General features: G+C 76.4%; 53 protein-coding genes (2 of these 53 only partly in view). 31 read left to right on the top strand and 22 right to left on the bottom strand.

Annotated features, from left to right (window positions below; genetic code table 11):
• The 7 genes from AC3WT4_RS04510 to AC3WT4_RS04480 all read right to left on the bottom strand — a co-directional run.
• Positions 1–277 carry the 5' end (the start) of a DEAD/DEAH box helicase gene (locus AC3WT4_RS04510; RefSeq protein ID WP_492314831.1) on the bottom strand. Its footprint begins 2696 nt before the window's first position, so the window shows 277 of its 2973 coding nt (coding positions 1–277); it begins with the start codon at positions 275–277; its stop codon lies beyond the left edge, outside the window.
• A 50-nt stretch (positions 278–327) separates the two neighbouring features.
• Positions 328–1380 carry a diacylglycerol/lipid kinase family protein gene (locus AC3WT4_RS04505; protein ID WP_492314830.1) on the bottom strand — a complete coding sequence of 351 codons (1053 nt, stop codon included), beginning with the start codon at positions 1378–1380 and terminating at the stop codon, positions 328–330.
• A 43-nt stretch (positions 1381–1423) separates the two neighbouring features.
• A complete protein-coding gene (tatC, locus tag AC3WT4_RS04500; RefSeq protein WP_074806442.1) occupies positions 1424–2167 on the bottom strand; it encodes a twin-arginine translocase subunit TatC in 744 nt (247 codons plus the stop codon).
• 36 nt (positions 2168–2203) lie between these two features.
• Positions 2204–2512, bottom strand: coding sequence for a Sec-independent protein translocase subunit TatA (tatA, locus tag AC3WT4_RS04495; RefSeq protein ID WP_083385040.1), 309 nt, complete (start codon positions 2510–2512; stop codon positions 2204–2206).
• Positions 2513–2605: 93 nt separating this feature from the next.
• Positions 2606–2932 (bottom strand): hypothetical protein, encoded by a 327-nt coding sequence (locus tag AC3WT4_RS04490; RefSeq protein WP_108049759.1) that lies wholly within the window; start codon positions 2930–2932, stop codon positions 2606–2608.
• Between the two features lie 10 nt (positions 2933–2942).
• Complete coding sequence (locus tag AC3WT4_RS04485) at positions 2943–3950, bottom strand: helix-turn-helix transcriptional regulator (protein WP_492314829.1); 1008 nt, start codon at positions 3948–3950, stop codon at positions 2943–2945.
• Positions 3943–5016 carry a helix-turn-helix transcriptional regulator gene (locus AC3WT4_RS04480; protein ID WP_492314828.1) on the bottom strand — a complete coding sequence of 358 codons (1074 nt, stop codon included), beginning with the start codon at positions 5014–5016 and terminating at the stop codon, positions 3943–3945. The genes AC3WT4_RS04485 and AC3WT4_RS04480 overlap by 8 nt, the downstream gene beginning before the upstream one ends.
• 35 nt (positions 5017–5051) lie before the next feature.
• On the opposite strand from AC3WT4_RS04480, the gene AC3WT4_RS04475 reads away from it, so the two are divergent.
• From AC3WT4_RS04475 to AC3WT4_RS04430, 10 genes are all read left to right on the top strand, one after another.
• Complete coding sequence (locus AC3WT4_RS04475) at positions 5052–6221, top strand: DUF3866 family protein (protein ID WP_108049649.1); 1170 nt, start codon at positions 5052–5054, stop codon at positions 6219–6221.
• The gene (locus AC3WT4_RS04470) at positions 6218–6997 is read left to right on the top strand and encodes a DUF4129 domain-containing protein (protein ID WP_492314827.1); all 780 of its coding nucleotides are present in this window, start codon (positions 6218–6220) and stop codon (positions 6995–6997) included. The genes AC3WT4_RS04475 and AC3WT4_RS04470 overlap by 4 nt, the downstream gene beginning before the upstream one ends.
• A complete protein-coding gene (locus tag AC3WT4_RS04465) occupies positions 6994–7530 on the top strand; it encodes a hypothetical protein (RefSeq protein ID WP_492314826.1) in 537 nt (178 codons plus the stop codon). Before AC3WT4_RS04470 ends, AC3WT4_RS04465 begins: the two co-directional genes overlap by 4 nt.
• Positions 7527–8525, top strand: a complete 999-nt coding sequence (locus tag AC3WT4_RS04460; protein WP_492314825.1) for an AAA family ATPase — start codon at positions 7527–7529, stop codon at positions 8523–8525. The genes AC3WT4_RS04465 and AC3WT4_RS04460 overlap by 4 nt, the downstream gene beginning before the upstream one ends.
• Positions 8522–9871, top strand: a complete 1350-nt coding sequence (locus AC3WT4_RS04455; RefSeq protein WP_146177715.1) for a DUF58 domain-containing protein — start codon at positions 8522–8524, stop codon at positions 9869–9871. The genes AC3WT4_RS04460 and AC3WT4_RS04455 overlap by 4 nt, the downstream gene beginning before the upstream one ends.
• Positions 9868–10422: a hypothetical protein gene (locus AC3WT4_RS04450; protein ID WP_286186048.1), complete on the top strand. Its 555-nt coding sequence runs from the start codon at positions 9868–9870 to the stop codon at positions 10420–10422. Before AC3WT4_RS04455 ends, AC3WT4_RS04450 begins: the two co-directional genes overlap by 4 nt.
• A gap of 110 nt (positions 10423–10532) precedes the next feature.
• Positions 10533–11111, top strand: a complete 579-nt coding sequence (locus AC3WT4_RS04445; RefSeq protein WP_074806464.1) for a Dps family protein — start codon at positions 10533–10535, stop codon at positions 11109–11111.
• 169 nt (positions 11112–11280) lie between these two features.
• Positions 11281–11769 carry a VOC family protein gene (locus AC3WT4_RS04440; RefSeq protein WP_108049639.1) on the top strand — a complete coding sequence of 163 codons (489 nt, stop codon included), beginning with the start codon at positions 11281–11283 and terminating at the stop codon, positions 11767–11769.
• Positions 11770–12523: 754 nt separating this feature from the next.
• The gene (gene argG / locus AC3WT4_RS04435) at positions 12524–13969 is read left to right on the top strand and encodes an argininosuccinate synthase (RefSeq protein ID WP_108049635.1); all 1446 of its coding nucleotides are present in this window, start codon (positions 12524–12526) and stop codon (positions 13967–13969) included.
• 71 nt (positions 13970–14040) lie between these two features.
• On the top strand, positions 14041–14697 hold the full coding sequence (locus AC3WT4_RS04430; protein ID WP_400109337.1) for a YigZ family protein: 657 nt from the start codon (positions 14041–14043) through the stop codon (positions 14695–14697).
• Positions 14698–15031: 334 nt separating this feature from the next.
• Here AC3WT4_RS04430 and AC3WT4_RS04425 read toward each other — a convergent pair whose 3' ends face one another.
• Complete coding sequence (locus AC3WT4_RS04425) at positions 15032–16453, bottom strand: UTP--glucose-1-phosphate uridylyltransferase (RefSeq protein ID WP_108049632.1); 1422 nt, start codon at positions 16451–16453, stop codon at positions 15032–15034.
• A 93-nt stretch (positions 16454–16546) separates the two neighbouring features.
• Between AC3WT4_RS04425 and AC3WT4_RS04420 the strand changes: the two genes are divergently transcribed.
• Complete coding sequence (locus tag AC3WT4_RS04420; protein WP_492314824.1) at positions 16547–18088, top strand: lipase maturation factor family protein; 1542 nt, start codon at positions 16547–16549, stop codon at positions 18086–18088.
• 59 nt (positions 18089–18147) lie between these two features.
• Here the strand turns inward: AC3WT4_RS04420 and AC3WT4_RS04415 are convergent, their stop codons facing one another.
• Together AC3WT4_RS04415 and AC3WT4_RS04410 are read right to left on the bottom strand one after the other, a co-directional pair.
• Positions 18148–18768 (bottom strand): L-threonylcarbamoyladenylate synthase, encoded by a 621-nt coding sequence (locus AC3WT4_RS04415; RefSeq protein ID WP_076404853.1) that lies wholly within the window; start codon positions 18766–18768, stop codon positions 18148–18150.
• 74 nt (positions 18769–18842) lie between these two features.
• A complete protein-coding gene (locus AC3WT4_RS04410; protein ID WP_492314823.1) occupies positions 18843–19823 on the bottom strand; it encodes a threonine ammonia-lyase in 981 nt (326 codons plus the stop codon).
• Positions 19824–19917: 94 nt separating this feature from the next.
• Between AC3WT4_RS04410 and AC3WT4_RS04405 the strand changes: the two genes are divergently transcribed.
• Entirely contained in the window at positions 19918–20850 is a 933-nt protein-coding gene (locus AC3WT4_RS04405; protein ID WP_492314822.1) for a LysR substrate-binding domain-containing protein, read from the top strand.
• Positions 20851–20869: 19 nt separating this feature from the next.
• On the opposite strand, the gene AC3WT4_RS04400 is transcribed toward AC3WT4_RS04405, so the two are convergent.
• Positions 20870–21724, bottom strand: coding sequence for a UbiA family prenyltransferase (locus AC3WT4_RS04400; RefSeq protein ID WP_074806485.1), 855 nt, complete (start codon positions 21722–21724; stop codon positions 20870–20872).
• Positions 21725–21831: 107 nt separating this feature from the next.
• On the opposite strand from AC3WT4_RS04400, the gene AC3WT4_RS04395 reads away from it, so the two are divergent.
• Genes AC3WT4_RS04395 through AC3WT4_RS04380 form a run of 4 tightly spaced genes read left to right on the top strand, consistent with a single transcriptional unit; the run spans position 21832 to position 25093 of the window.
• Positions 21832–23016, top strand: a complete 1185-nt coding sequence (locus AC3WT4_RS04395) for a type III polyketide synthase (protein ID WP_108049623.1) — start codon at positions 21832–21834, stop codon at positions 23014–23016.
• Entirely contained in the window at positions 23013–23564 is a 552-nt protein-coding gene (locus tag AC3WT4_RS04390) for an isoprenylcysteine carboxyl methyltransferase family protein (RefSeq protein ID WP_492314821.1), read from the top strand. Before AC3WT4_RS04395 ends, AC3WT4_RS04390 begins: the two co-directional genes overlap by 4 nt.
• On the top strand, positions 23561–24691 hold the full coding sequence (locus AC3WT4_RS04385; RefSeq protein ID WP_492314820.1) for an NAD(P)/FAD-dependent oxidoreductase: 1131 nt from the start codon (positions 23561–23563) through the stop codon (positions 24689–24691). Before AC3WT4_RS04390 ends, AC3WT4_RS04385 begins: the two co-directional genes overlap by 4 nt.
• 39 nt (positions 24692–24730) lie before the next feature.
• A complete protein-coding gene (locus AC3WT4_RS04380; RefSeq protein ID WP_074807246.1) occupies positions 24731–25093 on the top strand; it encodes an ACT domain-containing protein in 363 nt (120 codons plus the stop codon).
• 210 nt (positions 25094–25303) lie between these two features.
• Here AC3WT4_RS04380 and AC3WT4_RS04375 read toward each other — a convergent pair whose 3' ends face one another.
• The 5 genes from AC3WT4_RS04375 to AC3WT4_RS04355 are packed head-to-tail and all read right to left on the bottom strand — an operon-like array spanning position 25304 to position 33848.
• Entirely contained in the window at positions 25304–25939 is a 636-nt protein-coding gene (locus AC3WT4_RS04375) for a GNAT family N-acetyltransferase (protein WP_492314819.1), read from the bottom strand.
• A complete protein-coding gene (locus tag AC3WT4_RS04370) occupies positions 25936–28167 on the bottom strand; it encodes a penicillin acylase family protein (RefSeq protein ID WP_492314818.1) in 2232 nt (743 codons plus the stop codon). The genes AC3WT4_RS04375 and AC3WT4_RS04370 overlap by 4 nt, the downstream gene beginning before the upstream one ends.
• A gap of 1 nt (position 28168) precedes the next feature.
• Positions 28169–30721 carry a GNAT family N-acetyltransferase gene (locus AC3WT4_RS04365; protein WP_492314817.1) on the bottom strand — a complete coding sequence of 851 codons (2553 nt, stop codon included), beginning with the start codon at positions 30719–30721 and terminating at the stop codon, positions 28169–28171.
• Entirely contained in the window at positions 30718–32286 is a 1569-nt protein-coding gene (locus AC3WT4_RS04360; RefSeq protein WP_492314816.1) for a lysine N(6)-hydroxylase/L-ornithine N(5)-oxygenase family protein, read from the bottom strand. Before AC3WT4_RS04360 ends, AC3WT4_RS04365 begins: the two co-directional genes overlap by 4 nt.
• Positions 32283–33848 (bottom strand): pyridoxal phosphate-dependent decarboxylase family protein, encoded by a 1566-nt coding sequence (locus AC3WT4_RS04355; protein ID WP_492314815.1) that lies wholly within the window; start codon positions 33846–33848, stop codon positions 32283–32285. The genes AC3WT4_RS04360 and AC3WT4_RS04355 overlap by 4 nt, the downstream gene beginning before the upstream one ends.
• Before the next feature lie 183 nt (positions 33849–34031).
• On the opposite strand from AC3WT4_RS04355, the gene AC3WT4_RS04350 reads away from it, so the two are divergent.
• The 5 genes from AC3WT4_RS04350 (at position 34032) to AC3WT4_RS04330 (ending at position 40699) form a co-directional block, all read left to right on the top strand.
• Entirely contained in the window at positions 34032–35708 is a 1677-nt protein-coding gene (locus AC3WT4_RS04350) for an NAD(P)/FAD-dependent oxidoreductase (protein WP_074806502.1), read from the top strand.
• 61 nt (positions 35709–35769) lie between these two features.
• Positions 35770–37326, top strand: a complete 1557-nt coding sequence (locus AC3WT4_RS04345) for an ATP-binding protein (protein ID WP_492314814.1) — start codon at positions 35770–35772, stop codon at positions 37324–37326.
• Positions 37323–38606: a low temperature requirement protein A gene (locus AC3WT4_RS04340; RefSeq protein WP_492314813.1), complete on the top strand. Its 1284-nt coding sequence runs from the start codon at positions 37323–37325 to the stop codon at positions 38604–38606. Before AC3WT4_RS04345 ends, AC3WT4_RS04340 begins: the two co-directional genes overlap by 4 nt.
• Before the next feature lie 272 nt (positions 38607–38878).
• On the top strand, positions 38879–39352 hold the full coding sequence (locus tag AC3WT4_RS04335) for an HNH endonuclease (protein ID WP_074806508.1): 474 nt from the start codon (positions 38879–38881) through the stop codon (positions 39350–39352).
• Between the two features lie 210 nt (positions 39353–39562).
• Positions 39563–40699 carry an endonuclease/exonuclease/phosphatase family protein gene (locus tag AC3WT4_RS04330; RefSeq protein WP_492314812.1) on the top strand — a complete coding sequence of 379 codons (1137 nt, stop codon included), beginning with the start codon at positions 39563–39565 and terminating at the stop codon, positions 40697–40699.
• A 45-nt stretch (positions 40700–40744) separates the two neighbouring features.
• Here AC3WT4_RS04330 and AC3WT4_RS04325 read toward each other — a convergent pair whose 3' ends face one another.
• A complete protein-coding gene (locus tag AC3WT4_RS04325) occupies positions 40745–41749 on the bottom strand; it encodes a glycoside hydrolase family protein (RefSeq protein WP_492314811.1) in 1005 nt (334 codons plus the stop codon).
• A 209-nt stretch (positions 41750–41958) separates the two neighbouring features.
• Here AC3WT4_RS04325 and AC3WT4_RS04320 point away from each other — a divergent pair, with 209 nt between their 5' ends.
• Positions 41959–42516, top strand: coding sequence for a dihydrofolate reductase family protein (locus AC3WT4_RS04320; protein ID WP_492314810.1), 558 nt, complete (start codon positions 41959–41961; stop codon positions 42514–42516).
• 6 nt (positions 42517–42522) lie between these two features.
• Here the strand turns inward: AC3WT4_RS04320 and AC3WT4_RS04315 are convergent, their stop codons facing one another.
• Positions 42523–43326 (bottom strand): helix-turn-helix domain-containing protein, encoded by an 804-nt coding sequence (locus AC3WT4_RS04315; protein WP_492314809.1) that lies wholly within the window; start codon positions 43324–43326, stop codon positions 42523–42525.
• Positions 43327–43555: 229 nt separating this feature from the next.
• Here AC3WT4_RS04315 and AC3WT4_RS04310 point away from each other — a divergent pair, with 229 nt between their 5' ends.
• A complete protein-coding gene (locus tag AC3WT4_RS04310) occupies positions 43556–44596 on the top strand; it encodes an ABC transporter substrate-binding protein (RefSeq protein ID WP_492314808.1) in 1041 nt (346 codons plus the stop codon).
• The gene (locus tag AC3WT4_RS04305) at positions 44596–46416 is read left to right on the top strand and encodes a siderophore-interacting protein (RefSeq protein ID WP_492314807.1); all 1821 of its coding nucleotides are present in this window, start codon (positions 44596–44598) and stop codon (positions 46414–46416) included. Before AC3WT4_RS04310 ends, AC3WT4_RS04305 begins: the two co-directional genes overlap by 1 nt.
• Positions 46417–46461: 45 nt before the next feature.
• Here AC3WT4_RS04305 and AC3WT4_RS04300 read toward each other — a convergent pair whose 3' ends face one another.
• Together AC3WT4_RS04300 and AC3WT4_RS04295 are read right to left on the bottom strand one after the other, a co-directional pair.
• Complete coding sequence (locus AC3WT4_RS04300) at positions 46462–47175, bottom strand: hypothetical protein (protein ID WP_492314919.1); 714 nt, start codon at positions 47173–47175, stop codon at positions 46462–46464.
• On the bottom strand, positions 47112–47735 hold the full coding sequence (locus AC3WT4_RS04295) for an MFS transporter (protein ID WP_492314806.1): 624 nt from the start codon (positions 47733–47735) through the stop codon (positions 47112–47114). The genes AC3WT4_RS04300 and AC3WT4_RS04295 overlap by 64 nt, the downstream gene beginning before the upstream one ends.
• A gap of 96 nt (positions 47736–47831) precedes the next feature.
• Between AC3WT4_RS04295 and AC3WT4_RS04290 the strand changes: the two genes are divergently transcribed.
• The 3 genes from AC3WT4_RS04290 (at position 47832) to AC3WT4_RS04280 (ending at position 51559) form a co-directional block, all read left to right on the top strand.
• Positions 47832–48773: a LysR family transcriptional regulator gene (locus AC3WT4_RS04290; protein WP_074806527.1), complete on the top strand. Its 942-nt coding sequence runs from the start codon at positions 47832–47834 to the stop codon at positions 48771–48773.
• 267 nt (positions 48774–49040) lie between these two features.
• A complete protein-coding gene (locus AC3WT4_RS04285; RefSeq protein ID WP_492314805.1) occupies positions 49041–50666 on the top strand; it encodes an ABC-F family ATP-binding cassette domain-containing protein in 1626 nt (541 codons plus the stop codon).
• Positions 50667–50749: 83 nt separating this feature from the next.
• The gene (locus tag AC3WT4_RS04280) at positions 50750–51559 is read left to right on the top strand and encodes a hypothetical protein (protein WP_108049591.1); all 810 of its coding nucleotides are present in this window, start codon (positions 50750–50752) and stop codon (positions 51557–51559) included.
• 10 nt (positions 51560–51569) lie between these two features.
• On the opposite strand, the gene AC3WT4_RS04275 is transcribed toward AC3WT4_RS04280, so the two are convergent.
• Positions 51570–52109: a hypothetical protein gene (locus AC3WT4_RS04275; protein ID WP_074806536.1), complete on the bottom strand. Its 540-nt coding sequence runs from the start codon at positions 52107–52109 to the stop codon at positions 51570–51572.
• A gap of 131 nt (positions 52110–52240) precedes the next feature.
• Between AC3WT4_RS04275 and AC3WT4_RS04270 the strand changes: the two genes are divergently transcribed.
• From AC3WT4_RS04270 to AC3WT4_RS04255, 4 genes are all read left to right on the top strand, one after another.
• A complete protein-coding gene (locus AC3WT4_RS04270) occupies positions 52241–52837 on the top strand; it encodes a GNAT family N-acetyltransferase (protein ID WP_492314804.1) in 597 nt (198 codons plus the stop codon).
• A 33-nt stretch (positions 52838–52870) separates the two neighbouring features.
• The gene (locus AC3WT4_RS04265; protein WP_492314803.1) at positions 52871–53377 is read left to right on the top strand and encodes a VOC family protein; all 507 of its coding nucleotides are present in this window, start codon (positions 52871–52873) and stop codon (positions 53375–53377) included.
• Between the two features lie 171 nt (positions 53378–53548).
• Positions 53549–54154, top strand: a complete 606-nt coding sequence (locus AC3WT4_RS04260) for a DUF2238 domain-containing protein (protein ID WP_492314802.1) — start codon at positions 53549–53551, stop codon at positions 54152–54154.
• The gene (locus AC3WT4_RS04255) at positions 54151–54888 is read left to right on the top strand and encodes a glycosyltransferase family 2 protein (RefSeq protein WP_492314801.1); all 738 of its coding nucleotides are present in this window, start codon (positions 54151–54153) and stop codon (positions 54886–54888) included. Before AC3WT4_RS04260 ends, AC3WT4_RS04255 begins: the two co-directional genes overlap by 4 nt.
• A 69-nt stretch (positions 54889–54957) precedes the next feature.
• Here the strand turns inward: AC3WT4_RS04255 and AC3WT4_RS04250 are convergent, their stop codons facing one another.
• Positions 54958–55694: the 3' portion of an MvdC/MvdD family ATP grasp protein gene (locus tag AC3WT4_RS04250; RefSeq protein ID WP_257418899.1), read on the bottom strand. The gene runs 265 nt beyond the window's last position; the window shows 737 of its 1002 coding nt (coding positions 266–1002); the start codon falls outside the window, past its right edge; its stop codon occupies positions 54958–54960.

Genomic DNA, 55694 nt, shown 5'->3' with positions numbered 1-55694 from the left:
GGTTCGACAGCGCCTTGATGGGGGTCGTGTAGAACGCCTTGCGCCCGCCCGCGAGGGCGAGGTGGACCGCGAACTCGCCCACGACCGTCTTCCCCGCGCCCGTGGGTGCGGCGACGAGCACGCCGCGACCCTCCTCCAGCGCCTCGCACGCGCGCACCTGGAAGTCGTCGAGGGGGAAGTCGAGCACCTGCCGGAAGTCCGCGAGCCGCGTGCGGGACGCCGCCTGGCGGGCCCGGGACGCGGCGTAGCGGGCGGCGGGCGATTCGTCGGCCGTCATGCCGTCAGCCTACGGTCCGCCGCCCACCTCGCCGGTCGAAAGACCCCTGCTCAGCGCGCGGGGACCGTGGCGTCGAGCACGCGCAGCGCCCCGGGGACGACGTCCACGCGCAGCGGGAGCGGGCCGAGGTGCTCCCCGTCGGCGAACGCGTGCGGCGGCGCGGCGCCCGCGGCGGTCGGCTCGACCGTGACCGACGTCGCGCGCACGGTCCCGACCGCGCGGTGGGCGAGGTGACGGCCCGCGTACATGCCGGGGAAGACGCGCGCGGCGCCCCACCGCCCGAGCGGGCCCGCGACGACGACGTCCAGCAGGCCGTCGTCGGGCACGGCGCCGGGCGCGACCCGGACCCCGCCGCCAAAGCGGGGGCTGTTCGCGACGGCGACGAGCGCGCCAGGCGACTCCCACACGAACGCCCGCCCGCCCGGGTGCTGCGCGGCGTCGGGCACGGGCAGCAGGGGCGCCCCGGCGAGGACGTCCGGCACGTCGTCGCCCACGGGCACGCCCCGCACCGTGACGCGGTACCCGTAGGGCCGGTAGCGGGTGATCTCCGTCAGGGCGGAGCGCGCGTACCGGGACCGTCCGCGCGGCCAGGTCGCCGCGTTGGCGTGCGCGTTCACCGCGGCGTCGATCCCGGCGGACAGCACGCCCGCGTACCAGCGCGCGACGGGCACGTGCTCGCCCGCGACCCGCGCGGCGTCGACCACCCGCACGCGCGCCCCGGCGCTCGCGGCGGGGCCGAGCGCGGCCAGGAGGGCGTCGACGCAGCGGTCGGGACGGCCGGTGGGCAGGTCGAGAGCGTGGGCGAAGTCGTTCCCGGTCCCCACGGCGACGATGCCGAGCGGCACCCCGGTGCCCGCGGTGGCGTTGACGCCGAGGTGCACCATGCCGTCGCCGCCGACGACGACGAGCGCGTCCACGCCCGCGGCCGTGACGGTGCCGCGGACGGCCGCGTCGGCGGACTCCTGCGCGAGGGGCAGGCTGGGGGCGCTGAGGTCGAGGACGTCGTGCCCGGCCGCGGTGAGCGCCTCGGCGGTGCGGCGGCCGGCGGTGCGGCCCCGTCCGCGCCCGGCCGTGGGGTTGACGACGAGCGCGACCGTGCTCACGCGCGGTCCCCGCGCCCGGTGGGGCGCGGCCGGGGCGCGGTGCTCACAGGGCGAGCCGGGCGGCGTCGCGCTGGTCGACGCGCCGGTCGTGCAGGACGGAGATCCCGTAGGCGAGGAAGTACAGGGCGCAGATGGGCAGCGCGACGCAGAACATGGTGAGCACGTCGGGCGTGGGGGTCATGATCGCGGCGAACAGGAACGAGATCAGCACGGCCCAGCGCCACCCGGCGAGCCACGTCGCGGCGCGCACCACGCCCATCGTGTTGAGCGCGACCATGATCACAGGCACGAGGAACGCGATGCCGAACGCGAGCATGAGCCGCATGACGAACCCGAGGTACATCTGGGCGTTGATGAGGTTCGCGCTGCCGTCGGGCACGAACTCGTTGAGGAGCGCGACCGCGCGCGGCAGCATCACCCACGCGAGCGCGACGCCGGCGAGGAACAGCGGGACGGCGGCGCCGATGAACCCGAACGCGTACCGCTTCTCCTTGGACGTCAGGCCGGGCGTGATGAACGCGAAGAGCTGGTACAGCCACCACGGGCTCGACAGCAGGACGCCGAGGAACAGGGAGACCTTGACCTTCATGTCGATGGCCGTGGCCACGCCCTCGAAGTTCAGGCCCGTCAGGACGTCGCGGCGCTCGGCCGCGTCGACGAGCGGCTGCTGCAGCGCCTGCAGCACCGGCTCGTACACGATCCACCCGACCACGGCACCGAGGACGATGCCGATCGCGGCGAGGAAGAGGCGCTTGCGGATCTCGACGAGATGCTCGCGCAGGGGCATGCGCCCCTCGGGGTCACGGGGAGAGCGGGACACCGACTACGCCTTGGGGGTGTCGTCCTGCGTGGACGACGCCGTGCCCCCCGTCACGCTCGTCGCACCCGTGCCCGCCGCGCCGGTCGTCGTGGCGCCGGTCGTGGTGCCGGTGCTCGTCGTGGCGGTGGTGCCCGACGGCGTCGTGGTCGTCGTCGCGTCGTCGTCCTCGCGCAGGTCCTTGACCTCCTTCTTGAAGATCTTCAGCGACTGGCCGACGGAGCGCGCCATGTCGGGGAGCCGCTTCGACCCGAAGAGCAGCAGGACCAGGAGGATGAGGACGACGATCGTCGCGGGGTGACGAAGGATGTTCACGGCGGGAACCTACTACCTACTCGTGGGCGGCCAGGGGCGACGTTGCTCTTCGCGCCATCATAGGTCACGGCGCCCCCCGTCCCGCGGTGCCGGTCAGGCGTTGAACCTCCGCCAGCGGGACCACACCAGCTCGTCGCGGCGGCGCCGCAGCACGCGCCGCTCCTCGCGGTCCGCGCGCAGCACGTCCACCCGGGCGCGCAGCTCGACCGGGTCGTCGAACAGCGTGGGCGCCGTCGAGGGCTGCGCCTCCTGCTGGGCTCGCGCCAGCTCGTCCGCCCGCGCACCCAGGTCTGCCGCGACCTGCGACGCGCGCGACAGCTCACGTCCCAGGCCCTTGACCGACCGCCACAGGCGCCGCGCCAGGAAGAACGCACCCACGAGCGTGCCCACGACGAGCAGCGTCCAGACCCAGAACCACATGCCGCCCACCCTAACCAGCGGCGCGGTCGTCGCCCGACGGGCCGCCGCCCGGGACGTCGGCGGGCAGGTGCGCGTACGCGGCCAGGGCGGCGCTCGCGGCCTCGCGCACGTCCTGCGCGACGGCGGCCGGCTCGACGGCCAGGACGTGGCGGGCGCGCTCGGTGAGGAGCTGGCGCAGCCACACGGGGTTGGTGACGCGCAGCCGCACCTCGAACGCGCCGCCCGGCAGGTTGCGCACCGACTCCACGGGGACCTGCTCCGCCACGGCGCGCGCCGGGCTGGCGAACGTGATGGTCGCGAGGGGCGCGTCGCCGGTGGGCGTGAAGTCCACGTCGGGGTCGACGTCGTGCCGCTCGACGGCCTGGTCGAGCTCGGTGGCGGCGAGGATGCGGTCGACGCGGAACGTGCGCCGCCCCTGGGCGCGGTGGCACCACGCGAGCAGGTAGGCGTGCTCGTCCTGCGTGTGCAGGGACACGGGGTCCACGTCGCGCTCGGACTCCTCGTCCGCCGCGGTGACGTACCGGATGCGCAGGCGGTGGCCCGCGACGAGCGCGCTCGTGATGGCCGCGACCACGCGCGGGTCGCCCTCGGGTGCGAGCTGCACGTCGAGCGCCGCCGCGGCCTCCCCGGTCGCGTCGGTCAGCTTGCGCAGCACCGACTCCACGACGCCCGCACGCTCCGGGTCGGCCTGCACCGCCGCCGTCTCGCGCATCGCGCGCAGCGCCGCGATGAGCGCGACCGCCTCCCGGGTACCCAGCCGCAGGGGGCGCGTCATGCCGCGCGCCTCGGTGAGGCGCACCACGCCGCGCTCGATCGAGTCCGCGTCGAAGTCGATGAGGTCGTCGGGCCAGTACCCGGGCGTGCCCGACACCCACAGGGCGTCGACGTCGTCCAGGACCTGGCGCTCGCTGACGCCGAAGTGCCGGGCGAGCTCGCCCACCGGCACCGGTCCCGCCCCGTCGAGGTACGCCACGATGCCCAGCAGGCGCACCAGCCGGTCGTCCGCGCGCTCAGCCACGCTCCACCTCCGCCTGCTCGCCGCCGTCGGCCGGGCCCGTCGCCAGTCCCGCCGCGTCGCGCAGCCGCCGCACGACCGCCTCGCGCAGGTCCGGCGGGCCCAGCACCAGCACCGCGTCCCCGTACCCCACGACCTCGTCGGCCATCGCGTACCGCACGTCGTACGCCACCTCGAGCACGTCGCGGCCCGCGCCGTCGCCCGCCCGCGCGTCGGGCACCGAGCCCACGACCGTGCCGCGCGCGCGCAGCGCCCCCGCACGCTCGGGCACCACCGCCAAGCGTGCGAGCCCGCCCGCGTCGCGCGTGCCCAGCGCCGCGTCCACGTCCACGTGCGCCGGCACCTCGAACGCGTCGCGCGGCCCCGACGCCCGCACCCGTCCTTCGACCCGGCTCAGCCGGTAGGACCGGGGCGCGCCCCGGTCCAGGTCCAGGCCCACCAGGTACCAGCCGCCGCGCCGCGCCGCGATGCGCCACGGCTGCACCCGGCGCGGCCGCACCTCGCCCGTGCTCGCCGCCCGGTACGTGAACGACACCACGCGCCGCGCCGAGATCGCGTCCATGAGCGTCGCGTACGCGTCCCCCACCGCCCGCACCCTCGGCGCCAGACCCGCCACGACGTCCATCGCGGTCTCCCCCGCACCGGCCGCCCGCAGCTTCGTCAGCGCGCGCGAGATGTCCGTCCGCAGCGTCTTGTCCTGCCAGAACTGCGCCGCCAGCGCCAGCACCCCCAGCTCCGCGGGTGTGAGGTCCACCGCCGGCAGCGCGTACGCGTCCTGGTCGATCCGGTACCCCACCTCGTCCGCGTGCCCGCCCCCGTCCACCGTGACGATCGGGATGCCCAGGTCGCGCAGCGTGTCCTTGTCCCGCTCGAACATCCGTTCGAACGCGTCGGGCGAGGGTGCGTCACCGTACCCCGCCACGCTCGACCGGATCTGCTGCTTCGTCATCGACGCGTTCGTGTTCACCAACGCGATCACCAGGTTCAGCAGACGCGCCGCAGGGTTCGTCGACGAGCCCCCCGACGACGACGCGACGGAGGGCGCGGAGGCAGCAGTGGGCTCGGACATCGGCACCACGCTAGTCGGTCGATAGGGTGTGCCGCGTGATCACGTGGCGGACCGCGACCGTGGTGTCGCACGCGAAGGCCTGGACCGGAGCCCAAGAGCTCGACGTCAAGCTCCACACACCCCTGCCCGGACGCCCCGACGACCCCCACGCCACCGTGCGCGCCCTCGCCTACACCCAGCTCGTCGGCACCCCCCACCCCGGCGACCACGTCCTCCTCAACGTCTCCGCCCTCGCCCGCGGCCTCGGCACCGGCGGCTACGCGCTCGTCGTCGGCCCCGCCCGGCCCGCCACCCCCCTCCCGCCCGACCCCACGCCCGGACCCGGCCACCTCGTCAAGGCCCGCTACACCCCCCTGCAAGCCCTCGTCCTCGGCGTCGACGAGCAGGAGTCCCCCCACCACGACACCCTGCGCGACGCCGACGACCTCGCCGACACCCCCGTCGTCGTCGCCGACCTCCACTCCGCCCTGCCCGCCGTCGTCGCCGGCGCCCGCCACGCCGCCGCGCTCGCAGGACGCCCCACCCCCCGCATCGCCTACGTCATGACCGACGGCGGCGCCCTGCCCGCCGCGTTCTCCCGCACCATCGCCACCCTGCGCGACACCGGCTGGATCGACACCTGCATCACCGTCGGCCAAGCCTTCGGCGGCGACCTCGAAGCCGTCACCGTCCACACCGGCCTCCTCGCCGCCCACCACGTCACCGGCGCCGACCTCGTCGTCGTCGCCCAAGGACCCGGCAACCTCGGCACCGGCACCCGCTGGGGGTTCTCCGGCGTCGCCGCCGGCGAAGCCCTCAACGCCGTCGCCACCCTCCGCGGCCGACCCGTCGCCTCCCTGCGCGTCTCCGGCGCCGACCCCCGCGACCGCCACCTCGGCATCTCCCACCACTCCCTCACCGCCTACGGCCGCGTCGCCCTCGCCCCCAGCGACCTCCCCCTGCCCGTCCCCACCCCCGACGTCGAGAACCTCCCCGGCTGGGGCCCCGACCTCACCGCCCGCATCACCCACCAGGCCCACACCCTCGCCGCCCCCACCGGCCGCCACCACCCCGTCCCCGTCCCCGCCGGACCCGACCTCCTCCACGCCCTGCACGACACCCCCGTCCGCCTGTCCACCATGGGCCGCGGCCTCGACACCGACCCCGCCGCCTTCCTCACCGCCGCCGTCGCCGGCGCCCACGCCGAGTCCCTCAGACCCGCATGACCACGACGCAGGGGGACCACGACCACCGCCGGCCCGGCCCGGCACGCTTCACCGCCGTCGCCGCACTGGCGCTCGCGGCCGTGCTCGCCGCCGCGACCGCCGCCCCCTGGAGCTGGACCGCGCCCGCCTGGCTCAGCGCCCTCGCCCGCGACCCCACCGGCCCGCCGCCCGAGAACGTCCCCCAGGAAGCACCCACCGCACCCCGAGAGCTCGAGATCCCCGTCGACGCGACCGGCATGTCCTTCGACACCTACCTCCTGTGGTTCCTCGGCGCCGCCGTCCTCGTGGTCATCGTCCTCCTCGCCCGCCGGTACCTGCCACGGCTGCTCGTCCGACGACGCCACCGCGACCTGCTCCTCGCCCCACCCGGAGACACCGCACACCTCGCCCAGGACCAGGTCGTCCCCGAGCTCCGCGACGCCGTCCACCGCGTCCGCACCCAGCTGCGCACCCCCGACGCCGACCCCCACGACGCCGTCGTCGCCGCCTGGGTCGCCCTCGAACGCGCCGCCGCCCGCGCCGGCACCCGACGCGACCCCGCCCAGACCCCCACCGAGTTCACCACCGCCGTCCTCACCAGCACACCCGCCGACCCCCACGCCGTCGCCACCCTGCGCCGCCTCTACCACCAGGCCCGGTTCGGAGAGCACACCCTCGGCACCGCCGACCTCGACGCCGCCCGCCACGCGCTCACCCGCATCGCGACCGACCTCGGCACACCACCCGACCCGACCCCCGACACCCCCACCCCCGCCGACCACCGAGCGCGCCCGTGAACCCCCGCGCACGCTGGGCCAGCCTCCGACCCACCGACCGGACCGCCCTGCGCACCGCCGCCACCGTCGTCGGCCTCGGCATCCTCCTCGCCACCCTCGGCGCATCCCCCGCCCACGCCCTCACGCTCACCGCCCTCGGCATCGCCGCCACCCTGCTCCGGCACCGCACCGGCTACGCCGGCGACACCGTCTGGCCCCACCTCCCCACCCTCCGGCGCGACGGCAACCGCCGCGACGTCTCCGACCTCGCCTGGTCCGTCCTCGGACGCGACGGACGCGTCACCCCCACCGCAGCCCGCCGCATGCGCCACCTCACCGACCAGCTCCTCGCCCGCCACGGCACCGGACCCCTCGACGACCCCACGGCAGCACCCGCCGTCGCCCACCTCCTCGGCCCCCGCGTCGCCCGCACCGCCCACGACCTCACCACCACCGGACGCCTCCCCACCCCCGCAGAGCTCCACGCCTGGCTCACCGCCCTCGACCGCCTGCCCACCACCCCGGAACGCCCCGGCGAAGGGACACCCCGATGACCACCCACCCCGGCACCACGCCGCACGCGCCCCTCGACGTCCCCACCGTCGCCGCGCACGGCCACGCCGTCCTCGACGAGGTCGCCACCGCCGTCGTCGGAGCCCGCGAACCCCTCACCCTGGCGCTCGCGGCGGTCCTCGCCGGGGGCCACGTCCTGTTCGAGGACGTGCCAGGTCTCGGCAAGACCCTCGCCGCGCGCAGCCTCGCGCGCGCCCTCGGCCTCGACTTCACGCGCCTGCAGTGCACGCCCGACCTGCTGCCCTCGGACGTCACCGGATCCTCCGTGTACGACCCCGCCGCCCGGACCTTCGAGTTCCGGCCCGGGCCCGTGTTCACCGGGCTCCTGCTCGCCGACGAGATCAACCGCACCGCCCCCAAGACCCAGTCCGCGCTGCTCGAGTCCATGGCCGAGCGCCAGGTCACCGTCGAGGGCACCACCTACCCGCTGCCGCGGCCCTTCCACGTCGTCGCGACGTCGAACCCCGTCGAGCACGAGGGCACCTACCCGCTCCCCGAGGCCCAGCTCGACCGCTTCATGGTCCGGCTCTCCGTCGGGTACCCGGGCCGCGACGAGGAGCGCGAGGTCCTCGCCCGCCGCATCGCGCGCCGGCACGACGACCCCGTCGTGCACCAGGTCGTCGACCGCGACACGGTCCTCGCCATGCAGGCCGCCGTCGAGCAGGTCGACGTCCACCCCGACGTCCTCGCCTACTGCGTCGACCTCGCCGCCGCGACCCGCACCCACCGCGACCTCGAGGTCGGCGCGTCGCCCCGCGGGTCCCAGAACCTCGCGCTCCTCGCGCGCGGCGTCGCCGTGCTCGACGGGCGCGACGTCGTGCTCCCCGAGGACGTCAAGCGCGTCGCCGTCCCCGTCCTCGCGCACCGCCTCACCCTCACCCCCGGCGCCTGGGCCGCCGACCTGCGCCCCGAGGCCCTCGTCGCAGACCTCCTGCGCACCGTCCCCGGACCCGCCACCGTCGGCCGGGCCGCGTGACCGGCCCCGCGACGCCCGACCCCGAGGCACCGCCCCCGTGGCGCACCACCGTCCACCTCGGCGCCGGGCTCCTCCTCGGCGCCACGCTGCTCGGGCTCGGCGTGCTCCTGCGCCGGCCCGACGCGGCGCTCCTCGGCGTCGCGCCCCTCCTCGCCGCCGTCTGGGGCTGGACCCGCCGACCCCGGCAGCCGGTGACGCTCCGCGTCACCCTCGACCCCGCCGCGCCGCCCGGGACCCTCACCGCACGCGTGCGCGCCCAGGTCCCCCCGGACGTCGAGCTCCTGCGCGTGCGCGGCGTCGCCCCCGGCGGACTCGTCACCGAACGCCTCGTCGATGTCTCCCACGGCTCGCGCGACCTCACCTGGCGGGCTCCGTCCGTCCGCACCGGCCCGACCGACACCTTGCGCGTCGACCACGCCGCCTACGGGCCCGACGGCGTCGAGGAGCAGCCGCCCCACGTCGCCTCCGGACCGCGGCGCCTCGTCCTGCCCCGCGCCGTGCCCCTCGGCCGCACGCCCCGCTCCTCCCGGCTGCGCGGGCTCTCCGGCCCCCGCACCTCCCGCCGCCCCGGAGACGGCACCGAGCTCCGCGACGTCGACGCATACCGCCCCGGGGACCGCCTCCGTCGCATCGACTGGCGCGCCACCGCCCGCCGCGCACCCGACCTCGCCACCCTGTACGTCCGCCGCACCTACGGCACGGCCGAGGCCACCGTCGTCCTCGTCCTCGACTCCCGCGACGACGTCGCCCCCGACCTCGCCACCTGGAACGGCGTCGGCGAGCAGCGCCCCGACGAGCCCACGTCCCTCGACCTCGCGCGGCACGCCGCCGCGTCCGTCGCGCACGCCGTCCTCGCCGACGGCGACCGCGTCGCCCTGGACGACCTCGGTCGCCTCGCCCGACCCGTCCGCGCCGGCGGCGGACGACGCCACCTGCGCCGCATCCTCCACGGGCTCGCCCTCGCCCGGCCCGTCGGCGACCCCACCGCGCGCCACCGGCCGCCCCAGGTCGCGGCCGGCGCCGCCGTCTACCTCTTCTCCACCCTCCTCGACGACGAAGCGCCCCGGCTCGCCCACCAGTGGCACGACACGGGCCACGTGGTCGTCGTCGTCGACGTCCTCCCGCCCGTGAACGCCGCCGACGTCGACGAGCACGTCGCCGTCGCCTGGCGCATCACCCGCCACGAGCGCGACGCCCGCATCCACGAGCTGCGCAGGAGGGGCGTCACCGTCGTCCGCTGGTACGACGGCACCCCCGACGCCGACGGCGCTCGCGGCGCGCTCGAGCTCGCCGCGCGACGCCTCGACCGGCGCCCCGCCGGCACGAGCACGGGCGGCCGACCATGAGGATGCCCGTCCGCCGCGAGACCGTCACCGCCGGACCACCGCCCCGGCTCGTCGTCGAGACGGGACCCACGTTCCCCGCGTGGACGGCGCGTGCCGCCCTGCTGCTCCTCGCGACCGGGTTCGCGGCCGCCGCGCTCCAGACGACCGGGCTCGCGCCGTCCTTCGTGTGGGGCGTCGCCGTCGGGCTCGGCATCGTCACCGCGTTCCTCCCCGCCCCTCCCGTGCCCCACCTGCTGATCTTCGTCGGCGGCGTCGTGCTCCTCGCGGAGGGCTCCGCGCCCTTCGACCCCGCCGTCTTCGCCCTCCTCCCGCTGGGGCAGCTCGTGCTCCGCGCCGCGTGGTGGAGCGACCACGTGCCGCCCGGAGCGCGCGCCGAGCTGCGCGCCCTCGTGCCCGACCTGCGGCGGGTCGTCGTGCTCCAGGCCGTGCTGCTCGTCGTGGCGCTCGCCGTGCGGGCGGTCGCGCTGGCCGACGTCTCGTCCGGCGTCGCGGCTGCGCTCGGCGGGCTCGCCGTGCTCGGTGTCGTCCTGCTCGTGCGACCGCGGGACTGAGCACTCGTCCTGCGAGGACCGCTTCCCGGCACCACGATGGGGACAGACGGCACCCGAGCCGTCGTCCCGCCGCCGTCCCGGCGCGCGTCACCGACCCGAGGAGGCAACCCATGGCTGCTCGCTCCGACCTGCCGAAGTACACGGTCCCGTCGCTCACCCCTGAGGAAGGGGCGAAGATCGCCGGGATCCTCCAGGAGCGGCTGCACGCGCTCAACGACCTGCAGCTCACGCTCAAGCACATCCACTGGAACGTCGTCGGCCCGCACTTCATCGCGGTGCACGAGATGATCGACCCGCAGGTCGACGCGGTCCGCGCGATGGTGGACGCGACCGCCGAGCGTATCGCGACCCTCGGCGTCTCCCCGCAGGGCACGCCGGGCGCGCTCGTCGCCGCCCGCACCTGGGAGGACTACTCCCTGGGCCGCGCGTCGACGATCGCGCACCTCGGCGCGCTCGACGAGGTGTACGTCGGCGTCATCACGGCCCACCGCGAGGCCGCCGCCGCGACCGAGGAGCTCGACGACGTCACGAACGACCTGCTCATCGGGCACCTGCACGACCTCGAGCTCTTCCACTGGTTCGTCCGTGCCCACCTGGAGTCGACGGGCGGCGACCTCTCCACCGAGGGCGCACGCACCGAGGCCGGCGCCGCGCGCAAGGCCGAGGAGGCCGCGGCCGGTCAGCCCTGACCCCGCTCCCCTCCTGCGCCGTCGGCCCGACGGCGACCGGGCCCCGTCACGCGAGTCGTGACGGGGCCCTCGCTCTTCTGGGCAGGTTGGTGAGGTGATCGCCTGGGCGGTTGCTGCTTCTGGTGCGCTTGGCACACTATTTATATCAGAGAGCGCATAGAGTCGCGGCATGACCGACCAGCACAGCTCGCCACCGCCCGTCCGCCAGCTCCGCCTCGTCCTCGAGGCGGAGGACTACGACGCCGCGCTCGCGTTCTACCGCGACGTCCTGGGCCTCCCCCAGCAGATCGCCTACGCGGACGGCGAGGACGACCGGGTGGCGATCCTCGACGTCGGGCGAGCGACGCTCGAGATCGCCTCCCCCGGCCACGCGCGGGCGATCGACGACGTGGAGGTCGGGCGACGGGTCGCGGGGCACCTCCGGGTCGCGCTCGAGGTGGACGACGCCGGCGACGCGACCGACCGGGCGGTCGCCGCCGGTGCTTCGCTCGTCGCCCCGCCGACGCGCACCCCCTGGGGCTCGCTCAACTCACGCCTCGACGCCCCCGCCGGCCTCCACCTCACGCTGTTCCAGGAGCTCGGCGGCGAGGAGGGCGTCCCGCCCGGCGTCGTCGCCGAGACCGGGCCCGGCGACGATCCCGCTCCCCACCGGGGCTGACGCCTCGACCCAGGCCCGCCGGACCTGCTCGAAGCGCGTCGGGAGCGGCGCGCGCACGGCCCCGTAGCGCGCGTTCGTACGGTGCACGAACCGCCGCCACGACAGCACGAGGCCCTGCTTCGTGATGGGCAGGCCGCTGGACACCGTGACGCCGTTGTCGTGCGTGTGGTGGACCGTGAGCAGCAGCGCGCGCGGCACCGACCCCTCGAGGTCCGCCGCGAGCACCTCGCGCACCGCCATCCAGCGGCGCAGCACGACGACGACGCTCGCGCTCAGCACGTGCTCGCGCACCGTGCGGTGCTTGCCGTGCGTGAGCACGACCCTCCCCTCCCCCGCGCGCTCCGTCGCCGGGCCGAGGTCGATCGCGTCGGCCGTGCAGCGCAGCAGGTCGCCGTAGCGCGCGCCCGTCGCGCGCGTGAGGCCGGCGATCACCGCGAGGCGCACGGTCTCCGGCTTCGCCGCCTCGACCATCGCCTCCGTCGCCAGCAGGCGCCACACCCACTCGGCCTCGTCGAGCGTGACAGTGGGGCGCGGGTAGCGGGACGCGGCTCCGGCGCTGGTCGCGGCACCGGCGGTCGTGCCGCCCGCCGTGTCGGGGCTCGTGGGTGACGTCGCGTCGTCGGGCATGGGAGGACCCTACCGCTTGGCACACTTTTCTTGTCGAAGTAACGCTCGGGCGCGTCGCGGTCGGGCCCGTCACGACTCCGTGATCACCGAATTGAATACCTATGCAGAATCCTGCATACTCGTGCCCATGTCCAAGGTTCTCACCTCCCTGCCCGTGGGAGAGCGCGTCGGGATCGCGTTCTCCGGGGGCCTCGACACGTCCGTCGCCGTCGCGTGGATGCGCGACAAGGGCGCGGTGCCGTGCACCTACACCGCCGACATCGGCCAGTACGACGAGCCCGACATCGGCTCCGTGCCCGGTCGCGCGACCGCCTACGGCGCCGAGATCGCGCGCCTCGTGGACTGCCGCGCCGCGCTCGTCGAGGAGGGTCTGGCCGCGCTCGCGTGCGGCGCGTTCCACATCCGCTCCGGCGGTCGCGCGTACTTCAACACCACTCCCCTGGGCCGCGCGGTCACGGGCACGCTCCTCGTCCGCGCCATGCAGGAGGACGACGTCCAGATCTGGGGCGACGGGTCGACCTTCAAGGGCAACGACATCGAGCGGTTCTACCGCTACGGGCTGCTCGCCAACCCGCACCTGCGCATCTACAAGCCCTGGCTCGACGCGGACTTCGTCGCGGAGCTCGGCGGGCGCAAGGAGATGTCCGAGTGGCTGCTCGCCCACGACCTGCCGTACCGGGACAGCACCGAGAAGGCGTACTCGACGGACGCGAACATCTGGGGTGCGACCCACGAGGCGAAGACGCTCGAGCACCTCGACACGGGCATCGAGACCGTCGACCCGATCATGGGCGTGCGGTTCTGGGACCCCGCGGTCGAGATCGCCACCGAGGACGTGACGATCGGCTTCGTCCAGGGTCGTCCGGTGACGATCGACGGGCAGGAGTTCGAGTCGGCCGTCGCGCTGGTCCAGGAGGCCAACGCGATCGGCGGCCGCCACGGTCTCGGCATGTCCGACCAGATCGAGAACCGCATCATCGAGGCCAAGAGCCGCGGCATCTACGAGGCCCCCGGCATGGCGCTCCTGCACGCCGCGTACGAGCGCCTCGTCAACGCGATCCACAACGAGGACACCCTCGCGCAGTACCACACCGAGGGCCGCCGCCTCGGCCGCCTCATGTACGAGGGCCGGTGGCTCGACCCGCAGGCGCTCATGATCCGCGAGTCGCTGCAGCGCTGGGTCAGCACCGCCGTCACCGGCGAGGTCACGCTGCGCCTGCGCCGCGGCGAGGACTACTCGATCCTCGACACCACCGGGCCCGCGTTCAGCTACCACCCGGACAAGCTCTCGATGGAGCGCACCGAGGACTCCGCGTTCGGCCCGATGGACCGGATCGGCCAGCTCACCATGCGCAACCTCGACATCGCCGACTCGCGGGCCAAGCTCGAGCAGTACGCCGGCATCGGCATCGTCGGCACCACGCACGCGGCGCTCATCGGCGCCGTGCAGGCCTCCACCGAGCTCATCGGCGCGATGCCCGAGGGCGGCGCCGAGGTCATCGCGTCGCGCGGCATGGCCGAGGGCGACGACGCGCTCCTCGACCGCGCCGCGATGGAGTCCGGCACGGACTGACCGCCACGACGCCCACCGACGGCGCCCGGGTCGACGACCGACCCGGGCGCCGTCGCGGCTAGGCTCGCAGCGTGAGTGCAGGCACCGGGGAGCTGTGGGGGACGATCGCCGGACCCGTCGACCACGAGCTCGTCGTCAAGAAGTCCCGCTTCCTCGCGCACCTCTCCCCCGTCCCGTCCGTCGCCGCCGCCGACGCCGTCGTCGCGCGCGTCCGCAAGGAGCACTGGGACGCGCGCCACCACTGCGTCGCGCTCGTCGTCGGCCCCCACGCCGACCAGCAGCGCTCCACCGACGACGGCGAACCCTCCGGCACCGCCGGCATCCCCATGCTCGAGGTGCTGCGCCACCGGCACGTGACCGACGTCGTCGCCGTCGTGACGCGGTACTTCGGCGGCGTCCTGCTCGGCGCCGGCGGCCTCGTGCGCGCCTACTCGAGCGCGGTGAGCGAGGCGCTCGACCTCGCGCGACCCGTGCGCCGCGCCGTGCTCACCGCGGTGCACGTCGACGTCCCGCACGCCGACGCCGGGCGCCTCCACGGCGTCCTGCGCGACTGGTGCGACCGCCACGACGGCACGCTCGAGGGCGTCGACTACGGCGCGACAGCCGCGTTCACCGTCCTGGTCCCTCCGGCCGAGCTCGACCGGTTCGACGCCGACCTCGCCGCCGCGTCGTCCGGCACCCTCGTCGCACGCCGCGGCGACAGCCGCGTCGTCGACGTCCCCGACTGACCGCCAACCCCCCAACCGCACGGGGAGCACCCCACCCGCGAGGTAGAGCCCTGGTTGCGCGAGGCAGAGCCGTCGTCGCACGAAGCAGAGGCCCGGTCACGCGAAGTGGAGCCGTCGTCGCGCGAAGCAGACCTGCTCGCAGATCGATGACTGCTCGCTCGACCCGTCGGTGCAGGCGACCACGACAAGCCGGGGCGCCGCCGCCGTCGGGCCGAGAGCCGAGAGCCGAGAGCCGAGGCGAGTCGAGGCGAGGCGAGGGCACCGCACCCGCCCGGCGCGTGCGGTGCCCGGCCGACCACGCCTCTACCTCGGCCGTCCCGACTCTGCCCCCGCGTCAGGCGCTGACGCCGTCCGGGCCGACGACGGCGCCGTCGGGGACGCGGGCGGAGCCGCCCGGGTCGGCGAGCTCGGCGTCGCCGGTGACCGTCACGCCGGAGCCGAAGGTCCAGTCCCCGCGCACCGTGAGCGATCGGGCCGCGCGCAGGGACGGGGTGCCGTCGTCGAACCGGGCGTCGAACGCGGCGATGGTCTTGTAGTGCGCGGGGTCGAGGTCCACGAACGGCGCGTCGGTGCGCGCGACGAACCGGTACGCGTCGTCGAGGTCGTAGACGTCGGAGCGGAGCACGAGGAGGTCGTTCGTCGTCTTCACCGGCAGGAACCGGTCGCGGCCGACCTCGATCGCGACGGCGCCGTCGAACACCTCGACCGCGGCCCCCATGGCGGACTCGATCTGCACGACCTCGGGCGACGACGGGTCGGTCGGGTCGACGGTCTTGGTGTTCTTGATGAGCGGGAGCTCGAGCACCCCGCCGGTGCGGTCGAGCTCGGCCGACAGCGCCTCGAGGTCGAACCACAGGTTGTTGGTGTTGAAGTACCGGTGCCGGCCGATGTCGGCGGCGGCGTCCTGGTCGTCGGCCGGGGTCTGCGCCGTCTCGCGCAGGACGAGGCGCCCGTCGCTGCGGCGCACGACGAGGTGGCCGCCCTTGCGGTCCGCGGGCGTGCGGCGCGCGACCTCGGCGGCGAAGGGTGCCCCGCTGGCGGCGAACCACCCGGCCATCGCGGCGTCGGGCGCGGCACCGAGGTTGTCGGAGTTCGAGACGCTCGCGTAGCGGTACCCGGCGTCGAGGAGCGCGCGCAGCGCGCCGGACGCGTAGAGGGCGGTGTACAGGTCGCCGTGGCCGGGCGGGCACCACTCGAGCTCGGGGTCGGCGGGCCAGTCGACGGGCGTGAGGTCGCTCGCGAGGAGCTTGGGCTCGCGGTTCTGCAGGAAGTCGAGCGGGAGGTCGTCGACCGCGAGGTCGTCGTGCGGGGCGAGCGCGGCGAGGGTGTCGGCCTGCGTGCGGAACGAGTTCATGAGCAGCAGCGGCAGGGGTGCGCCCGTCGCGCGCCGGGCGGCCCGCACCTGCGCGACGATGACGTCGAGGAAGGTCAGCGGCCCGCCGTCGGGGCGCTGCGGGTCGGCGTCGCGCACGGTGAGGAGCGACTTGGCGCGGTCCATGCCCATCGAGGTCCCGAGGCCGCCGTTGAGCTTGATGACCGCCGTGCGGCGCAGCGCCTCGCGAGCGGCGTCCTCGGGCACCTCGAGCTCGTCGCGGTGCGTGACGTCGGTGAGCGGCTCGACATCGGCCTCCGGGATCATGCCGGTCGCGCCGGACTCGAGGAGCCGGTAGAACCGGGCGAAGACGTCGACGGCGGCGGGGGCGACGCCCGCGTCGCGCATGCGGTCGGTGGACTGGCTCAGGCCCTGGCTGCTCATGCCCCGATGGTAGGGGCGTGGCGCGCTCCGGGCCCGGTGCGGCGGTCGGCCGGAGCGCGGGTGAGACAGGGCTCACAGCCCTACCGTGGGCAGATGGCGGACGTCCTGCCCGACGACGTGGCGACCTGGCTCGGGTCGTGGTTCTGGGCGCCCGGCTACGACGTCGCGCGCGAGGTGCTGCAACGGGGCACCGCGGCGGTCCTCGTCGTCGCGTTCCTCGTCGTCGTGCGGCAGTGGCGCCCGCTGCTGGGCGAGCGCGGGCTGCTGCCCGCCGCGACGTACGTGGCGCGCACGACGTGGCGCGACGCCCCGAGCGTGCTCCGGTGGCGGTGCTCGGACCGGTTCGTCGCCGCGCTCGCGTGGGGCGGGGCGGGGCTGGCGGCGCTGCTCGTCGTCGGGGTGCCCCAGCGCGGGCCGTGGTGGCTGACGACGCTCGCCTTCCTCGTGCTGTGGGCGGCCTACCTGTCGGTGGTGAACGTCGGGCAGCGCTTCTACGGGTTCGGGTGGGAGTCGCTGCTGTGCGAGGTGACGTTCCTCGTGGGGTGGCTGGGCTCGTCGGGCGGGGGCGCCGCTCCCCCGCTGCTCGTGCTGCTGCTCGCCCGCTGGTGCCTGTTCCGGGTCGAGCTCGGCGCCGGGCTCATCAAGGTCCGCGGGGACCGCGCGTGGCGCGACCTCACGGCCCTGGACCACCACCACGAGACGCAGCCCCTCCCCGGCCCGTTCTCGTGGCACGCGCACCACCTGCCGCGGTGGTGGCACCGCGTCGAGGTGGCGGGCAACCACGTGACGCAGCTCGTGGTGCCGTTCGCGCTCTTCGCGCCGCAGCCGGTCGCGAGCGTCGCAGGCGGGGTCGTCGTGCTCACGCAGGCGTGGCTCCTCGTGACGGGGAACTTCGCGTGGCTGAACTGGCTGACGATCGTGCTCGGGCTCGGTGTCGTGAGCGACGGCGCGTGGGCGGCCGTCGGGTCGTGGCTCGTGCCCGCGCTCGGTCGCGGCGAGGATCCGGTGCCCGACGGCGGGGCCGCCCCGGGCGGCCCGGTCGCCCTCGTCGTGGCCGTGCTCGCGGTGTCGGCGCTCCTGCTCGTCCTCGGCGTGCGCCCGGCGCGCAACCTCGTCGCGCGCCGGCAGCTCATGAACGCGAGCTTCGAGCCGTTCCGGCTCGTCAACGCGTACGGCGCGTTCGGCTCGGTCTCACGGCGCCGCGACGAGGTGGTGGTGGAGGGGACGACGGCCCGCTCCCCCGGGCCCGACGACTGGGTCGAGTACGCGTTCCGCGGCAAGCCGGGCGACGTGGGGCGCCGCCCGCCGCAGGTCGCGCCCTACCACCTGCGCCTGGACTGGCAGATGTGGTTCCTCGCGCTCGGGTCGCCCGGCACGCGCTGGTTCGAGGTGCTGCTGCTCCGGCTCCTGGAGGCCGACCGCCCGACCCTGCGGCTGCTCGCGGCAGACCCGTTCGCCGACGATCCCGACGGCCCCGCCCCGCGGTGGGTGCGGGCCCGCGTCTTCCGCTACCGGTACACGACGCGCGCCGAGCGGCGACGCACCGGCGACTGGTGGGTGCGCGAGGAGCGCGGGACGCTCGTCGACCCGGTCGACCGCCAGCGTCTGCGGCTGCTCCTGGGCCCGCGGGCCTGAGCGGCCGGCGGCGGGCCAGCCCCGCGCGAGGCGGCCCGCGGCGGCCCGGCGCGACGGTCCTACTCGAAGCGGGACGGGTCGCCCGCACCGACGCGCACGACCTCGGGGGCGCCGTCGGAGAAGTCGACGACCGTCGTCGGCTCGCTCCCCCGCTCGCCGCCGTCGACGACCGCGTCGACGACGTGGTCGAGCTCCTCCTTGATCGCCCAGCCGTCGGTGAGCGCCTCGGTCGAGCCGGGGAGGATGAGCGAGCTCGACAGGATCGGCTCCCCGAGCGCGGCGACGATGGCCTGGGCGACGGTGTCCTCGGGGATGCGCACGCCCACGGTCTTCTTCTTGGGGTGCGCGAGGCGGCGCGGGACCTCGGAGGTCGCGCGCAGGATGAACGTGTACGGCCCGGGGGTGGCGGCCTTGATCGACCGGAACGCCGCGTTGTCGACCATGACGAAGTGGCCGAGCTGGGCGAAGTCGGCGCACACGAGCGTGAAGTGGTGCCGGTCGTCGAGGTGGCGGATGCGGCGGATGCGGTCGGCGCCCTCGCGGTCGTCCATGCGGCAGCCGAGCGCGTAGCCGGAGTCGGTCGGGTAGGCGACGAGGCCGCCGTCCTCGAGGAGGGCGACGACCTGCGCGATCGCGCGCGGCTGCGGGTTGTCGGGGTGCACGTCGAGGTAGCGGGCCATGGGGCGAGCCTAGGCCCGGGGCCGCGGTCCGGCCGCCGGGACCGTCGTCGTCGCGCGCCCCGGCCCCGGTGCCGCTACCGGGGCAGGTGCGTGGACACCCGGAGCAGCTCCGCCGGGCTCGCGTTGCCGCCGGAGCAGACGACGCCGACGCGCCGGCCGGCGAACCGGGCGGGGTCGGCGAGGACGGCGGCGAGGGCGGCGGCGCCCGCGCCCTCGGCGACGGTCCGGGCCGCGGTGAGGTAGAGCGCGGCGGCGCGGTCGATCGTGTCGTCGTCGACGAGGACGAAGTCGTCGAGGTGCTCGCGCAGGACGGCCTGGGTGAGCGCGAAGCCGGTGCCGGTGGCGAGCCCCTCGGCGCGCGACGTGTTGGGCCGGGCGACGAGGTCGCGTGCGCGCCAGGAGTCGTGCGCGGCGGGCGAGGCGCCCGACTGGACGGCGACGACCTCGAGCCCGGGGGCGAGCGACTGGGCGACGAGGCAGGCTGCGGCCGCGCCGCTCCCCCCGCCCACGGGGACGACGAGCACGTCGAGGTCGGGGGCGTCCGTGAGGAGCTCGAGGTACGCCGTCGCGACCCCGGCGACGAGGAGCGGCTCGTTCGCGGCACTGACGAGCCGGGACCCGTCCTCGGCCGCGAGCGCCGTGGCGTGCTCGCGGGCGTCGTCGAAGGTGGTGCCGGAGAGGACCAGGCGGGCACCGAGGTCGCGGACGGCGTCGGCCTTGGTGGGGTTGGGGTGGGTGGGCATGACGATGGTGCAGGGGGTGGCGGTCGTGCGGGCTGCGTGGGCGACGGCCTGGGCGTGGTTGCCGGTGGAGAAGGCGGTGACGCCGTGGGCGCGCTCGTCGGGGGTGAGGCGCAGGAGGAGGTTGAGGGCGCCGCGGACCTTGAAGGCTCCGGTGGGCTGGTGGTTCTCGTGCTTGACGACGACGTGGGCGGCGGTGGCGCGGTCGAGCGCGGGGTAGGTGCGGGTGGGGGTGGGCTGGAGGTGGGTGGCGAGGAGGCGGCGGGCGTCGAGGACGTCGCGCAGGGTGGGCGGGGCGAGGTCTGCGGGGGCCATGGGTCCACGGTCCCGCGGGTCGTCTCATCGGTCCAATGCCTGTTCTGTGCGGAACGATCGATGCGATCTATGCTTCGCGCATGAGGGCGTGGACGTGGACCTGACGCGGCTGCGGGTGCTGGCGGCGGTGGCGCGCGAGGGGTCGGTGACGGGGGCGGCGCGTGCGCTGCACTACGCGCAGCCGTCGGTGAGCCACCATCTGGCGCGTCTGGAGGCGGCGGTGGGGGTGCCGCTGACGGAGCGGCACGGCCGGGGCGTGCGCCTGACGGCGGCGGGTCGGCTGCTCGCGGCGCGGGCGGAGGAGATCCTGGGGCGCGTGGGGGCGGCGCGCGAGGAGCTGGACGCCCTGGTGTCGTTGTCGGCGGGCCGGGTGCGGCTGGCGGCGTTCCCGTCGGCGCTGGCGACGCTGGTGCCCGACGTCGTGGGTCGCCTGGCGCGCGAGCACCCGGGTCTGGGTGTGGGGCTGGTGGAGGCGGAGCCGCCGGAGGCGCTGGACGCGCTGCGACGCGGTGCGGTGGACGTGGCGCTGGTGTTCGAGCACGACCGGTCGCCGCTGGACACCGCGGGGCTGCGCGCGGTGCCGGTGCTCGCGGAGGAGCTGTTCCTGGTCCGGTCGGGTGCCGACCCGCGCCCCGGCGCGCACGACGACACCCGCGACGACCCGCACGACGAGGCCGCGGCATCGTCCGCGGAGGGACCGGTGGACCTCGCGCCGCTCGCGGACGCGGCGTGGATCGCGGGCTGCGAGCGGTGCCGGGCGGACCTGGTGGGCCGGTGCGAGCGCGCGGGGTTCACGCCGCGCGTCGCGTTCGAGACGGACGACTACGTCGCGGTCCAGGCGCTGGTGGCGTCGGGCGTGGGGGTGTCCCTGCTCCCTGCGCTGGCGCTGCGGGCGCACCGGGACCCGCGCGTGGTGGTGCGCCCGCTCCCGGGCGCGGCGCGCCGCGTGCTCGCGGTCACGTACGGGGAGCGCCCGTCCCCGGGTGCGACGGCCGTGGTCGAGGGCCTGGTGCGCGCGGCGGGCTGACCGCCAGGCGGGCTGAGCGTCAGGCGGGCACGACGACGGCGGGCGCCGCGAGCACGAGGAGCACGACGCACACGCCCGCGACGGCCATGGAGAGCGCGAACGGGGCGCGGCTGCGGGGGCGCGCGACCCCGACGGCGCCTGCCGCGAGGGCGAGCACGAGCGCGACGGCGCCGAGGGCCCACGTCACCGGGCCGGGGGGCGTCGGGGGTGCGACCACGACGAGCAGGGACGCCGCGGCGAGCAGCACGGGGGCGAGCACGGAGCTCGTACGGCGCCCGAGCCGGTGCGGCAGGCCGCGCACGCCCGTGGCGGCGTCGTCCTCGAGGTCGGGCAGGGTGTTCGCGACGTGCGCGCCGACGCCGAGCAGCGCGGCGGCCGCGACGGCCCACGGGGCGGGGCGGCCCTCTCCGGGGGCGGCGAGCACGACGAACACGGCGAGCAGACCGAAGGACACGGCGTACGGGGCCCAGGACCACCACGTGGCCTTGAGCCGCGCGTTGTACGACCACGCGACCCCGACGGCGACGACGTGCACCACCCCGGGCAGCAGCCCGGTCGCGACGGACAGCACGACGCACGCGGCGAGCGCCACGAGCGCCGCCGTGCGCAGGGTCGCGGCCGTGACGAGGCCCGACACCACGGGCTTGTCGGCGCGTCCGACGGCGACGTCGCGGCGCGCGTCGAGCCAGTCGTTGGACCAGCCGACGGAGAGCTGGCCGGCGAGGACGGCGAGCGCGACGAGCGTCGTCGTGCGGGCGCCCGCACCGATGCCCGCGGAGAGCGCGAGGGCGAACGCGGTGACCATGACGGTGGGCGGGAAGTGGCTCGCGACCACGAGCCCGCGCACGAGCCCTCGCGAGCGACCGGTCACCATGGCGGCAACCTAGCCCGCCGCCGGGCCGCGCGCCCGGTGCCAGGCCGGTCGTCGCGGTGCACCCCTCCCCCCGCGCGGGCGGACCGGGCCGGTGGGACGATGCGGGCATGTCGCGCGTCGTCGCCGTCGGGACCTCGCTTCCCGCGCATGCGTACCGCCAGGACGAGATCTCCCGGGTCACGAGCGAGCTGCTCACCGACGACCCGGTCCGCCGTGCGCTCACGCGCCGGCTGCACGCCCACGCGGGCGTCGAGACCCGTCATCTCGCGCTGCCCCTGGAGGACTACGGCGGGCTGTCCTTCGGCTCCGCCAACGACGCCTTCCTCGCGCTCGGGACCGACCTCGCGGAGCAGGCGTGCCGCGCGGCGCTCGACGACGCGGGCCTGCGCCCGGACGAGGTCGACCACGTGGTGCTGACCACGGTCACGGGCGTGGGTGCGCCCACGCTCGACGTGCTCGTCGCGGCCCGGCTGGGCCTGCGACCGGACGTGCGCCGCACGCCGTCGTTCGGGTGGGGCTGCGCCGGGGGCGCGGCGGGCCTGGCGCGGGCGGACGACCTGCTGCGGGGTCGCCCGCGGGACGTCGCGCTCCTCGTCGCCGTCGAGCTGTGCTCCCTGACGCTGCAGCGCACCGACCCGTCGACGGCGAACATCGTGGCGTCGGGCCTGTTCGGCGACGGCGCGGGGGCGGCCGTCCTCGTCGGGGACGAGCACCGCCTCGCCCGCCGCCCGGGCCCGTACGGGCGGGCGGGCGCGGGCGTGCACGCCCGGGGGGTGCGCGTCGTCGACTCGCGCTCGCACCTGCACGCGGGCACGACGGGCGACCTGGGGTGGCGGGTCGGTGACACGGGGTTCGAGATCGTGCTGTCGGCACGCCTGCCCGAGCTCATCGGGGCGCACCTGCTGGGCGACGTCAAGGCCCTGCTCGCCGAGCACGACCTCGAACCGGCCGACGTCGGGGCGTGGGTCGTGCACGCGGGCGGTCCGCGCGTCCTGGACGCGGTGCGCGACACCCTGGGTCTGGCCGAGGAGGAGCTCGCGCTGAGCCGGGCGTCCCTGCGCGACGTGGGGAACCTGTCGTCGGCGTCGGTGCTGCACGTGCTCGGCGCGACCCTGGCCCGCACGGACGTGCCACCCGGCGCACCGGCCGTCCTCATGGCGTTCGGCCCCGGGGTGAGCACCGAGCTCGTCCTGCTGCGGCTCGACGGCCGCGGCCCGCGCCGGACGCCCGCGCGACAGGCCGGTCACGCTGCCGGGCACGCGCCCGCCCCGGGCGAGGAGGTCCAGGGATGAGCCTCACCTGGTACGTGGTGCTCGTCGGTGCCACCGCCGTCGAACGGCTCGCCGAGCTCGTCGTCTCGGCCCGCAACGCCCGCTGGTCGTTCGCCCGGGGCGGGGTCGAGTCGGGCCGCGGGCACTTCCCGGCGATGGTCGCGCTGCACACGGGGCTGCTGCTCGCGTGCGTGGCCGAGGCGTGGCTCGCCGACCGGCCGTTCCTGCCGTGGCTCGGCTGGCCCATGCTCGTCCTCGTGCTCGCGAGCCAGGGCCTGCGCTGGTGGTGCATCGCGACCCTCGGGCCGCGGTGGAACACGCGCGTCATCGTCGTGCCGGGTCTGCCGCTCGTCGCGCGCGGCCCCTACCGGTGGCTGCGCCACCCCAACTACGTCGCCGTCGTGGTCGAGGGCGTCGCGCTGCCGCTCGTGCACTCGTGCTGGATCACGGCCGTCGCGTTCACGCTGCTCAACGCCGTGCTGCTCGCCCGCTTCCGCATCCCCGCCGAGGAGCGCGCCCTCGCCCGCGCGACCGCGGCCGGCGCCGCCGCGCACCCGGCCGTGCCGTGACCCCTCCCCGCCCGACCGAACGCCGCACGACCGACCGCGACGTCGACGTGCTGGTCGTCGGCGGCGGGCCCGTCGGGCTCGCCGCCGCCCTGCACGCCCGCCGCGCGGGGCACGACGTCCTCGTGGTCGACCGCCGCGCGGGCGTCATCGACAAGGCGTGCGGCGAGGGGCTGCTCCCGGGCGCGCTCGCCGCGGTCCTCGCCCTCGGCGTCGACCCGCCGGGCCACCCGCTCGCCGGCATCAGCTACCGCGACCCCACCCGCCACGCCGACCACCCGTTCGCCGCCGGCCCGGGCCGCGGCGTGCGACGCACCGCGCTGCACGCCGCCCTGCGCGAGCGCGCGCTCGCCGAGGGCGTCGCGATCGAGCACGCCACGCTCCGGGCGCTGCGCCAGGACGCCCGCGGGGTCGACGTCGTGCTCGGCGCGGCGCGAGGACCCGCCGGGGCGGCTCCCGAGGCGGACGACGGCGCGGACGAGGTCGTCCGCGCGGCCCGGGTGCTCGGCTGCGACGGGCTGCACTCCACCGTGCGCCGCCTCACCGGGCTCGACGCCCCACCGCACGGGCGCGCGCGGTTCGGCCTGCGCACCCACTACCGGCTCGCGCCGTGGAGCGACCTCGTCGAGGTGCACTGGGCGCCGCACGACGAGGCCTACGTCACCCCGGTCGCGCCCGACGTCGTCGGCATCGCCGTCCTCTCCCACCGCGACGGCACCCGTACCACGCCGCGAGGAGCGCACCACGGGCTCGACGCGTTCGCCGAGCTCGCGGACCGCGTGCGCGACGCCCCCGTGCTCGGGCGCGTCCGCGGCGCGGGACCGCTGCGCCAGCGCGCCCGACGCCGCACCGCCGGGCACGTGCGCCTGGTCGGCGACGCGTCCGGGTACGTCGACGCGCTCACCGGCGAGGGCGTGCGCGTCGGGCTGGCCCAGGCCGAGGCCGCCGTGCGCCACCTCGACGACCCGGCCGCGTACGAGCGCGCCTGGTCCCGCGCCACGCGCGACTACCGCGTCCTCACCTCCGGCCTGCTCGCCTGGGCGGGCAGCCCTGCCCGCCGCGCCATCGTCCCCGCCGCGAGCGCCGCACCGTGGCTGTACGGGGCGGTCGTGGAGCGCCTGGCCCGCTGACGACGCCGCGCTGTGGGCACCTGCGGCTACCGTGCGGCCATGACCTCGCTCGACCTGCACGTCGTCCCTGACCGCTTCCTGCTCGGCCACGTCCCGGGCGCCACGTTCCCCGAGGACGACGAGTGGGTGGCGCTCGTGCGCGCCCCCGAGGGGCTCACGGTCGTGCGGCACGCGTCCCCGTTCGACGACGCCGAGCGGTGGGCGGGGTTCTACGGCTCGGCCCACGGGCTGGAGACGGCGGGGGTGCTCTCCTCCGTCGTCGGGCCGCTGGGCGAGGCGGGCGTGCCGGTGTTCGTCGCGTCCACGTTCCACGCGGACCTCGTGCTGGTCCCGGAGGCGCGGCTCGAGCAGGCCACCCGGGTGCTGCGCGACGCCGGGCACGCGGTCGCCGCTCCTCGGTGATCCGGGGGTCGCCGCCCGTCGTCGGGCCTGGTCCCCGCACCCGCCGACCTCGGCCTCGCCGACGGCCGCACGGCAGGTCCCGGCGTGGTCGCCCGCCCAGGCAGACCCCGGTGACGCGTGCGACGCCCTCGGTGCTCCGCTGACGATCGTCCCGTTCACCGGCGGCCAGCGCGACGATTCCGGCACCCCCGCGCTCCGCCGCGCGGCCGGTCAACCGCGCGCAGCCGCTCCCTCGGCCCTGTCGAGCAGATCGCGCGCGCGGTCACGCGGGAGGAACGCGAGGAGCGCGTCCTTCTCCCCCACGCGCACCCGCTCGGCCACCTCGAAGCCGAGGGCACGCATCCGGGCGTGCGCCCGCTCGTTCGCCGCGTCCGGCTCGACGACGATCCGGTCCACCCGCGGGTCGGCGAAGCAGAACGCGACGACCAGCGGACCGACGGCGGCCCACAGGTCCGCCCCGCGCGGGCCACGCCCGCCGAGGAAGAAGTGCAGCCCGACGTCGCCCGGCGCCACCGCGTACGCCTCGCCGACGGGGTCGTGCTCCGGCTCGTACGTCTGCAGGAGCGCGACGGGGTCGTCGTCCCACCGCACGAGGAACGCGTGGTGCGTCGGCAGCGACCCGACGTACGCGTACAGGTCGCGCAGCTCCGTCCGGGACAGGTCCCCGAGGCCCCAGAACCGTGCCCAGGGCCGGGTCACCCACGCGTGCAGCACGTCGAGGTCCGCATCCGGGTCGAGGACGCGCAGCGTCAGGCGGCCGCCGCCCGGCGCGTGGTGGGAGAGCAGCAGCTCGCCGGGTGCGCCGGTGCGCAGGCGGCCCAGGGCGGGCAGATCAGTCGCGGTCATCGGGTCTCCTCGTGGCGCAGCAGGGCCCAGTCGGTCACGACGGGCACGGTCTCGGCGTCCGCCCAGGCGGCGAGCCGGTCGGCGAAGTGGGGCGAGCGCGGGTCGCCGCTCGCGCCGAACGGCACGCCCCAGCGGCTCGCGTCCCGGTCGGCGAGGTCCCACACCCAGCGCGCGACCGACCCGCGCACGCACACGTCGCTGACCCCCGGCACGCTCGCGGTGCAGCGCACCGTGTCCGTGTCGCCCCCGAGCGGCACGTCCGGCACGCGCGGGACCGGTGCGCCCGGCACGTCGAGGAGCACGTGCAGCCCCAGCACGCGGTGGGTGTCGCCCCACACCGGCGTCGGGCCCGGCGCCTCGTCCCGCTCCGGCACGACGTCGGCGAGCGCGGCCCACGCGAGCGCGGCGCCGTCGATGCCGAGCCACGCGGCACCGAGCAGCGCGGGCAGCGCGTCGGCGACGCGCGCGGTGAGCGACAGCCACGGCGCGAAGACCGGGTCGAGGCCGTGGGGCGCGTGCAGGGACGCGAGCGCGGGGTGCGCCACGACCCGGCCGACGAGCGCGCCGCGCCAGGCCGCGAAGAGCGCCGCGTCGGCGCTGTCCGCGTCCATGCGCCGGTCCCACGCGCGCAGCCGCCCCGCCGCGCGGACCGTCGCGGGATCGGGACGCACGCCGGTGCCGTGCTCGGCCTCGGCCTCGGCCCCGGTCCCGCCGCCCGGGCCACCGACGTCGCGGTCGAGCCACCGGAGCAGGTCGTCCGCGCCGCCGAGCAGCGTGTCCGCGTGGACGCGCGACTGGTCCGCCGCGGTCGCGTCGTCGCCCGCGGCCGCGAGCAGCGCCCGGATCCGCCGGGCGCGGTGCGGCGGGGCGTACGTGCGGCCCAGGTCGAGGTCGGGCCGCGCGGGCCGCTCGTTCGCGTCGACCGCGACGTCGTCGACGACGACGGGCGGGGGCGGCACGACCCACGGGCGGGCGCGCCCGGCGTCGGCCCACCCCGGCAGGGGCAGCGCTCGCTCGGCCGGGTCGCGGCGAGGCACGCGCCCCGCCGTCACCGACAGCACGGTCTCGCGGTCGGCCGCCAGCACGCGGTCGACCGGGTCGACCCAGGTCGCGAACGCGTCCGTGACGTCGCGCGCCGACCGGACCCGCAGGAGCCGTCGCCACGCGGCGACCCCGAGGTCGGCGTCCACACGTGCGGGCAGGCGCACGGCGAACGTCCGGTCCGGGTCGTCGGGCCCGCCCGTGACGACGACGCCGCGCGCCGTCTCGATCGTCTCCACCCGGTGCTCGACCGGGCCGCCCGCCGCGCGCACCCGCACCGTGGCGACGACGACGTCCGCCGGCTCCGGGCCGTCCGGGCCCTCCGTGACGACCCCGCCGTCCGCCGAGCGGTGCAGCCTTTCCGCGACGACGTCCACGTGGTGCGCCATCGCGTTCGTCACGCCCCACGCCGCCGCGCCCGCGTGCCCGAAGTGCGGGACCCCCGGGACACCCGGGAACGCGAGCCCGACGACGTCGTACGCGTCGCACGCCAGGCGCACCTGCTGGTAGACGCCCGGCAGCTCCAGGAGGCGGTGCGGGTCGCCCGCGAGCAGCGGCGCCCCGGCGCGCGGCCTGGTGCCCGCGAGCGCCCACGCGTTCGACCCCGAGCCGGGTCCGCCGTCGACCGCGAGCAGGTCGAGCACCGCCGTGCGGGGCACGTCGGGGCGGGACCGCGCGACCGCGGCCCCGAGGGTGCGCGCGACGTGGTCGCGCCACAGCACGTGTGGGAAGCCGGAGAACAGGACGTGCGCGACGAGGAAGACGCCGAGGGGCGCCCACGCGGGCCACGGCTCGTGCGGGGGCAGGTCGCCCCCGCCGGGCCACGCCGGGTCGGCGAGGGCGTGCATCTCGGGCACGTCGCGCCCGCGGTCGAGTCCGTCATTGACGCCCGCGGTGTACGCGTCGACCCAGGCGCGGTCGTCGTCCGCGAGCGCCGCGTAGGCACGGCGCGCGGTGTCGGCGAGGCGCACGCGGTGGGCGAACCGGTCCCAGGCGAGGCCCGGCTCGCCCAGGCGCTCGGCGAGCCGTCCCTCGGCGCGCCACCGGTCGACCTCGATCTGCCAGCCGCGGTCGAGCGCGGTGACGTACCCCTGGCCGCGCGCGAGCGCGAGCTCGTCCGTGGCGCGCACGTGCGGGACGCCCCACGCGTCGCGGTGCACCTCGAACCCGCCGGGGCCCGCCGTCACGTCAGCCCTCCCGCGCGGCGGGGTTGGCGAGCGTGCCCGCGTACAGCAGGGACGCGGACTGGTCGGCGAGGTCGACCATCTGGAGCGTGTTGCGCAGCTGGAGGCGGTTGAGGCACGAGTGCGCGAACCGCGGGGCGCGCAGGTCGACGCCGCTGCGCAGGTCGGGGTGGTCGGCGCGGTGGGCGTCGAGGCACTCCGCGACGAGACGCCAGAACCGGTCCTCGGGCAGCACGCCGTCGCCGGCGAGGATCGCGGCGAGGTGGCGCAGGACGCCGTCGAACACGTCGGTGAAGATCGCGAGCGCCTTCTCCTCGTCGCCGACGACGGCGCGCACCCGCTCGACGCCGGGCGGGAGCGGCGCGCCGCCGAGGACGGCGACCTCCTCGCCGACGTCCTTCATGACCGCGCGGACCACGACGTGGTCACGCAGGACGAGGATGAGGTTCTCGCCGTGCGGCATGAACGCGAGGTCGTGCGCGAGGAGGGCGTGGGCGAGCGGGCGCAGGTAGGCGTCGAGGTAGGCGCGCACCCAGTCGGCGGGGTCGAGCCCGGAGGCGCGGACGAGCGCGGTCGCGTGCGCGGCGCCGTCGGGGTCGCGGTGCAGGAGCGCGGCCATGGTGGCGAGCCGCTCCCCGGGCGCGGTGCGCGGCACGGGGCTCTCGCGCCACAGGGCGGCGAGCATCTTGCGGTGCGGGGACGGCGTGGCGGTGCGGTGGTAGACGTCGCCGGTGTACCCGATCGAGGCGAGCTCGCGCAGCACGGTGAACCCGCGGCCGCCGAGCTCCGGGTCGGCGGCGACGAGGTCGGCGACCCAGTCGTTGATCGCGGGGGTGTCCCGCATGTACGCGGGCGACAGCCCGCGCAGGAACCCCATGTTCTGGATCGCGAGCGCGACCTTCACGTAGTGGCGGCCGGGCCGCGTGAGGTTGGACAGCGTGCGGATCGACTGCTGCGGCTGGTACTCGTCGGCGCCCGGCCCGAGCGGGACGAGGTCGCCGCGTGCGACGTCGGCCGCGAACGTGATGGGCACGCGGTGCTCCCACTGCCACGGGTGCACGGGGAGGTAGAGGTAGTCGGCCGGGTCGAGGCCGCGCGCGGCGAGCCGGTCCGCGAACGCGGCGCGCTCGTCGGGCGTGAGCTCGGCCCCGTAGTGCGTCTCTTCTTCGAGGCCGGCGCCGAGCGCGAGGTGGGTGTGCTCGCGCCGCGCGGCGAGCCACAGCAGGCGCACGCGGCCACCGTTCTCGGGCGCGTACGCGCGGTACTCCGCCAGGCCGAACCCGATGCGCCCGTTGTTCGCGACGAACCCCGGGTGCCCCTCCGTCATGGCCGCCTCGACCTGCTGGAACGACGCGTCGAGGAGGTCGGTGGCGCTCGGCCCGCCGGTGCGCTCGTACCGCTCGAGCTTCGCGGTCGCGCTCGCGAGCGTCGACGACACCTCCTCCAGGTAGGTGGCGAGCAGGTCGTCGGGGATGCGCAGGTCGGGCTGGAGCTCGACGACGAGGTCGAGCGCGTCGACCGGCAGCTCGCGGGGCGCGCCGGCGCGGCCCGCGCCCGCCGGGTCGCCCGCGTCGTCCGGCAGGTTCGGCAGGTCCGGCCGGTCCTGCGTGGGGCGTCCGTCCCTCACGGTGCGCCGGATCGACGCCTCGTCGAGCACCCAGTGCTCGAGCGCGTACCGCCGCGCGCGGAAGCGGTACTCCACCGCGCCGTCCGCGACGGGCAGCACGTACTGCCCCGGCCCGTTCGCCTCGACCGGCCAGACCTCCGCGCGCGGCGCGAGCAGCCGCTCGTGGGTGAGCTCGGCGATCGTCTTCGCGACGAGGTGGCGGTGCGCGCGCTCGGCGAGGTCGGGGCGCAGGTGCGGGGCGAGGTCGACACCGTCGCCGAGCGGGCTCGCGTCGAGGTCGGCGCGCGTCGCGACGGCGAGGTGCGCCGTCTTGCCCGGGAGGTCCACCTCGCGCAGCACGCGGAACCCGGCCGCGGCGTTCTTCGCCGCGATCGCGGCGTTGCGCACGTCCGGCTCGACGACGACACGGCGGGCGCCACGGCCCGCGGGGTCGAGGCAGAACCGCACGACGGCGCCCATCACGGCCGAGGTGAACCCGCCGCGCGGGGGCCCGGCCGGGGGCGCGACGAGGAGGTGCATCCCGACGTCGCCGGGCTCCAGGAGCGCGGCGGCCGCGGGGACGTCGGCGAGCGTGACGCGCGCCGGGTCGTACGTCTCCACGAGGAACGTCGGCGCACCGTCGACCCGGCCGAGCCACGCGTCCTGGTGCGGGTCCGCGCGGACCGCCGCGAGGTAGTCGCGCACGCCGTCGACGTCGAGGTGGCCCAGCTGCCAGAACGCCGAGCGGGGGTGCACGAGCCAGCCCTGCACGAGCGCGGCGTCGCGCACCGGGTCGACGGGCTCGAGCGAGACGTCCGCGCGGCCGTCGCCGAGCCGGACCCGCACCGCGAAGGCGGCGCCCGGGCTCGCGCCCGACGCCGCAGCACCTGACGCCGTCGGGCCCGGCGACGGCACGGCCGACGCCGTCGTCGCCGTGGTGGTGGCGCTCATCGAGCCTCCCCTCCCGTGCGCTCGCCCGCCACGACGCGCGCCGCGGCGTCCGACGTGGCGGGCGTCGTCACGGGAGTGGTGGCCGGGGACGGAGAACCCGCGGGAGCCGCGTCGTCGGGCAGGCCGAACGTCTGGAAGGCGATGCGCTCCTCCACCGGGTACACCTCGCGCCCCGTGACGGTCCGCAGCACGACGGCGTTGCGCCACGCGGCGAACCCGAGGTCCGGCGCGGTGATGCCGTGGGTGTGCTCCTCACCGTTGAGCACGTGGACCCGGCGCGCGTCGTCGACCGTGTAGTCGCGTGCGACGTCGAACCGCCCGAGCTCGTCGAACCGGAGCAGGTGACGCACCGGGTCGAGGAACGCCGGGACCGAGGCGGCGTAGCCCGTCGCGACGACGAGCGCGCGCGTGCGGCGCTCGACCTCCCGCCCGAGCTGCGCGTGCCGCAGCCGCAGCACGTACTCCCCCGCCGGGGCGGCGGCGCCGGGCTGCCCTGGCACGCTCTCGTCGTCGCGCCCGCCGGTGGTCGGCCCGTAGCGTGCGGCGACGACCTCGGTGTCGGTGAGCAGCGTCGTCGGCACCGGGCGGTCGAGGCTCAGGCGGTACAGCGCGTCGTAGATCTCGTCCACGAGGTCGCCGCTGATCCCCTTGTACAGGCCCCGCTGCTCACGGCCGAGGAGCTGGCGCAGCTCGAGCGGCAGCGCGTGGAAGTGGTCGGTGTACTCCGGCGACGTCATCTCGAGCGTGAGCTTCGTGTACTCCATAGGGAAGAACCGCGGCGAGCGCGTCACCCAGTCGAGGCGGTACCCGGGGCGCCTCGCGTCGCCGTGCACGCCGTCGAGCAGGTCGCGGTAGACCTCGGCGGCCGACTGCCCGCTGCCCACGACCGTGACCGAGCCCGCGGCCGCGAGCGCGTCGCGGTGCGGCAGGTACTGCGCGCTGTGCACGAGCGGCCCGGCGCCCGGGTGCTCGCCGCGCGCGACCTCGTCCGCGAGCGCCCGCAACGCGGGCGGCAGCACCGGAGAGGTCCCGACGCCGAGCACGAGGTGGCGGCCCCGGTGCTCCTCGGTGCCGGTGACGCTCCCGTCGGACGCGAGCGTCTCGGCCCGCACGACGAACGCGTCGGCGGCCGGGTCGTGCTCGACGGCGACGACGCGCCGCGACCAGCGCAGCGAGCCCAGGCGGGCCGCGACCCAGCGGCAGTACGCGTCGTACTCGGCGCGCAGCGGGTAGAACGACTCGCGGATGTAGAACGGGTAGAGCCGGCCCGTGGCCTTGAGGAACGCGAGGAACGAGTACGGCGACGTCGGGTCCGCCATCGTGACGAGGTCGGCGAGGAACGGGACCTGGATCGTCGCGCCCTCGATCATCATGCCGGGGTGCCAGCGGAACTCGGGCGCGGCGTCGAGGAACACGGCGTCGACGTCGTCGAGGGGCGCGGACAGCGCGGCGAGGCCGAGGTTGAACGGCCCGATCCCCACACCGACGACGCCGCGCACGCGCGCCGGGTCGTGGGGCGCGGGCGCGGGGACGGGCGGGCTCGCCGTGGGAGCGGTCGTGGTCATCGGGTCACCGCCCCGGCGGTCGCGAGGGACGCCACGAGGTCCGCGGCGTGCGTCGCGACGTCGTCGTCGTGCAGCAGCTCGTCGCGCTCGACGAGCGCCTGGGCGGTCGTGCGCACGAGGTCGAGCACGTGGCGCACGTCCGCGAGCGTGACGGTCGGGTTGAGCAGCGTGAGCTTGAGGCACGGGACGCCGTCGAGCACCGTCTTGGCGACCACCGCGCGACCGGACTCGAACAGCACCCGCCGCACGAGCGGCACGAGGCGGTCCGCGTGCGCCGCGGACAGCCCGGGCGGCTCGTACCGGAACAGGACCGTGGAGAGGTCCGTCCGGCCCAGCACCCGCAGGTCGGGGTCGTCCGCGAGGTCGGCGTGCACCTGCGCGGCGAGGTCGCACACGGCGTCGACCATCGCGCCGACCCCGCCGGGCCCGAGCGCGCGCAGCGTCGTCCAGAGCTTGAGCGCGTCGAAGCGGCGGGTGGTCTGGAGCGACACGTCGACCTGGTTCGGCTCGGCGTTCTCGCGCGGGTTGAGGTAGTCCGCGTGGTGCGCGACGCGCTCCAGGTCGGCGCGCTCGCGCACGAGCAGCGCGCTCGCCGACACGGGCTGGAAGAACGCCTTGTGGTAGTCGACCGTCACCGACCGCGACCGCTCGATGCCGTCGAGCAGGTGCCGGCGCGTCGGGGACACCAGGAGCCCGCACCCGTAGGCGGCGTCGACGTGCAACCACACGTCGGCCGCGTCGCACACGTCCGCGACCGCGGCGAGCGGGTCCACGCAGCCGCGGTCGGTCGTGCCGGCGGTCGCGACGACCGCCATGACGACCTCGCCCGCGCCGTGCACCGCGTCGACGGCGGCCGCGAGCGCCGCGGGCACGACCCGCCCGTCGGCGTCGGCCTCGACCCGCACGACCGCGTCGTCGGCGAGGCCGAGCAGCAGGGCCGAGCGCGCGACGCTGAAGTGGCTGGACCCCGCCGCCAGGACGCGCAGGCGCGGCAGGACGGCCGAGCGCCCGAGCCCGTCGCGGGTGGCGCGCTCGACGGCGCGCTCGCGGGCGAGGAAGAGCGCGTGGAGGTTGGACTGCGTGCCGCCCGACGTGAGGACGCCGTCCCCGGCGACGTACCCGACGCGGCCCGCGGTCCAGCCGACGACGCGACGCTCCATGAGGGTCGCGACGGTCGACTGGTCGTAGGTGTCGACGGACGTGTTGATCGCGGCGAGCAGGGCCTCGGCACCGACCGCGGGCAGCGCGACCGGGCAGTTGAGGTGCGCGGCGTAGGTCGGGTGGTGGAACCACACGGCGTGGGTCGCGTAGAGGTCGGCGGCCTCGCGCAGCGCCGCGTCGGTCCCGACGCCGGGGCCGTCGAGGTCGGTGGCGTCGACGAGCGCGGCCAGGTGGGCGCGGCTCGCGCCGGACCAGGGCTGGTCGACGGCGGCCACGCGCGCGGCGACGTCGTCCACGACGGCGTGCAGGGTGCTCGCGTAGGCGCCTGCGGTCGCGCCGGTGAGCAGCGCCGGGGCGGTCGGGGTACCGTGCGCGGGCGCGACGGATCGTGCTGAGAGCATGCGAGGCTCCAGGACGGGGAGAGGACCGCCGCGGAGCGCGGCGGGGCAACCTGAGGTTTGCCTTGCCTAACCTAGCGCAGCGCGATCCCCCGTCAAGAGTGACCTGCGCCACGTCCGCCGTGGACGCGTGGCCACGCTGGGGAGAGGATGGCAGTCGCCCGTCCTGGTGCCCGAGGAGGCCGTGTGGAACCCACCGTCGCGACGACCCGTCCTGCGATCGTCACCGTGGACGACGACCCCGGGGTCTCGCGCGCGGTCGCGCGCGACCTGCGCCGCCGCTACGGCGACCGCTACCGGATCGTGCGCGCCGAGTCGGGTGCGGAGACGCTCTCCGCGCTGCGCGAGCTCGCGCTGCGGGGCGAGGACGTCGCCGTCGTCCTCGCCGACCACCGCATGCCCGGCATGACGGGCGTCGAGCTGCTCGAGCAGGCGATGGACCTCTTCCCCGCGGCGCGGCGCGTCCTGCTCACCGCCTACGCGGACACCGAGGCCGCGATCGAGGCGATCAACGTCGTCGACCTCGATTACTACCTCCTCAAGCCGTGGGACCCGCCCGAGGAGAAGCTCTACCCCGTCGTGGACGCCCAGCTCGAGGCGTGGTCCGCGACCGACCGGCGCCGCCCGGCCGAGACCGTCGTCGTCGGGCACCGGTGGTCGGCACGCTCCTCGCAGGTGCGCGAGTTCCTCGCGCGCAACCGCGTGCCCTACCGGTGGTACCCGTCGGAGTCCGCCGAGGGGGCGCGCCTGCTCACGGCCGCGCAGGCCGACGGCGAGACCCTCCCCCTCGTCGTCACGCCCGAGGGCGAGCCCCTCGTCGCGCCCGACGACGCGACGCTCGCCGAGCGCGTCGGGCTCGCCACGCGACCCGCGGCCGACTTCTACGACCTCGTCGTCGTGGGCGGCGGGCCCGCGGGGCTCAGCGCGGCGCTCTACGGGGCGTCGGAAGGGCTGCGGACGGTGCTCGTCGAGCGCACCGCGACCGGCGGACAGGCCGGGCAGAGCTCCCGCATCGACAACTACCTCGGGTTCCCCGACGGGATCTCGGGCGCCCAGCTCGCCGAGCGCGCGCGCCGCCAGGCCGTGCGGTTCGGTGCCGAGATCGTCACGACGCGCGACGCCGTCGAGCTCGACGTCGACGGCCCGGCCCGCTCGGTGCGGTTCCCCGACGGCACGTCGATCGACGCGCACACCGTCATCCTCGCGTCCGGCGTCTCCTACCGGCTGCTCGACGGCCCGGGCCTCGCCGACCTCGTGGGCCGCGGCGTGTTCTACGGCTCGGCGCTCACCGAGGCGTCCGCGTGCCAGGACCAGGAGGTGTACGTCGTCGGGGGCGCGAACTCCGCCGGGCAGGCGGCGCTGTACCTCGCGCGCGAGGCCAAGCAGGTCACGCTCGTCGTGCGGGGCGACTCGCTCGCCCGGTCCATGTCGTCCTACCTCGTCGAGCAGGTCGAGGCCCACCCGCGCGTGCGGGTCCTCACCCGCACGGAGGTCGTCGCGGCGTCGGGCGACGACCACCTGGAGCACCTCGAGCTGCGCGACCTCGACGCCGCCACCACCACGCGCGTCGAGTGCGGGTGGGCGTTCGTGTTCATCGGCGCCGCGCCCCGCACCGACTGGCTCGACGGCGTCGTCGCGCGCGACCCCCGCGGGTTCGTTCTCGCGGGCCCCGACCTCCTGCACGACGGCGCCCCGCCCGCCGGGTGGACGCTCGACCGCCCGCCCTACCACCTGGAGACGTCCGTGCCCGGCGTGTTCGCCGCCGGGGACGTGCGCGCGGAGTCGGCCAAGCGCGTCGCGTCCGCGGTCGGCGAGGGCGCCATGGCCGTCATGCTCGTCCACCGCTACCTCGAACAGCTCTGACCCTCGTCCCCGCGACACAGCCCCGACGACGCAGGCCCCGACCGAACCCGGAGGCGACACCGTGACCAGCACCGAGGACCCCACCACGACCCCGCCCACCGAGGCCGCGTCCGCGGCGACCGACCCCACCGCCGCGGCCGCCGCCGCGCGCGGGTGGTTGCCGTGCGACGTCGACGAGCTGCGCGCCACGTTCCTGTTCGAGCACCTCACCGACGACCAGCTCGCCTGGCTGTGCGCGACCGGGCACGTCGAGCGGCACGACGCGGGCTGGCTCTTCCACGAGGGCTCGCCCGCCGAGGCGTTCTACGTCCTGCTCGACGGCGGCGTCGCGCTGTTCCGCCGCGTCGGCGAGGACGAGGTGGAGGTCTCGCGCACCCGTCAGGTCGGGGTCTACCTCGGGGCGTGGAACGCCTACCTCGGCGACCGGCTGCCGCAGACCTACCTGCACTCGGCGCGCGCGCTCGAGCCCTCGCGGTTCTTCGTCCTCGCGGCCCACGACTTCGCCAAGCTCATGACCGAGTGGTTCCCCATGGCCGTGCACCTGCTCGAGGGCGTGTTCTGGGGCACGCGCGACGCGCAGCAGCTCGTCGGGCAGCGCGAGCGGCTGCTCGCCCTCGGCTCCCTGTCCGCGGGGCTCACGCACGAGCTCAACAATCCGGCCGCCGCCGCGGTGCGCGCCACCGGCACGCTGCGCGAGCGCGTCGCCGCCATGCGGCACAAGCTCGCGCTCATCGCCGACGGCCCCTACGACCGCGCCACGCTCGCCGAGCTGATCCGGCTCCAGGAGGAGGCGCTCGAGCGGTACGCGGACACGCGCACCGCGGACGCCGTCGGCGCCCTGGAGACCTCCGACCTGGAGGATCGCCTCACCGACTGGCTCGACGACCACGGCCTGCCCGAGGGGTGGCGGGTCTCCCCCGCGCTCGTCCAGGCCGGCATCGACGAGCCGTGGCTCGACCGCGTCGCCGCGCGGGTCGACGCCGGCGCGCTCACCGGCGCGGTGAGCTGGCTCGCGTACACGATCGAGACCGAGCAGCTCATGGCCGAGATCGAGGACGCCACGGTGCGGATCTCGACGCTCGTCGGGGCCGCCCGCCAGTACTCCCAGCTCGACCGGGCGCCGTTCCGGCCCGTGGACCTGCACGAGCTGCTCGACTCCACGCTGACGATGCTCGACCACACCCTCGACGGCGTCGAGGTCGTGCGCCGCTACGACCCCGACCTGCCCGCCGTGCCCGTGTACGCCGCCGAGCTCAACCAGGTGTGGACCAACCTCGTCGAGAACGCCGCGCAGGCCATGGCCGGCACCGGCACCCTCACCGTGACCACCCGGCGCGTCGACGACCACGCCGAGGTCGAGGTCGCCGACACCGGCCCCGGGATCCCCGACGACGTGCGCCCCCGCATCTTCGAGCCGTTCTTCACCACGAAGCCCGTCGGCCAGGGCACCGGGCTCGGCCTCGACATCTCGTGGCGCATCGTCGTGAACAAGCACCACGGCGACCTCGCCGTGACGTCCGTGCCGGGCGACACGCGGTTCGTCGTGCGGCTCCCGCTCGAACCCGCGCCCCCCGCCCCCGCCCCCGCCGCGGTCGACGCGCCCGACGGGCGCGCGTGACGGCCCCCTCCCCGGCGGCGGGGACGTCGCCGGTCGGCGAGGAGCGCCACGCCTCCTGGCTCGAGCTGTTCTTCGACCTCGTCGTCGTCGCGGGCATCGGCATGCTCGCCCACCTCCTCCAGGAGGACCACGACGGCGGCGGGCTCGCGCTGTACGTCGTGGCGTACACGGCGTTCTGGCTCGTGTGGGCGTGCTTCACCACGTACGGCAACGTCGCGGGCGAGGGTGCGCGGTCCCTGCCGATCCTCGCGGGCATGGCCGCGCTCGCCGTGATGATCGCCGCGGTGCCGGGCATCCACGACGAGCACGCCCAGGCGTTCGCCGTCGCCTACGTCGTGGGACGCCTCGTCGCCGCGCGCCCGTGGCGGCGCACGACCGTCGTCGTCGACCTGCCCGTCGTGCAGGCGCTCGCCGGGGTCGTGCCCTGGATCGTGTCGTGGTGGGCCGACGGCCAGACCCGCTACGTGCTGTGGGGTGTCGGCCTCGCGATCGACCTCCTGCTGCTCCTCACGCTCTCGGGCGAGCGGCTCGTGCGGCGCGCGCAGGAGCGCCTCGACGAGGTCCGCGAGCGCCGAGGCCGGGGGCGGGAGCTGGGCGGGCGTCGTGCGCGGCCCGGCGCGCCGGACCGCGGGCGGCGGCGCGACCTGGAGGTCCCGACGACGGTCGACGCGGCCGCGAGCGACGTGCCCCATCTCGGCGAGCGGCTGGGGCTGTTCGTCATCATCGTGCTCGGCGAGGGCCTCATCCAGGCGATCGACGCCGCGAGCGAGGCCGAGTGGGACCGCTCCCTGCTCGTGGCGGGCGCAGGGGCGTTCACCCTGCTGGTCGGCCTGTGGGCGCTCACGGTGCGCTCGGGCTACGCGGGCGTGGCGCTCCTGCGCCCGGCCGGCGTGCCGCCGCGCGTCGCGTGGTTCCTGCACCTCGTGACGACGGGGGCCCTCGCCACGCTCGCGGGCGCGCTCGGGGGCGTCCTGGACCGCCCGGCGCGCGCGCTCGAGCCCGGCGAGCTCGCGCTGCTCGTCGGGGCGTTCGCCGTCCACGGGCTGGTGTCCGCGGGCGTGCACGCCGTGCTGCGCGACGTCCGTACCGCGCTGGTGCTCGCCGTGCCCGTCGTGGCCGCCGGAGCGCTCGCCGCGTTCGGGGGCGGGTCCGTCTCGGCCGCGGGGCTCGTGTGGGTCCTGTCGGCCGCGCTGCTCGTCCAGCTCTCCCGTGCCGGGCGCGCGCACCGGCCGACGTCGGGCGACGCGGGGTCGGAGACGGACGTGCGGGACGACACCTGACTCCTCCCCGGCGCAAAGGCGTGGACGTCGCGCGCTCGCGGGCATAGCCTCATGGCGTCCGGTCGAGACCCGCCCGGACGCTCGACCATGACGACCGGTGAAGGGCAGGTGGACCCGCGTGACGCACGAGCGGTCCGTCGACCCGTCCCGAAGGGCGCTCCTCAGGTAGACGACGTGCGTCGTCCACCTGCAGAGCCGTCCTGGGGCACCGTCCTGGGGCGGCTCTCGTCGTCCCGGGGCACGGCACGCGACGCACGACAGGAGGAGCGACGATGAGCGAGGTGGTCATCTACAACCTCGGCGGCAGCCAGGAGCTCGGCCGCGTGTCGTTGCGCCACGCGATCCGCATGCTGCACCGGCAGGTCGCCGAGGTGCTGGAGGCCGTCGAGGGCGAGACGTTCGGGCCCTACCAGCGCCCCCGGTCGGTCGCGCTCGTGCGGTACGTGCACGCGCGCTGGGTGTACGAGCGCCAGGGCCGCGTCCCGTACTCGCGCGCCGCGCTCCTGCGCCGCGACCGCTACCGCTGCGCGTACTGCGGGGGCACCGCGACGACGATGGACCACGTCGTCCCGCGCTGCCAGGGCGGCACGACGACGTGGCTCAACGCCGTCGCCGCGTGCGAGCCGTGCAACGCGGCCAAGGGCGGGCGCACGCCCGAGCAGGCGGGCCTGCGGCTCCTGTCCAGACCGTTCGAGCCCGCGTTCCGCGACATCTACCCGTCGGCGCCCGCCCCGCGCAGACGCTGACGGGACACCGGCCGGCGCGCCCGGCCGGTCACGGTCTGCCCGGCCGGTGGCGGTGACACCGGCCGGGCTGGCCGCGCCCGAGCGGGCCGGGCTCCCCGGCGCCCGCGAGCGCGGCGGCGTCCGGGACACCGGCCGCGCCCCTCCCTCCTGGTGGAGCCGGTCCGCGTCACGCACCCACCTCGGGTCCCGGACCGCGCGAGGGAGCCCACGATGGCGACGGTCCGGATCGGGACGTTCAACGTCGAGAACCTGTTCGAGCGGCCGCGCGCGATGGCGGGCCCCTTGACCGCGGGGAACGCGGTCCTGGCGGCGCACGCCCGGGTCAACGCCCTGATCGCCGAGGAGCGGTACGGCCCCGACGTCCGCGCCGAGATCCTGGAGCACCTGGAGACGCTCGGCCTGGTGCGCGCCGACGCCGCCGCGCTCGCGCTGCTGCGCCAGGTGCGGGGACGGCTCGTGCGCCGCACCGGGTCGCAGGCCGCCGGGACCGCCCGCACGGAGGTGGTCGCGACCGGGCGGGGCGACTGGGTCGGCTGGGTCGACCTCGTCAAGGACCGGGTCGACGAGCTCGCGATGGTGCACACGGCGCGCGTCGTGGCCGACGTCGGCGCGGACGTCCTCGCGGTCGTCGAGGCCGAGAGCCGCGTCGCGCTCAAGCGCTTCACCGACGCGGGCGTCACCCGCGCCGGGCGCGCGCTCTACCCGCACGTCATGGTCATCGACGGCAACGACGACCGCGGGATCGACGTCGGGCTGCTCACCCGGCGACCGTACGAGATCGGGACCGTGCGCTCCCACGTCGACGACCGGGACTCGCGCGGCCGACTCGTCTTCGGCCGCGACTGCCCCGAGTACGTCGTCACGCTGCCCGGCGGCGGCACGCTCACCGTGCTCGTCAACCACTTCAAGTCCAAGGGGTACGGGACGCAGGCCGAGTCGGACGCGACCCGGCGCCGCCAGGCGACCCGCACCGCGGCGATCTACGCCGGCCTGCGTGCCCGCGGCGAGGAGAACGTCGTGGTCGTCGGGGACCTCAACGACACCCCGGGGTCGGTGCCGCTGCGCCCGCTCCTCGAGGGGACCGACCTGCGCGACGTCAGCGTGCACCGGGACTTCCGGGGCGACGGGCGTCCCGGGACGTACGGCAACGGGACCGCGAGCCAGAAGATCGACTACGTCCTGCTCTCCCCCGCGCTGTTCGAGCGCACCGTGGGCGGGTCCGTCTTCCGTCGGGGCGTGTGGGGCGGGAAGGACGGGACCCTGTTCCCGCACTACGACACGATGACCTCGCCGGTGCACGCGGCGTCCGACCACGCCGCCCTGTGGGCCGACGTCGACCTCGCGTGACGAGCCCGGCCGGGCGCCCGGGGCGGTGGGCGCCCGGCCGGGGCGTCAGTCCGCGCGGGCGAGGGCGATCGTCGTGGAGCCGCGCTGGCCGGCCTCGTAGAACATGTGCAGGCGGCCGTCGACCTCCACGAACGACGGCGCCGCGGCGCGCCCGTGGTCCGGTGCGGCGGACCCTGAGTCGTACAGGACGCCGAGGTGGTCCTCGCGGTCGAAGCCCGTCCCGACGCGCGCGACGTGGATGTTGCCCGAGCCCGCGTGGTAGACGACGTGGCCCCCGCCGTTGCGCGACCAGTAGTGCGCCCCCGACACCTGCCCGCCCTCCCCGGCGGCGGGCGTGATGAGCGGCTCCGGCTTGACCTGCCAGCCGGACGTCAGCACGTGCGACCAGCCGACGTAGATCTTGCGCGTCCCGCCGTGGTTCCCCATGAGCAGCATGACGTAGACGCCGGACTGCGTCGGGTGGGGGAAGACGCGCGCGTACGACGTCTCGCTCACCCCCGGGAGCATGTACGTGCCCACGACCCGGTTGTGGTACGTGAAGCTGCGGCCGTCGGCGGAGCTCGCGACCCGGGTCGTGTGGTTCTCGCCGTGGAAGAACAGGTAGATCCGGCGGTCCGCCGGGTTCCAGAACGCGTCGGGGCTCGACACGTGGCTCACGTCGAAGCCCGCCCAGGTGCGCGGGATGATCGGGTTGGCGGGGTGCTCGCGCCACGGGCCGGTGACGGAGTCCGCGTACGCCAGGCAGATGCCTCCCGGGGCGTCGTGCGGGGCGTAGTACATGTACCAGCGGCCGAGCGGGTTCTCGACGCGCCCGGCGACGTACCGGACCGAGGGGAAGATCAGCTCGTTCGTCGGGTTGTACCGCAACGTGCTCCGGTCGAGCGGCTGCCCGAGGTAGCGGAACGTCGGGAAGCCGGGCACGGCCGCGTGCGCGGGCGCCGGGGCGGCGAGCGTGCCGGTCGCGGTCGCGGCGCCGAGCACGACGGCACCCCGCAGGAGCGCGCGGCGGGTCAGGGGACGAGGGACGGGTGGGCGAGGGTCGTCCGGCATGCTGCCTCCACGGTGAGAGAGCGGGTGGGACGGCAGCCACTCTCACGAGGGCCCGCGACCAGGGTCAACACGATAATGAGAACTGCCGAACGGCCCGACGGCGGGCGCCGCGCGGGGGCGGGCCGAGCCGGAGGCCGCCCGCCGACCGATGAGTCCGCGGGGCGCCCCGGGTCTCCCCCTCGACCGCGCAACAGGGACGAGGAGGATCCATGGCCAAGGTGATCGCCGGGGCGACGGTGTCGCTCGACGGGTTCGTGCAGGACGCCGCCGGGAGCAGCGCCGCGCTCTACGCGGACTTCGACACGCTCGTCGGCAGCGACTACATGCGCCGGCTCCAGGACGAGACCGGCGCCGTGCTCATGGGGCGACGCACGTTCGACGGCGCCGAGGACCCCGACAGCTACGCGGAGGACTACGAGTTCCAGGCGCCGATCTTCGTCGTGACGCACCACCCGCTGCCCGTCGCGCCGCGCCGCAACGAGCGGCTGTGGATCGAGTTCGTCACGGACGGGGTCGAGGAGGCGGTGCGTCGCGCCGTCGAGGCCGCCGGCGGTCGCGACGTGACGTTCGTGGGCGGCGCGGACCTCTTCCGCCAGCTCCTCGCGGCGGACCTCGTCGACGAGCTCGCCGTCGACGTCATGCCGGTGCTCCTCGGCGGCGGCGTCCGCCTGTTCGACGGCGGCGTCCCCGCCACCCTGGAGAAGGTGAGCGTCGACGAGGTGGGTGTCCGCACCGCGCTGCGCTACCGGGTCGTGCGCGCCCGCTGATCCCGCTCAGGCGCCCCGGCGCTCACCGGCGCGATCCGTCCGGGTCCCGCGTCGCGCGACGTCGCGCGGTGCGCGGCCGAGGACCGCCAGAGGGTCGCGCGCGAGGTCGGCGACCGGCTGCCCGGTCTCCCGGCTGAGGGCGCGCAGCAGGCCGCCGCGGGTGGCGTAGCCCGCGGCGCGCGCCGCGGCGTCGAGCTGCGAACCGCCACGCAGCCGCGCGATCGCGACGTTGAGGTGGGCGCGCGTCCGCCAGCGCCCGAAGGGGAGCCCCGTCTCCTCGACGAAGAGCCGCTGCACGTGGCGCGCGCTCGCGCGCCGCCGGTCGGCGAGCTCGTCGAGCGTCGCACCCCCGCGCCGGGCGTCCTCGGCCACGGCGCGCGCGACCGGGTGCGACGGGAGCGTCAGCACGAAGTGGTCCCCCGCGATCCCCCGGAGCACCTCCTCGAGGGCCGCGCGGAACGGCGCGACCTGCTCCGGGGTCGCCGGGCCCGCGCAGAGCACGGCCGTCAGGACGTCCGTGACGGCCGGCACGACACCGAGCCGGTGCACGCGCACGGGCGGCTCGACGCCCGGCGAGAGCACCGGCCCGAGGGCCATCGCCCCGCCCGGCAGCCGCACGGAGTGCGGCACCCGCGGGGCGAGCCACACGCTCTCGTGCGTGCGCAGGGTCAGGGGCGCGCCGTCGGCGACCAGCTCCGCGGTGCCCGCGACGACGTGGACCAGGTGCGGCTCGTCGTGCGCGTGGGTGTCGTGGCCGAGGAAGCGGACGGCGTTCTCGGGGACGACGGCGCCCAGCGCCGTCGGGGTCATGCGGGTCTCCTCTCCGCGGCCGGCCGGGACGATCCCGCGACCTGTCCGCGACGCACCGTGCGGTCGTCACGTGTCGGTCGTGCCGCTCGTGCCGTCGTGTCGCGTCCGGGACGGTCCGTGTCACGTCCGGACACGGAACAGCGCCCAGGTGTGGTTAGCCTAACCTCGCGAGGTGCGCCGCGGTGACGCCGTGCGGCCCCCGCGTCCCTGCTCCCGAGTGCGAGGTCCCATGCTGCCGTCCCGCCGTCCCGCCCGCCGCCCCCTCACCGCGCTGGCCGCGCTCGTCGCCGCCGCGACGCTCGCGCTCTCCGCGTGCTCGGGCGGTACCACCACGTCCGACGCCGGGGCCGAGGGCTCCGGCGAGCCCGCCGGCTCGTCCGCTACCGCGGCGGAGCGCGTCGTCTCGACCGACCAGGGCGAGGTCAGCGTCCCGACGGACCCGCAGCGCGTCGTCGTGCTCAACCATGCGCTCGCCGGGTACCTCTACGCCCTCGACGTCCCCGTCCTCGCCACGGTGCCCGAGGTGACCGACGACCCCGAGCCGGCCTTCTCCCCGCTCTGGGCGCAGGAGGCCGAGGACGACGGCACGGAGCTCCTCGAGTGGAGCGCGGACGGCTTCAACCTCGAGGCGATCCTCGCGCTCCAGCCGGACCTCATCGTCGGCGGCGGGTGGGGCTTCCCGCTCAAGCAGGCGACCGACGTCTACGACGGCCTGAGCCGGATCGCGCCGACCGTCCTCGTGAGCGGCACGTACACGACGTGGCAGGGGCAGTTCGCGTTCCTCGCCGAGGACGTGTTCGACGACGCGGCGACGTACGACGAGCTCGCCGCCGGGTACGAGGACCGGCTCGCGGAGGTGCGCGACGCGATCACCGTGCCCGTGGGCGAGACGGCGTTCCTCGCCCGCACGGCGGAGGGCACGACGTACGCCCTCCAGGAGGGCGAGGGCCTCCCCGCGATCTTCGAGCGGCTCGGGTTCGCGGTCCAGCCGATCCAGGAGCAGACCGGCGCCGAGCCCTACACGCCGGGCGGTGACATGTTGGAGGTGTCGGCCGAGCAGGTGACGTCGGTCGTCACCGCGCCGAACGTGTTCGTCATCGGCTTCAACGGCGCGGAGGTCGACCTCGATGCGCTCGCCGCCGACCCGGTGTTCGCCGGGCTGCCGTCGTTCGCCGCGGGGAACGCCCACGAGCTGCCCACGTGGACGATCCGCAGCGACTACCACGAGGCGATGGCCCTGCTCGACGTCGTCGAGGAGCAGTTCTCCTGATGGCCCAGCACCGGCTGCGCACGCATCCCCTCGTCCTGCGGCGCGTCGAGGTCGCGCGCGTCGTCGACGTGACGCCCCGCATGCGGCGCGTGACCCTCGTCGGCCCGGAGCTCGGCGCGTTCGAGCGCGACGGCATGCCGATGCCGGCGTTCGACGCGCCGTGGTTCGACGACCACGTGAAGCTCGTCCTCGCGTCCGACGGCGACGTCGCGTCCGCGCTGCCCGTGCAGCGTGCGCACGGCATCGACTGGCCGCCCGCGCCGAACCGGCAGGGGCGCGACTACACGCCGCGCCGCTGGGACCCGGCGGCGGGCGAGCTCGACCTCGACCTCGTGCTGCACGGCGACGGGCCCGCCGCCGCGTGGGCCGAGGCGGCGCGCCCGGGCGACGTCCTGTGGTTCGTCGGCCCCAAGGCCTCCACCGTGTGGCCCGACGACGTCGACTGGGCCCTGCTCGCGGGCGACGAGACCGCGCTGCCCGCGATCGGCCGCTTCCTCGACGAGCGCCCCGTGGGCGTGCCCGTGCAGGTGGTCGTGACGGTCGGCGACGCGTCCGCGCGCCAGGACCTCGCGCTGCGCCACGGCGACACCGTCCGCTGGGTCGTCGCTCCCGAGGGCGACCGTGCCGCGCTCGGCGAGGCGGTGCGCGCCCTCGCCTGGTGGCCCGGGCACGTCTACGCGTGGGCCGCGAGCGAGAGCCGGGCCCTGCTCCCGGTGCGCCGCTACCTCACGCGCGAGCGCGCCGTGCCCCGCACGCACGTCGACGTCACCGGGTACTGGCACGCGCAACCGGCGCCCTCGGGCGCGAGGCCGGGCGGCACGGCGGGCAGCACCGTCGGCGACACCTCGGGCGGCGTCCCGGGCAGCACCGCGACCGGCAACCTCCCCACGGCGCAGCCCGCGGGCGTGCCGTCCCCCGTGCCGTGGCTCGCGACGCGCGCCGCGCTGCAGCTCGGGCTGCTCGACGCGCTCGGCGACGGCCCGCGCGACGTCGCGGCGCTCGCCGAGGCGGCCCGCGTCGCGCCCGGGGCGGTCCGGGTCCTCGTGGACGTCCTCGCGGCGTCGGGGGTCGTGACCTCGGACGGAGAGACGGTCGCCCTGGCCGACGCGGGCGAGGACCTCCTCGACGACGAGCACGCGCGCGACGAGCACGAAGGGCTGGAGGCCGACGCCGTCCTCGCGCTCGCCGCGCTCGCCCCGGCGCTGCGCGAGGGTGCCCCGGCGTGGGCGCGCTCGCGCGGCCGGACCCTGCGTGCGGAGGTCGAGGCCGACGCCGACCTCGCCGCGGAGGTCGTCGAGGGCGCCGACGTCCTGCCGTACGTGCTCACCGGCCTCCCGACGTGGCCCGTGTGGTCGGACGCGCGGTCGGTGGCCGTCGGCGGGCCGGGGGCGCTCGTCGTGGCCGACCTGCTCGCGGACGTGCCCGGCGACCGCACGACGACGCTCGTCGAGGACCCCGTCCCCCTCGCCGTCCTGCGCGAGCAGGCCGGCACGGGCTCGCCCCACGTCACGTCCGGTTCGTGGCCCGTCGCCGACCTCGCGGTGTGCGCGCTCGGCACCGGGCACCGTACCGACGACGAGGTGGTCGCGCTCCTCGCCGCGATGCGGGCCGCCGCGCGTCGGGCCGTGCTCGTCGAGGACCTCACGCCCGACGGCCTGAGCCCGCACGCGCACGAGCACGCGCTGCTGTCCCTCGCGACCACGGGGTCCGGACCGCGCACGCCCGCCGACGTGGCGCGGCTCGCCGCACGCGCCGGGTGGCGCGTCGTCGGGCACGACGCCCTCGGCTGGGGCGTCGCGCGGGTCGAGCTCGCCCGCTGACCCGCGGCGGGGCGGGCCGCGCCGCGGTCCGCCCCGCCCGTGCGCTCAGGACCGGCGGGCCAGCCCCGGGGCGGCCGCCGCGACGAGCAGCGCGGTCGCCGCCGCGAACACCACGACCATGAGGTGCAGCGGCTCGACCGTGAGCGACAGCCCGAGGAGCAGGACGGGGACGGCGAGCCCCACGTACGCGACGAGGAAGACCCCCGCGAGGACCTCGCCCCGGCGGCCCGGGTCGGCCAGCGCCCCTGCCGTCGCGAGCGCGCCCCGGAAGAGGATGCCCACGCCCGCGCCCGCGACGACGGCGCTCGCCACGAACCCGGGCAGGCTCGCCGTGCCGACGGAGACGGCGAGCAGGGCGAGCCCCACGAGGGTCAGCGCGACGGCGAGCGCGACCTGGCGCCGGCGGGCGAGCCGGCCCGTCGCGAGCTGCGCGACGGCGGCCATGGCGAACACCGCGGCGGAGACGAGGCCCGCGACGAGGCGCGACTCCTCGTGCATGACCGTCGCGAGCACGCTCGGCGTGAGGGACGTGAAGAGGCCGAAGACCGCGAACCCCGCGAACGCGGCGGCGGCCGCGGCGGCGAACGTGCCGCGCCCGGCGCGCGGCACGGCGACCCGCTGCGGGCGGTAGCGGTACGGGGCGGCGGCGGGCGCCACGGTCTCCGGCACGAGCGCGGCGGCGAGGACGGCCGCGGTCAGCAGGACGGCGAAGGCGACGTACGGCGTCGTGAGCGGCGCGGGCGCGGCCTGGGCGAGCAGCCCGCCGACGAGCGGGCCGAGCGCGAGGCCGCCGATGTTCGCCAGGCCCGCGACGGCGCTCGTGTCCGCCGGGCCGCCGGGGCGGGCGGCCCCCGGAGCTCGGCGAGGTGCGCGGTCGCCGTCGCGGTGACGGCCCCGATCCCCACGCCCGAGACGAGGCGCGCGACGACGAGGCCGCTCAGACCGTCCAGCAGCAGGAACAGCACCGCCGCGACGAGCTCGGCCGCGAGGCCGAGGAGCAGCACGCGACGACGGCCGAACCGGTCGCTGAGGTGCCCGACGAGGTAGAGGCTCGCGGCGACCCCGACGGCGTACGCGGCGAAGACGACGGTCACGGCGACCGTCGGCAGGCCGTCACGCGCCTGGTACAGCGGGTAGAGCGGCGTCGGGACCGTCGAGAACGCCATCGCCGTCGCGAACGCGAGCGCCACCACGAGGAACCCGGACCCGTGCGAGACGAGCGGCCGCGCGCGCCGCGCACGCGGTGGCCGGGAGGGCCGCTGCGCGTCGTCCGGTCGCGCGGGTGCGGAGCGGGTCGGGGGTGCCGAGGTCGTCGTCATGCGTCCACGGTGCGCCGGGGTCCGTGATCGTGTCCAACGACTTCTGTCGATCCTACTGATCGCCTTTCGCGATGAATGATCGTTACGCTGAGCGGCATGGAGACGCGCCAGCTCGAGTACTTCGTCGCCGTGGCCGAGGAGCTGAGCTTCACGCGCGCCGCCGCGCGCGTCTTCGCCGTCCAGTCGAGCGTCTCGGCGGGCGTGCGCGCGCTGGAGGCGGAGCTCGGCGCCCGCCTGTTCGAGCGCACGCGGCGCTCGGTCGCGCTCACGTCGCAGGGGGAGGCGCTGCTCCCCCGGGCCCGGGCGGTGCTCGACGCCGTGGACCAGGCCCGCGCCGCCGTCGCCCCCGGACCGCACCACGTGCGCGGCACCGTGCGGCTCGGGGTGTTCACGAACCTCGGGTACCTCGGGCTGCCGCGCACCCTGGCCGCGTTCCGCGACCGGCACCCCGGCGTCGTGCTGCGCCTCACTCCGTCGCCCGCCGGGTCGACGGGCCTCGGGGAGGACGTGCGGCGCGGCGTCGTGGACGTCGCGTTCACCGGGCTGGGGCCCGAGGACCATCCCGGCCTGCGCTACACGCGCCTGACGTCGTCGACCTTCGTCGCGGTCCTGCCCGCCGACCACGCGCTGGCCCGGGCGCGGTCCGTCGCACCCGGCGACCTGGCCGACGAGCACGTGGTGACGACGCCGCGCGGGTTCGGCAACCGGGTGGTCGCCGAGCGGGCGTTCGCGCACGCGGGCGTCGCGCCGCGCGCGGACACGGAGGTGGCCGACGTCGGGGACCTCCCCGCGTTCGTCGCCGCCGGGTTCGGCGTGGCGGTGGTCCCCGCGGACATGTACGAGCCCGCGCCCGGCGCCGTCGCCGTGCCGCTCGACGCACCGGAGGCGTGGTCCCTCGGGCTCGTCACGCGACCGCACCCCGGCGCGGCCGCGGCGGCGCTCGTCGCGTCCCTCGTCGCCTCGCTCGTCACGGAGGCGGAGCGGGCTCCGGGGGCACCGACGGGCCCCGCGCCCGCGGACCCGTCCGGGCCGCGCTGATAGCATCGACGCGTGCTCATCGAGGTCGACAGACTCTAGCCGCCGAGCCGTCGGCGGCCCGCCCCAGCGCACCCCTCGCCCCCGCTCCGCCCCGTCGGAGCCCTCCTCGGCGACCCTGGCCCGGCTCGTGCCGCAGCCCCGGCGTGCCTGGACGACGCCCCACCGCTCCCGCCACCGGCGGCCCGTCCGCGCGCCCGCGCGACGACGGCCCGCCCGTCCTTCCCGGCACGACCACGCCCGCGGCACCGCGGGCCGAGGAGCACACCCATGTCCACCCTGCACCGGTCCGCGGTGACGCTGACCGACCTCACGTTCGAGTGGCCCGACGGCACCGTCGCGCTCTCCCACCTCTCCGGCACGTTCGGCACCGGCCGCACGGGCCTCGTCGGCGACAACGGCGCCGGCAAGTCCACGCTGCTGCGCCTCGTCGCCAGCCTGCTCACGCCGACGTCCGGGCGTGTGACGACCACCGGCGACGTCGCCTACCTCCCGCAGACGCTCACGCTCGGCCTCGACGCGAGCGTCGCGCGCCTGCTCGGCATCGACCGCACGCTCGACGCCCTGCGCGCGATCGAGTCCGGCGACGTCGACGAGCGGCACTTCGACGCCGTCGGCGACGACTGGGACGTCGAGGCGCGAGCGGCCCAGGCGCTCGCCGAGATCGGGCTCGACGGCGTCGGCCTCGACCGGCGCGTCGGCGAGCTGTCCGGCGGCGAGGCGATGCTCGTCGCGATCAGCGGCCTGCGGGTGCGGCGCAGCGCCATCACGCTGCTCGACGAGCCGACGAACAACCTCGACCGCGGTACGCGCGCCCGGCTCGCCGCGCTCGTCGACGACTGGCCCGGGACGCTCGTCGTCGTGAGCCACGACCTGGAGCTCCTCGAGCACGTCGACGAGACCGCCGAGCTGCACGCGGGCACGCTGACCACGTTCGGCGGCCCGTACAGCGTGTGGCGCGCCCAGCTCGAGGCCGACCAGACCGCGGCGGCGCAGGCGGCGCGGACCGCCGAGCAGACCTTGCGCGCCGAGAAGCGCCAGCGCGTCGAGGCCGAGACCAAGCTCTCACGGCGCGAGCGGACGGCGCGGACCGCCCAGGCCAACCGCACCGGCTCGCGCATCTCCATGGGGCTGCGCGCGTCCGCGGCCCAGGTCTCGGCCGGCTCGATGCGCCAGGGCCTGGACGCCAGGGTCCAGGCCGCGCAGCAGGCGCTCGACGCGGCGGCGGCCCGGGTGCGCGACGACGAGCACGTGCACCTCGTGCTGCCGGACCCCGACGTCCCGCGCGGCCGTCGCCTCGCCGAGCTGCACGGGACGAACCGCACCGTCGTCCTCCAGGGACCTGAGCGGGTCGCGCTCGTGGGGGCCAACGGCACCGGCAAGACGACGCTCCTGGAGAACCTGCTCGCGGGGCGCACGCCCGAGCCGGGACGCGCCGGCGGGACGCTCCTCACCGACCGGGTCGGGTACCTCTCGCAGCGGCTCGACGGGCTCGACGACGCGCGCAGCGCGCTCGACAACGTCCGCGACGGCGCCCCGGGGACGGCTCCGGGCACGGTCCGCAACCACCTCGCACGCCTGCTGCTGCGGGGGTCCGCCGTGGACCGCCCGGTGGGCACGCTGTCGGGCGGGGAGCGGTTCCGGGTCGCGCTCGCACGCCTCCTGCTCGCCGACCCGCCCGCGCAGCTCCTCGTGCTCGACGAGCCGACGAACGACCTCGACGTGCGCAGCGTCGAGCGGCTCGTCGAGGCGTTGTCGGGCTACGCGGGCGCGCTGCTCGTGGTGAGCCACGACGCCGGGTTCCTCGACCGCCTCGGGGTCGACGTGCGGCTCGAGCTCGACCGGGACGGCGCGCTCCACGCGGTGCCCGCGGGCGTGGCAGACCCGGCCCGCTGAGCGCCGGTCCGGGGCGCCCCGCTCGACGGGCCGCCCCGGACCCCGGACGATGGAGCCGGGACCACCGGCCGGGAGGGGGACCCGTGGGCTGGTACACCGAGCACGTCGTCGGCACGGGCCGCGCCCCGGCGCTGTTCGCGCTCGTCGGGTTCGTCGTGACGTTCGTCGTCGTGCGGTCGATCACGCGCCGCATCCGCGCCCGCACCGAGGCCGCCGCAGCGACGACCACGGGGGCGCCCGGGCACGAGCCCCCGGACGACGGTCGGCCGCCGTCGGGGCGGTCCCTCCTCGGGGACGTGTCGATCGGGGGCGTCCACGTGCACCACCAGGTGTGGGGCATCCTGCTCGTGCTGCTGACCGGCATGCTCGAGTTCCGCTACTCCCCCGGGCACCCGTGGTCGGAGGTGCTCGCGCTGCTGTTCGGCGCGGGCGCCGCGCTCGCGCTCGACGAGTTCGCGCTGTGGCTCTACGTCGACGACGTCTACTGGTCCGAGGAGGGTCGGCGCTCGATCGACGCGATCCTCGTCGGCGGGGCGCTCGGCGGGGCGCTGCTCCTGTCCGCGTCACCGATCGGCGTGACCTCGGACGGCACCTCCGGCGGCTGGCTCGCCTACACCGTGACGGTCGTCGTGCACCTCGCGCTCGCGTTCGTGTGCGTCCTCAAGGGCAAGCTCGCGACGGGCCTGGTCGGCGTGGTGGTCCCGGTCGTCGCGCTCGTGGGCGCGGTGCGGCTCGCGAAGCCGTCGTCGTTCTGGGCCCGACGCCGGTACGGGCGCCGGCCGCACCGGCTCGCCCGCGCGCAGGAGCGCTTCGGGGCGCGCTACCGGGCGCGCAGGGAGCGCGTACGGAACCTCGTCGGCGGCCGGGCCGACGACGACCCGCCGTCGGCATAGGGCAGGGCCGTCAGGTCAGGTCGGGCGCGGCCCGCACGACGGCGGCCATCGCGGCGGTCGCCGCGGCGTCGGCGTCGGCGTACCGCCAGCCCGGGCTCACGACCCGCGCGTGGTCGTTGAGGGCGGCGAGCACGTCCAGCACCGCGGTGCCCAGGGCCCGCGCGTGCGGCGTGAGGCCGCCGCGGATCTTCAGCTGACCGAGCACGATCGCGATCTGCGCGCGGGCCTCGGCCGCGAGCGCCGCCTCGTCGACGTCGCCGCGACCGAGCCGGTCCACCGCGCCCTGCCGACCGGCCGCCCAGACGTCCTCGGGGACGCCGAGGTCCCACGCGGCGAGGAGGCCGTCGACGAAGGCGGGCAGCGCGTCGTCGCGCCCGTCCGCGGCGTACCACTCCTCGAGGTCGCGCAGCGCGTCGTGCCCGGAGTCGTTGCCGAACGGCGCGAAGTCCTCGCCCTCGTCGTAGAACGGCTCCGGCGCGAGGGACACGAAGGCGGGGTGGCTCGTCGCGGGCGACAGCCCCTGGTCGGGGTCGTCGAGGAACAGCGTCATGGGGGCGACCCTAGACCGGCGCGGGGCGTGCCGTCGCGCGCGCCCGTCGTCGGGGCCGCCGTGCGGACCGACGGTCCCGCGCCGCGGGAATCCCCTCGATGCGCAGGCCGCGCACGTGCCAGGGTGGGCGCATGACCGACGCCACCGACGTGCGCCCCGACGCCCTGGAGCGGGTCGCGTGGCCCGTGCGGACCGCTCGCCTGACGCTGCGCCGCGCCCGGCCGGACGACGCGGACGCGCTGTTCGCCTACCGCAGCCTGCCCGAGGTGGACCGGTGGCTCACGCAGCGGTTCACCGCGGTCGAGGAGTGGCGCGAGCACCACGTCGAGCCGGGGCGGCTCGCGACGACGCTCGTCGTGGAGCACGAGGGCGCCGTGGTCGGGGACCTCTACCTCGCGGTGCGCGACGGCTGGGCGCAGCGCGACGTCGTCGACCGTCCACACGACGACGAGGCCGAGATCGGCTGGGTGCTCGACCCGGCGCACCAGGGGCAGGGCTACGCGACGGAAGCCGTGCGGGCGCTCCTGCGGGTGTGCTTCGAGGACCTGGGGCTGCGGCGCGTCGTGGCGAACGCGTTCCTCGCGAACGAGCCGTCGTGGCGGCTCATGGAGCGCGTGGGGATGCGGCGCGAGGGCGTGGGGGTGCGCGACTCCCTGCACCGGGACCTGGGCTGGGTCGACGGCGTCGTGTACGCGCTGCTGGCCGACGAGGCGCGCGCGGGCGCTTGACCCTGACGCGACGTCAGGGCGCAGGCTGCCCGCATGACCGACACGTTCCCCGCCTTCGACCTCTCCCCCGTCCCCGCCCCGGGGCCCGACGCCGTCGCCCCGGAGCCGTTCCGCGGCATCTACGGCATGCCGCAGCTCGTGACCGTCCCGACGGACGACCTCGCGGCGTCCGTCGAGCTCTGGACGCGCGGGCTCGGGTTCGTCGACCTGTTCTCCGTGCCGGACGGCATGGTGCACCTGCGGCGCTGGGCGTTCCAGGACGTGCTCCTCGTCCCGGGCACCCCGGCGCCCGACCTGCCGGCCCTGACGGTGAGCTTCTCGTGGGTCCTGTCGCAGGTCGACACGATCGTCGCCGCGTGCGAGGCGGTGACGCCCGGCTGCACGACGGGCCCGCGCGAGATGCCGTGGGGGTCCGTCGAGGTCGAGGTCCGCACGCCCGAGAACGCGCGCGTCGTCATGACGGCGGCGCGGCCGTTCGTCGCCGGGAGCGACTCCGCCCGGTTCCTGGAGGGCATCGGGATCGAGGCGCCCGCACCGTGAGCACCGCGGCTCCGCGGCTCCGCCGTGGAGGCTGGGTCACGTGACCACCGACCCGACCCCCGGGCGCCTCGGGAGGCGCGACGAGCGCTCCCGGCGGACGGGCGTGCGAACGCGGCGGCGGGGTGTGAGGCTGTGATCCCCGCCGCCGCACCACCCTCCCAGGAGCCCCGCATGCCCGCCACCCCCGCCCCCACGGCGGGCCCCTCCCTCGCCGCCCCGGGACGCGGCGCGCTCGTCGCGGGCGACGCGGTCCGGGCCGCGGCCGCGCTCAGCGTCGTCGCGGCCGGCGCGGCGCTCGACGGCGTCGGCGTCGCGCTGTTCCTGCTCGTGCTCGGCGGGACGATGGTGCCGCGCGCCCTCGGGGTGACCGGCGTGCTCGACGTCGGCTACGGGGCTGCGCTGCTCGCCTCCGCCTGGGCCGCCCAGCTCGAGTGGTACCGCGCGGTGCCGTGGCTCGACCTGCCGGTGCACGCCGTGTGCACCGGGCTCATCGCGGCGCTCGCGACGGTGACGCTCGTCCGGGTCGGTGCGCTGCCCTCCCCGCACGCCGACGGCCTGCCGTGGCGCACGGGCGTCGTCGTGGTGACCACGGGTCTCGGCGCGGTGCTCGCGATCCTGTGGGAGCTCGGCGAGTGGGCCGGGCACACGTTCCTCGACGACCGGATCGGCGTCGGCTACGGCGACACGGTCACCGACCTCGCGACCGGGCTGCTCGGCTCCGCCGTCGCCGGGGTCCTCCTCGCGCGCGGCACCGCGGTCCGCGAGGTCCGACCGTGACGCCCCGGACCGCCCCGACCGTGTCGGTCGTCGTCCCCGTCCGCGACGACGCCGCCGCCCTCGATCGCTGCCTGGCGCGCATCGCGCAGCAGACCGTCGCGCCGCTCGAGGTCGTGGTCGTCGACAACGCGTCCCGCGACGACTCGGCGCTCGTCGCGCGGCGCTGGGGTGCCGTCGTCGTGCGCGAGGACCGCGTCGGCATCCCCGCCGCCGCCGCGACCGGGTACGACACCGCGCGCGGCGACGTCATCGCGCGGCTCGACGCCGACTCGCTCCCCGACCCGGAGTGGGTGCAGCGCGTCGTGGACCGCATGGCCGCCGACCCGACCCTCGACGCGATGACCGGCACCGGCACGTTCGACGACCTGCCGCGCGGCGCGCGCGCCGCCGTCGCGATCGTCTATCTCGGCGCGTACTACGTGCTGTGCCACCTCGCGCTGGGCCACACCGCGCTCTGGGGTTCGTGCATGGCCCTGCGCCGCTCGGCGTGGACCGCCGTGCGCGACGCCGTCGTGCGCGACGACCCCGAGGTGCACGACGACCTCGACCTGTCGTTCCGCCTCGGTCCGGGCCGACGCACGGTGCTCGACCGGTCGTGGCGCGTCGGGGTGTCGGCGCGCTCGCTGCGCGGGCGACGCCAGCGCCGTCGCCGCATGGACCGCGCGTGGCGCACGCTGCGCCTCAACTGGACGGTCGCGCCACCGTGGGAGCGGTGGCGCGACCGCTGGCGCTGACGCGCACCGGCGCTGCCCGGCCCGCATCCGGACCCGGACCCGGACCCGGACCCGGACCCGGACCCACGCTCAGTCCGCGTTGCCGCGCCAGGTGCGCCGCCGCGTCGCGCCCGGGGCCTCCTCGCGGTCGAGACGCGCGAGCAGCGCCGCGAGCGCCGCGGCGATCGGCTGGCCGGTCGCGTACTCGACGAAGAGCCACTGCCCGGCCGGGTTGATCTCCAGGAACACGTAGTCGCCCTCGGGCGTGCGGCGCAGGTCGACCGCCCCGTACCAGAGGCCGAGCACCTCCATGAGCCGCAGGAGCGCGGTGGCGACGTGCTCGGGAAGGTCGTGCACCGACGTCGGGCAGTGGTGGGTGTCGACGCGGAAGTCGTACGCGTACGCCGACTCCTCGGTGCGCAGCTCGGCCGCGAACAGCTCCGTGCCGACGATCGTCACGCGCACGTCCGACCCCGCGACGGCCTCCTGGAAGATGACCGGCGCGTAGCGCACGCTCTCGATGAGCGCGAGGTCCGCCTCCCGCACGGGGCGGGTCTCGCGCCACGTCGCGGGCGTGCCGCTGAACGGCTTGAAGATCACGCGCCCCGGTTCCCGGTGCAGGAACTCCCGGGCGCGGGCCGGGTCGTTCGTCATGCACGTGCGCGGCACGCGCAGCCCCAGGCGCGCGGCGACCTGGAGCTGCCACATCTTGCGGGACCCGGCCTCGTCGCGGTCCGGGTCGTTGACCCACGTGGCGGGCAGGCACGACCACAGCCCGGACACCGCCGCGGCCACCTCACCGTGGGCGAAGCCGCGGTCCTGGGCGG

The sequence above is a fragment of the Cellulosimicrobium sp. EB106-03-01-XG111 genome (assembly GCF_058792115.1).
The sequence above is the reverse complement of the archived record's forward strand: the minus strand, read 5'-3'. Positions and strand labels throughout refer to the sequence as shown.

Bases quoted from the DNA above. Each gene is read 5' to 3' on its own strand.
- AC3WT4_RS04285 (WP_492314805.1), top strand. From the start codon at position 49,041: ATGTCCACCCTGCACCGGTCCGCGGTGACGCTGACCGACCTCACGTTC.
- AC3WT4_RS04325 (WP_492314811.1), bottom strand. From the start codon at position 41,749: ATGCCGGACGACCCTCGCCCACCCGTCCCTCGTCCCCTGACCCGCCGC.
- AC3WT4_RS04445 (WP_074806464.1), top strand. From the start codon at position 10,533: ATGGCTGCTCGCTCCGACCTGCCGAAGTACACGGTCCCGTCGCTCACC.
- AC3WT4_RS04330 (WP_492314812.1), top strand. From the start codon at position 39,563: ATGGCGACGGTCCGGATCGGGACGTTCAACGTCGAGAACCTGTTCGAG.
- AC3WT4_RS04420 (WP_492314824.1), top strand. From the start codon at position 16,547: ATGGCGGACGTCCTGCCCGACGACGTGGCGACCTGGCTCGGGTCGTGG.
- AC3WT4_RS04270 (WP_492314804.1), top strand. From the start codon at position 52,241: ATGACCGACGCCACCGACGTGCGCCCCGACGCCCTGGAGCGGGTCGCG.
- AC3WT4_RS04295 (WP_492314806.1), bottom strand. From the start codon at position 47,735: ATGACGACGACCTCGGCACCCCCGACCCGCTCCGCACCCGCGCGACCG.
- AC3WT4_RS04310 (WP_492314808.1), top strand. From the start codon at position 43,556: ATGCTGCCGTCCCGCCGTCCCGCCCGCCGCCCCCTCACCGCGCTGGCC.
- AC3WT4_RS04275 (WP_074806536.1), bottom strand. From the start codon at position 52,109: ATGACGCTGTTCCTCGACGACCCCGACCAGGGGCTGTCGCCCGCGACG.
- AC3WT4_RS04410 (WP_492314823.1), bottom strand. From the start codon at position 19,823: ATGGCCCCCGCAGACCTCGCCCCGCCCACCCTGCGCGACGTCCTCGAC.
- AC3WT4_RS04290 (WP_074806527.1), top strand. From the start codon at position 47,832: ATGGAGACGCGCCAGCTCGAGTACTTCGTCGCCGTGGCCGAGGAGCTG.
- AC3WT4_RS04450 (WP_286186048.1), top strand. From the start codon at position 9,868: ATGAGGATGCCCGTCCGCCGCGAGACCGTCACCGCCGGACCACCGCCC.
- AC3WT4_RS04265 (WP_492314803.1), top strand. From the start codon at position 52,871: ATGACCGACACGTTCCCCGCCTTCGACCTCTCCCCCGTCCCCGCCCCG.
- AC3WT4_RS04415 (WP_076404853.1), bottom strand. From the start codon at position 18,768: ATGGCCCGCTACCTCGACGTGCACCCCGACAACCCGCAGCCGCGCGCG.
- AC3WT4_RS04460 (WP_492314825.1), top strand. From the start codon at position 7,527: ATGACCACCCACCCCGGCACCACGCCGCACGCGCCCCTCGACGTCCCC.
- AC3WT4_RS04380 (WP_074807246.1), top strand. From the start codon at position 24,731: ATGACCTCGCTCGACCTGCACGTCGTCCCTGACCGCTTCCTGCTCGGC.
- AC3WT4_RS04355 (WP_492314815.1), bottom strand. From the start codon at position 33,848: ATGCTCTCAGCACGATCCGTCGCGCCCGCGCACGGTACCCCGACCGCC.
- AC3WT4_RS04260 (WP_492314802.1), top strand. From the start codon at position 53,549: ATGCCCGCCACCCCCGCCCCCACGGCGGGCCCCTCCCTCGCCGCCCCG.
- AC3WT4_RS04390 (WP_492314821.1), top strand. From the start codon at position 23,013: ATGAGCCTCACCTGGTACGTGGTGCTCGTCGGTGCCACCGCCGTCGAA.
- tatC (WP_074806442.1), bottom strand. From the start codon at position 2,167: ATGCCCCTGCGCGAGCATCTCGTCGAGATCCGCAAGCGCCTCTTCCTC.
- AC3WT4_RS04400 (WP_074806485.1), bottom strand. From the start codon at position 21,724: ATGGTGACCGGTCGCTCGCGAGGGCTCGTGCGCGGGCTCGTGGTCGCG.
- AC3WT4_RS04305 (WP_492314807.1), top strand. From the start codon at position 44,596: ATGGCCCAGCACCGGCTGCGCACGCATCCCCTCGTCCTGCGGCGCGTC.
- AC3WT4_RS04360 (WP_492314816.1), bottom strand. From the start codon at position 32,286: ATGACCACGACCGCTCCCACGGCGAGCCCGCCCGTCCCCGCGCCCGCG.
- AC3WT4_RS04335 (WP_074806508.1), top strand. From the start codon at position 38,879: ATGAGCGAGGTGGTCATCTACAACCTCGGCGGCAGCCAGGAGCTCGGC.
- AC3WT4_RS04440 (WP_108049639.1), top strand. From the start codon at position 11,281: ATGACCGACCAGCACAGCTCGCCACCGCCCGTCCGCCAGCTCCGCCTC.
- AC3WT4_RS04365 (WP_492314817.1), bottom strand. From the start codon at position 30,721: ATGAGCGCCACCACCACGGCGACGACGGCGTCGGCCGTGCCGTCGCCG.
- AC3WT4_RS04315 (WP_492314809.1), bottom strand. From the start codon at position 43,326: ATGACCCCGACGGCGCTGGGCGCCGTCGTCCCCGAGAACGCCGTCCGC.
- argG (WP_108049635.1), top strand. From the start codon at position 12,524: ATGTCCAAGGTTCTCACCTCCCTGCCCGTGGGAGAGCGCGTCGGGATC.
- AC3WT4_RS04320 (WP_492314810.1), top strand. From the start codon at position 41,959: ATGGCCAAGGTGATCGCCGGGGCGACGGTGTCGCTCGACGGGTTCGTG.
- AC3WT4_RS04470 (WP_492314827.1), top strand. From the start codon at position 6,218: ATGACCACGACGCAGGGGGACCACGACCACCGCCGGCCCGGCCCGGCA.
- AC3WT4_RS04490 (WP_108049759.1), bottom strand. From the start codon at position 2,932: ATGTGGTTCTGGGTCTGGACGCTGCTCGTCGTGGGCACGCTCGTGGGT.
- AC3WT4_RS04425 (WP_108049632.1), bottom strand. From the start codon at position 16,453: ATGAGCAGCCAGGGCCTGAGCCAGTCCACCGACCGCATGCGCGACGCG.
- AC3WT4_RS04395 (WP_108049623.1), top strand. From the start codon at position 21,832: ATGTCGCGCGTCGTCGCCGTCGGGACCTCGCTTCCCGCGCATGCGTAC.
- AC3WT4_RS04375 (WP_492314819.1), bottom strand. From the start codon at position 25,939: ATGACCGCGACTGATCTGCCCGCCCTGGGCCGCCTGCGCACCGGCGCA.
- AC3WT4_RS04480 (WP_492314828.1), bottom strand. From the start codon at position 5,016: ATGTCCGAGCCCACTGCTGCCTCCGCGCCCTCCGTCGCGTCGTCGTCG.